Origin of the sequence: Sphingopyxis sp. (genome assembly GCF_035944815.1) — a bacterium.
Classification (GTDB): domain Bacteria; phylum Pseudomonadota; class Alphaproteobacteria; order Sphingomonadales; family Sphingomonadaceae; genus Sphingopyxis.
The window spans coordinates 284,323-341,589 of the sequence record NZ_DASZAU010000009.1 but is presented as its reverse complement, the minus strand read 5'-3'; the positions used below and the strand labels follow the sequence as shown (position 1 = coordinate 341,589).

Genomic DNA, 57,267 nt, shown 5'->3' with positions numbered 1-57,267 from the left:
TCACCAGATTGAGCCCCGCGCTCGCGAACATCAGCGCCGCCCAGATCATGCCGAAACGGTCCATCACGTCGCCGACCAGCGCCATCTGCTCGGGCGGGATATAGCGGTTGAGCCAACCCTGGCGGAGCATCACCGTCCCGACGATCAGATAGACCACCGTCGGCTTCGCCATCACGAAGCGCGGGTCGCCGGTGAGCAGGGTTGCGGCGGCGGTGAACAGCACCGACGCAAGGCTGATCCATTGCAGCGCCGCGACCCGGTGCCCGCGCGCCAGTTCATAACCGACGACGCCCAGCGCCACGACCGTACCCGCGATCGTCGCGGGGAATATCCCCGCACCGGCGACAAGCAGGACCGCAAAAACGAGCACGCCGAGCGAATCGAACAGCATCGGTCCGAGAGCGTAGAGCAAGGTTTTCATCTGCCTGTCCTTCCGACTCAATGTTATCGACGTAAACATTGATCCCAGGAAGCCGCGGGGTCAAGGACAAATTGACGATGTTAACATTGGATGCGGTGAAGTGCGGTTACGCCGCGATCAGCTGCGCAGGCGAACCTTCGCCGTCACCGACAGCCCCGGCCGGAGTTCGGCGAGCGCCAGCTGCCCCGGATCGAGCCTTATGCGCACCCCGACGCGCTGGACGATCTTGGTGAAATTGCCCGATCCCGGCTCGAAGGGCAGCAGCGTGAACTCGCTGCCCGACCCCGGCGCGAGGCTTTCGACCGTACCGTGCAGCGTCTCGCCCAGCGCGTCGACATAGACGTCGGCCTTCTGCCCGGGGCGCATCGCGCGCGTCTGCGTTTCCTTGAAATTGGCGACGACATAGATCGACTTCACCGGCACGACCGACAGCAGCCGCGAGCCCGGCTGGACATAGTCGCCGACCTGGATACGGCGGTTGCCGACGACGCCGTCGATCGGCGCGACGACCAGCGTATGCCCGCGATCGAGCTTCGCGAGCGCCAGCGCGGCGCGTGCCTTCGCCGCCTCGGCCTCGGCCGCCTTGACCTGCGCCGACAGGATCGGACCTTTCGCCTGCGTCACTGCCGCCGCCTCGAAGCTCGCGCCAAGGTCGGCGCGCGAGCGCTGCGCCGCCGACGCCGCGCCGACCGCGGTCGCCGACACCTGTTCGGCATCGCGCTTCGTCACAAACCCGTCGACGAGCAGCGCATTGTAGCGCCGCCGATCCTCGCTCGCGCGCGCATATTCGGCGTCGGCGGCGGCGATCTGCGTCCGCACCGACCGGATCTGCGCCGCTGCAAGCTGCTGCTCGGCACCCAGCGAGGCGAGCGTCGCGCGCGCGGTCGCGACCTTCGCATCGGCGTCGGCGACCGCAGCTTCGGCCGCCATCAACCGCGAGTCATAATCGCGCACGTCGATGCGGACGAGCGGATCGCCGGTTCGCACCGCCTGATTGTCCTTTACCAGCACCGCGGTGACGAGCCCGCCGACACGCGGCGCGACCTCGCTCGCATCGGCCTGCAGATAGGCATTGTCGGTCGACTCGGCGCTGCGCGGCGACAGGATCCACCATGTCCCGACGGCGGCGACGACGAGCGCAACCAAGCCAATCTTCCATGCCTTTTTCGGCAGCGCGATCCGGCGCGTCCGAGCTTCTCCGGCCGGCGCTCCGGCCTCGATAGCAGCCTGTACGTTCACGGGTTGATCACCAGCAGCGTCGAGGTTGCGGTCGCAAGGACGCGCCCCGCCTCGTCGGTGATCTTCGCCTCGGTATAGGCGACGCGGCGGCCGATCGAGATCACCCGCCCTTCGGCGCGCACCTTGCCGGTCTTCTCGGTCATTGCCTTGAGGTACGAGGTCTTGAGTTCGAGCGTCGTCATCGACTGGCCATCCTCGAGCTTGGTGACGACCGCGATCCCGCAGGCGGAATCGAGCAGGGTCGCGGCATAACCGCCATGGACGGTCCCTTGCGGGTTATAATGTTCGGGCCCGGGCACGCCCTCGAACGCCGCCCAGCCGTCGCCGGCATCGACGAGCTGGAAGCCCAACGTATGCCCGATCGGCGGACGTCCGCCCGTGGCGATCAGCCCCTGCACGCGAGCGAGCGTCATTGCACGACCCCCAGTCCGTAACGCGCGACGATACTGGCGTGCGTGTCGGCGAGCAGCGCGTCGGACAGCGCCGGGTCGCCGACCGCGCGGGCGAGCGCGACACCGCCGACAAGCTGCGCGAGCAGCGCGTGCGATTCCGCCTCGGCATCGGCATAGCCAAGCGTCGCCAGCGGCGCCGCGAGGCGGGTCGCTATCCCTTCGACGCCTGTGCCGAAGCGATCGCGCGTTGCAGGCTGCGAGCGCGCGAAATCGCCCGAGAGCGTCGGCAGCGGGCAACCGCGATCGCGGCTGTCGCGGTGGGCGGGCGACAGATAGAAATCGACATAGGCACGCAGCACGGCGCGCGGATCGCCCTTTGCGTCGATCTTCTCGGTCCGCGCCCGCGCATCGGCGAACATCGTTCCGATCGCCTCCTTCACCAGCGCGTCCTTCGACGAAAAATGTGCATAGAAGCCGCCGTGCGTCAGTCCCGCACGCGCCATGATGCCCGCGACGGCGACATTGTCGGGGCCTTTCGCGCGAATCTCCTTCGCGGCCTCCTTCAGCACCCGCGCGCGGGTTTCTGCCTTGTGCTCGGTTGAATAGCGCACTTGCGTCTCCTTTTATATGACGCATATAATATAAAGTCGACAGGACACAAGACCCATGGCCTCCATCCCGCTTTCCCCCGCAGCAGCAGACCCGCCGTTCAACCCGGCGGCGATGCCCGACGCGCGCAAATATCTGATCTTTGCGGTCATGGCCTTTGGCCAGTTCATGGCGCTGATCGACATCCAGATCGTCGCGGCGTCGCTCAACGAGGTGCAGGCGGGACTGAGCGCCGGCCCCGACGAAATCAGCTGGGTGCAGACCGCCTATCTGATGGCCGAGCTGGTGATGATCCCCTTCTCCGCCTTCCTCGCGCAGGCGCTCTCGACGCGCTGGCTGTTCGCGGCGTCGGCGGGTCTCTTCACGATCGCGAGCGTGCTGTGCGGCCTTGCGTGGAGCATCGAATCGATGATCCTGTTCCGCGCGGTGCAGGGCTTCGTCGGCGGCGCGATGATCCCGACGGTGTTCGCCACCGGCTATATGCTGTTCGAAGGCAAGCAGCGCGCGATGATCCCTGCGATCCTCGGCATGGTGTCCGTGCTCGCGCCGACGCTCGGCCCGACGGTCGGCGGCTGGATCACCGACGCGATGGGCTGGCGCTGGGTCTTTTTCATCAACGTCCTGCCCGGCGCGATGGTGACGCTCGCGATCCTCGCGCTTGTCCGCATCGACAAGCCGAACCTGCCGATGCTGCGCCAGATCGACTGGGTGCATCTCGCCTCGATGGCGGTGTTCCTCGCGGGGCTGGAGTTCGTGCTCGAGGAAGGCCCGAAGCACGACTGGTTCAACGAGCCCGAAATCGCGATCGGCGCGTGGGTGTCGTTCGTCGCTTTCGGGCTCTTCCTCGAACGCTCCTTCCGCTCGGACGGGCCGATCGTGAAGCTCACCCCGTTCCGCAAGCCGACCTTCGTCTTCGCCTGCGTGTTCAACGTCGTGATCGGCTTCGGTCTCTACGCCAGCACCTATCTCGTCCCGATCTTCCTCGGTCGCGTGCAGGGTTACAATGCCGCCGAAATCGGCACGACGGTTTTCGTCTCCGGCCTCGCGCAGCTGATGGGCGTGCCGATCGCCGCGGCGCTGTCGCAGAAGGTCGACCAGCGCATCGTCATCACCTTTGGCCTGACCCTGTTCGCAATCGGCCTCTGGATGTTCAGCTTCATGACCCCCGAATGGGGCTTCGCCGCGCTCTTCTGGCCGCAGGTCGTGCGCAGCTTCGCGATCATGCTCTGCATCGTACCCTCGGTCGGGCTCGCGCTCGGCAATTTCGAAGGGCCCGAACTGCGCTACGCCTCCGGGCTGTTCAACCTGATGCGCAACCTCGGCGGTGCGATCGGCATCGCGCTGGTCAACACCTGGCTCGGCGACAATCTGCGCATCCATATGCTGCGCTTGTCCGAAGCCTTGGGCCGCTCGGCCGACGCCGCGAACGAGGCAGCAGCGGGGCTGGCGCAGCATATCGGCCGCTATGTCTCGGATCCTGCGCTTGCACAGCAAATGGCGGAGGGAACGCTCGGCCGAATCGTCTGGCGCGAGGCGCTGACGCTCGCCTTCGACGACGTCTTCCGCCTGATGGCGTATCTGTTCCTCGCCGCGCTGGTGATGGTGCCCTTCTGCAAGCCACCGCCGATCGGCGGCCCCGCGCCCAAGGATGCGCATTAGCCGAAAAAATCGGGAAGTTCATCGAAAACAATTGGTTGCAGACCCGCATCTGCGCTGCAACGCCGCGCATCGAACACCGGGCCTCGGGACCAGCCCAAAGCCAGACAGAGGATATCATGCGAGTAGAAGGCAATTATGCGGAAGATGGTTATGCGACGATCAGGGGCCTGATCCCTCCAGAAGTAGCGGCAAATCTCTTCAAGCAATTGCAGATGGACCTGCAGGGTGCGGGAAAATCCTTCGACACCTTTGCCAAGTCGCACCCGCTGTCGAAGCAGCGCACGGTCGATATCTCGGGCCATTTCTACCGCCCGCTGACCACTTTCCTCTGGGGCCTTACCCCGATCGTCAGCAAACTGACCGGGGCCGACCTGCTGCCAAGCTACGACTATTTCCGTATCTATCAAAAGGACGATATCTGCCGCGTCCATTCGGACCGTCCGTCGTGCGAACACAGCGTCTCGCTCACGCTGGCTTATAGTGACGATCGGCCCTGGCCGCTCGAAGTCGGCTCGGTTCGCGTCGACGGCGAGGGCCCGTGCTTAGATGATTTCGGCGACGAACCTTTCACCGCGGTGGCGATGCAGCCCGGCGACGCCGTGCTGTACCGCGGCATCGACCTGCGTCATGGGCGGACGATGCCAAACCCCAACCGATGGTCGGCGCACCTCTTCCTGTTCTGGGTCGAGCGCGACGGCGATTTCGCCCAGCATGCCTTCGACGAACAGCGCCTGAAATCGGAGCTGCAGCGGGTCGGCAATATGCAACCCCGGGCGGATCTGGTTACGGCCGGGACCTGAACGAAGTCCGGTAACAGCCGTTTGTGTAGATTAAAAAGAGCTGCTCACGCATTCCGCGCCATCAGCCCGCCATCGACCGGGATCACAGCGCCGGTGATATAGCTCGCCGCGGGTAGCACGAGGCTGAGCGTCACATGCGCGACCTCTTCGGGTTCGCCATAGCGGCGGAGCGCGGTGCGGCGTTTGGCGAAGACGGCTTTGTCCTCTTCGAGCACCTTGTCGGTCATGCCGGTGCGGATCGGGCCGGGACAGATGCAGTTGACCGTGATGCCATCGCGGCCGAGATCGACCGCGAGGCCGCGGGTCAGGCCGGTGACGCCGGTTTTGGCAGCGACGTAAGGGGTGTCGCCGGGGGTCGCGCCGAGGCCTTCGGTCGAGGCGATGTTGACGATGCGCGCGGCGTCGCTTTGGCGCAGATACGGCAGCGCGGCGCGGACCATGCGCTGGTGCGCGGTCAGCATCACCGCGAGCGCGCGGTGCCAGATCGCCTCATATTCATCCCCGGCGTCGAGCGGGGCGAAGCTTGAGACCCCGGCGTTGTTGATGAGGATGTCGATGCTGCCGAAATGCGCCGCGATGGCGGCAACGGTCGCCTTGATCGCCTCACCGTCGGCGACGTCGAGCGCGAAGGCTTTGGCATCGGGACCGGCCTCGGCGGCAACGGCCTCGCAGGCGGCGAGGTCGAGATCGGTGACCGCGACCTTCGCGCCTTCGCTCGCGAGCAGCAGCGCGGTCGCGCGGCCCATGCCGCTCGCCGCGCCGGTGACGATCGCGACGCGGCCAGCGATCGAGCGCGACAGCGCGATCACCGGAACGGCGGCTCGTTGAACGCGCGCAATTTGCGGCTGTGGAGCTTGGCGCCCTCGTCGCGCATCGTCTCGCACGCGCGGATGCCGATCTGGAGGTGCGCGGCGATCGCTTCCTCGTAGAAGCGGTTCGCCTGTCCGGGCAGCTTGAGTTCGCCGTGGAGCGGCTTGTCGCTGACGCAGAGCAACGTGCCGTAGGGAACGCGGAAGCGGTAGCCCTGCGCGGCGATCGTCGCGCTCTCCATGTCGATGCCGATCGCGCGCGATTGGGAGAAGCGGAGCGCGCTGTCGGTGTAGCGCAGTTCCCAATTGCGGTCGTCGGTGGTGACGACGGTGCCAGTGCGCATGCGCTTCTTGAGGTCGGCGCCGGTGGCGCCCGACACCGCTTCGGCGGCACTCGCCAGCGCCACCTGCACCTCGGCGATCGGTGGAATCGGGATTTCGACCGGCAGCACCGCGTCGAGAATGTGATCGTCGCGCAGGTACGCGTGGGCGAGAACATAATCGCCGATGCGCTGGCTGGGGCGGAGGCCGCCGCAGTGGCCGATCATCAGCCAGGCCTCGGGCCGCAGCACCGCGAGATGGTCGCAGATCGTCTTGGCGTTCGACGGACCGACACCGATGTTGACGAGGGTGATGCCGCCGCCGTCGGGGGCGATGAGGTGATAGGCGGGCATCTGGTGCCGCCGCCAGGCGCTGTCGGCGACGAGCGCGCTCGCATTGACGCCGGGCTGGTCGACATAGAGGCCCGCGGCGCCCGCGAGCGCGGTGTAGCGACCCTGCCCGACCTGCGCGCCCGCCCAGGCGACGAATTCGTCGACGTAGCGATGATAGTTGGTGAAGAGGATATAGCGCTGGAAATGCTCGGGCGCGGTGCCGGTATAGTGGCGAAGGCGTGCGAGGCTGAAGTCGGTGCGGAGCGCATCGAACAGCGCGAGCGGCTGTGCCTCTGCGGGGTCCTGTCCGAACAGGCCGTCGGCAAGTTCGTCGCCGATGTCGGCCAATTCCGTAGTCGGGAAGTGGCGCGCGAGTTCGAGCGGGGTGACGCCGCCCATGTCCGACCCGTCGCTGGCGTCGAGCACATAGGGAAAGGGGATCTGCTGGCCGGTGCGTGTGACTTCGAGACCGATGTCATAGTGGCGCGCGAGCAGCGTGAGCTGGTCGCGCAGATAGTCGGCGAACAGGTCCGGGCGCGTCACCGTCGTTTCGAACACGCCCGCGCGTTCGAAACGGCCGAAGGCGAGGTTGTGGCCCTTTTGTCCTTCGCGCTGTTCGCCCGTCGTGGTGAGGCGGATCGCCGGATAGTCGAACAATCCGGTCGCGGCGGCATCCGTCGGCGGCAGCGTGCGGTCGCGGACATAGTCGGCGATGGCGGATTTGAGGTTGGAGACCGACGTGCGGAAGCGCGTTTGAAGTTCGGCGATGATGTCGTCGACGAGCGCGGTGGGGTCTGTGGTTTCTTGCGATGCGTTGGATGTCATCGCGTCGCTGTTGCACGAAATTGTGACAAAAGAAAAGGGCGACCGGAAATGATGGCGGCGCGGCCTTTCGGGCCGCGCCGCCGCCCCCTTTGTTACATCTTGAAGCTGGCGCGGACGTAATAATAGCGTCCGGGCAGGTCGTAAGCGGTCGGATCGAAATTGTTGAGGTCGCAGCTGATGCACCCCGGCGCCTTGACGTCGAACAGGTTGTTGACGCCGAGCGCGAAGCCGAAGGCGTCGGGATCGTCGGCCGGGAACCAGCGCAACTGGAAGTCGGTGTAGAAGCGCGCCTTCATCCGGTTGTCGTTGGCGAGCGGCTCGCGGATCGCCGAGACATAGCGGCCGGTCAGCGTCGCGCCGATCGATTTGCCGTCCCAGTCGAGGATGCCGACCGACTTCCATTTGGGGAAGGTCTGGCTGGGGCTGCCCTGTTCGGTCCCCTCGCGGCTGACGACGAGCTGGCCGTCGGCGGTCGGCACGAGCACGTCATATTGGGTGAGGAAACTGTTGTTCCAGGTGAAGGCGAAGCGTCCGGCCGCGGTTTCCTGCGTCCGATAGCTGAGGTTGACGTCGACGCCCTTGGTACGGATGCCGGCGATATTCTGGAGCAGTCCCTCGACGAACGTGAGCTGGCCGCCCGGCGCGCGGGTGACGAGGCCGCAGGCGGCGGGGTCATTCTGTCCGACGCATTGCGCCAGCGTGATCTCGGCATTCACCGCCTGGATCGCGCCCTTGACCTTGATGTCGTAATAATTGGCCTCGAGCGACAGGCCGGGGACGAACGAGGGGCTGTAGACGCCGCCGAAGATCCAGCTGCGCGAGCTTTCGGGAGCGAGGTCCTGGTTGCCGCCGACGAGCACCGAGATTTGCGGGTTGGCCTGCGCATAGCCCGCCGTGGGGACGCCCTGCGCGATGCAATTGTTGCGGACGGTCGTATTGTTCGTCCAATTCTGTCCCGTCGTCGTCGAGGTCGAGCAGGGGTCGTTGATCGACTGGTCGAAGCGCGACTGGGTGCCGAACAGCTCGCCGATCGAGGGGGCACGGAAGCCCTCGGCATAGGAAGCGCGGAGGCGCAGGTCCTCCACCGGTTTCCAGTTGACCCCGCCCTTCAGCGTCGTCGTCGAGCCCGAGGTCGAATAATCCGACCAGCGCACCGCACCGGTCAGTTCGAGCAGGTCGAAAAAGGCGGTGTCGGACAGGATCGGCGCGCTGAGTTCGGCATAGGCTTCCTTGACATTGTAACTGCCGCGCGTCGGCAGCGCCGGGATGTCCGAACTGAAGCCCGCGGCGACGATCGGATCGGGATCGAAGCTTCCTTTCAGTTTGCGATATTCGACCCCGACCGCGACGCCGAGCGGGCCGCCGGGCAGGTCGAACAGGCTGCCGGTCAGGTTCGCCGAGGCGCTGAAGGTCGACTGGCGGCTGCGGTCGCGCTGGGTGAACATGACATAGTCGAGCATCGGCTGGGTGATCGAGCCGACCCCGCCGAAGATGTTGAACGGCACGCAGTCGCCGGTGCAGTCGGCGACCGGCCCGAGCGCGCGGCGCAGGCGGTCGGAATTGATGTTGCCGTACATCGTCTGCCGCGCCTTGTTGCGACCATAGGCGGCGTTGATGTCCCAATACCATTTGCGCCCGCCGCCGACGTCGAAGCTGCCGTCGAGCGTCGCGACACCATAGATCGTCGTGACCGTCTGGTTGAAGCGGCGCGGGCCGCCCTCGACGAAACGGCGGTAGACAAAATCGGTGTTGGTCGAATCGAGCGTCACCCCGAACGGGTTGAACGGATTGCTGGCATCGACCGTGATCGCGTCGAGCACCGGGGTCAGCCCCGCCGCGACACCGAAGCCGAAGGGCAGCGGCGCGGCCTGGTTTTTCGACTTGCGGCGGTTCCAGATGCCGCGCAGCGAGAAGTTGATGCTGTCGCTGATTTCCTGCCGCGCGTTGACGAAGGCGCCATAGCGTTCGACCGGAATCTGGAGATAGTTGAACGGGCCGAAGTTGAAGCGGTCGGCGTCGCCAAAGGCTTTGAAGTCGCTAGCCGGATCGGTCGGGTTGCCGGCGTTGTAAACGGGGGTGCGGCCGATGACCGGGCCGCGCAAGGTCAGGTCGTTGCCGAACACCGCGAAGCGCCCGAGCGGCACGAAGCCCGAGCAGCCGCCGTCGAGGCAGGTGCTGGAGTAAGGTGCGGGGAAACGCGAGATGTCGCGGCTGCCCGCAAAGACGCCGCCCTGATCGACATAATTGGCGCCGACGACGATCTGCGTCGGGCCGCGACCGTTGCCCCAGCTGAGCCGCGCGCTTTTGGTAAAGCCGTCGCCCTGGCCGAAGCCGCCGACCTGCGCGCTGGCGCGGAGACCCTCCTGGCTGCGCTTGGTGATGATGTTGACGACCCCGGCGATCGCGTCCGATCCATAGATCGCCGACGCGCCGTCCTGCAGCACCTCGACGCGTTCGATCGCGCTTTCGGGGATCGAGTTGAGGTCGGTCGAGCCGGGGACGCCGCTGGCCGAGGCGCCGTTCACGTAGCGGATGCCGTCGACGAGCACAAGGACGCGGCGCGATCCGAGGTAGCGCAGGTCGATTTCGGCCGCGCCGGCGCCGACTCCGCCGCCGTCGGGCGGATTGCCGAGATTGCCGCTGTTGTTGAACTTGCTGTTGAGGCCGCCGCCCGAACTCGGCAGGCGCTGGAGCACGTCATTGACCGAATTGAGGCCGGTCTTCGCGATATCTTCCTGTCCGATGAAGGCGATCGGCGCGTCCTGGTCGAGCGGGTCGCGGCGGATGCGCGAACCGGTGACGACGATGGTATCGCCGGGCGCCGCGGCGGTCTCGTCCTGCGGACTGGGGGGTGTTTGCTGGGCGTATCCGGGGGCGGCGCAAGCGAGCGCCGCCGCGATGGCGATCCCGGCCGTTCCGGATCGTGCAAAATGCTGGAACTGGGTCATAATCCTCTCCTCCTGCTGTTTTTTAGGGCATGGTTGAGCGGCCGCCCGATCAGGGTGGCCGCGTCAGCAACGCACTGAAAAACAATTCGGATGAGAGGAGCGCGCCTGCCGGGTACGAATCACCGGCGACTGTGGCCTTCGGGCCACAGCGCGCCGGCCGGCGGGCGCAGAAAAGGGCTTAGAGCTGTTCGAGCATATGGTCGGCGCTCGACACCTTGAATTCGCCGGGGGCTTCGACGTTGAGCTGCTCGACGACGCCGTCGTTGACGATCATCGAGAAACGCTGGCCGCGCTTGCCCATGCCGAAAGCGGTGCCGTCCATGGTAAGGCCGACCGCTTCGGCGAAGGCGCCATTGCCGTCGGCGAGCATCGTGACGCTGTCGCCGGCGCTCGCGCTCTTGCCCCATGCGCCCATGACGAAGGCGTCGTTGACCGCGGTGCACACGATTTCGTCGACGCCCTTGGCCTTGAGCTCGTCAGCCTTGTCGACGAAGCCCGGCAGGTGCTTGGCCGAGCAGGTCGGGGTGAAGGCGCCGGGAACCGAGAAGAGCGCGACCTTGCGGCCCTTGAAATAATCAGCGGTATTGACCTGTTCGGGTCCGTTTTCGGTGACCTTCACGAAGGTCGCGTCAGGCAGCTTGTCTCCGGTCTGGATCGTCATGGTCGGCATCCTTTGCTTGAGGGGATTTTCGTCGCGCCGACATCGGGTGGGGCGACGCGGGAGTCAAGCAGCCGAAAGCTCTTGCAGTGGTTTTCGAGCGACGCCGGGACCCTGCGCGGAGCTTTCTTGGCCTTGAGCCCGAAGGAAAGACCCGCCCCCGGGCCCATGTCCCCGGGGGCGGGTCGCGACCCGTCGTCCTTTGGCCGCCCCGGCCCCGCGGCATGATGCGGGGCCCGGGCGCCGGATCAGGCGAGGTCGAAACGGTCGGCGTTCATCACCTTGGTCCACGCCTTGACGAAGTCCTTCACGAACTTCTCCTCATGGCCGCTCTCGGCATAGACTTCGGCGACGGCGCGGAGTTCGGCGTTCGATCCAAAGATCAGATCGGCGCGCGTCGCGCGCCAGGTCTCACCGCCGCTGGTGCGGTCGGTCGCGACATATTCCTGATCGTCCGATCCCTCCACCGACTTCCACACATTGGTCATGTCGAGCAGGTTGACGAAATAGTCGTTCGTCAGCTGCCCCGACCGCTTGGTGAAATGCCCGTGGCCGCGCTCGCCATGATTGGCGCCGAGGACACGCAGGCCGCCGACCAGCACGGTCATTTCGGGCACCGACAGGCCGAGCAGCGAGGCGCGGTCGAGCATCATTTCCTCGACCTTCACGGCCAGCTTCTTGCTTCCAACATAGTTGCGGAAGGCGTCGGCCTCGGGCTCCATCACCGCGAAGCTGTCGGCGTCGGTCTGTTCGGCCGTCGCATCGCCGCGGCCGCCGGTGAAGGGCACGTTGGTGGCGCCCGCCTTTTCCAGCCCGACCACGCCGCCGAGGACGATGACATCGGCCAGCGACATCGAGCCGCGCAGCCCGTTCAGCGTATCGATCACCTTGGCGAGGGCGGCCGGCTCGTTGACCTCCCAATCCTTCTGCGGCGCGAGTGCAACGCGCGCGCCATTGGCGCCGCCGCGATAGTCCGACTTGCGATAGGTGCTCGCCGACGCCCAAGCCGTCTTGACCAGCTGGCTCACCGTCAGGCCGCTGCCCGCGATCGCCGCCTTCACCGCGGCGACATCGGCGTCCGAGGGCTTCGAGCCGGCGGGGATCGGATCCTGCCAGATCAGGTCTTCGGCGGGGACTTCGGGGCCAAGGTAGCGAACCTTCGGACCCATGTCGCGGTGGGTCAGCTTGAACCAGGCGCGGGCGAAGGCATCCTTGAACGCTTCATGATCGTCGCGGAACTTCTCGCTGATCGCGCGGAATTCGGGATCGCGCTTCAGCGCCATGTCGGCGGTGGTCATCATCGTCGGCACCTTCTTGCCGGGGACATGCGCGTCGGGCGCCATATCCTCCTCCTTCTGACCGATCGGCTGCCACTGGTTGGCGCCCGCGGGCGACTGCACCAGCTCGTAATCATAGTCGAACAGCAGGCGGAAATAATTCTCCGTCCACTCGCGCGGCGTGTTGGTCCACGCGCCCTCGATGCCGCTGGTCACCGTATGCTCGCCGATGCCGCCGCTTTCATGGCTGCTGACCCAGCCAAAGCCCTGCGCGGCAAGATCGCCGCCCGACGGCGCATTGCCGAGCAGCGACGCATCGCCATTGCCATGCGCCTTACCGAAAGTGTGGCCGCCGGCGGTCAGCGCGACGGTTTCTTCCGAATTCATCGCCATGCGATCAAAGGTTTCCTTCATGTCGCGAGCCATGCCCTCGTCATTGTGCGGATTGCCCTGCGGCCCTTCGGGATTGACGTAGATCAGCCCCATCTGGATCGCGGCGAGCGGCCCTTCAATGACCATATTCTTGTCGGGGTCGATGCGCGTCTGGACGCCCTGGTTGACCCATTTGTCTTCGCTGCCCCAATAAATATCGCGCTCGGGTTCGAACACGTCGGCGCGGCCGCCGCCGAAGCCGAACACCGGCCCGCCCATGCTTTCGATCGCGACATTGCCGGTCAGGATGAACAGGTCGGCCCAGCTGATCTTGTTGCCATATTTCTGCTTGATCGGCCACAGCAGGCGGCGTGCCTTGTCGAGGTTGCCGTTGTCGGGCCAGCTGTCGAGCGGCGCAAAACGCTGTTGCCCGCTGTTGGCGCCGCCGCGGCCGTCGGCGGTGCGATAGGTGCCCGCGGCGTGCCACGCCATGCGGATGAAGAAGGGACCATAATGACCATAGTCGGCCGGCCACCAGGGCTGGCTGTCGGTCATCAGCGCGGTCAGATCGTCCTTCAGCGCCTGATAGTCGAGCGACTTGAACGCCGCGGCATAATCGAAATCGACGCCGAGCGGGTTCGACGAGCCATTCGGATTGAGGATCTCGGTCGCCAGCATGTCGGGCCACCAATCCTTGTTGGTCTGGCCGAGCAGGGCGCGGACGCCGCCGGGTTGATGGACCGGGCAACCGCTGCCGATGGGGGTCTGGTCGTTCATGCAGTCTCTCCTCTGTGTGATTATTGGCAAAACATGATGCGATACGGTGACGCGCGCATGACGCGCAGCCGGCGAGTTCTTCATCGGGACGTTCGGCGCAAACCGCGTCGAGTCGGGTGCATCTCCTTTCGTTCTGTTGAGTGAAGGATATGCGCCCCCGCCCCATCGACCTAAACGAATAAGATGAATTCAGTCATCGAATGAACCGATCAAGCGCGCACCGGTTGCCTGTATGCGGCGTGGCCCGTCCCGCATCGGCCACGCCCCGACGATGGCCACGCAACATCGGTCGCAGCAGCGGGTTGGTCGGATGCCGCGCCGCAATTCATGCGCGGCAAAAGGAGATGGAAAGTGGCTAACAACCCCAACCAGCAGAATGAAAAACGACCGCAGTCGGACCGCGATCGCCAGCAGCAACAGCAGGGCGGCCAACAGCGCCAGCCCGGCAGCGACCAGCGCCCCGATCAGGGCCGGCAGAGCCCGCAGCAGCGCTGACACCGTCAGCCTGCATGAGAAAGGGCCGCCCCCCATATCCTTTGGGCGGGCGGCCCTTTTCTTTTGTCGACGGCGCGAAAGTTCAGAAGCTGAACTTGACGGTCCCGCCCCAGGTGCGTTCGTCACCGGGGGTGCCGGCGATCAGGCCGACATTTCCGGGCGCGACCTGAAGCAATTCGATATATTTCACGTCGAAAGCGTTGCGCACCCATCCGAAGACGTCAAGGCCATCGCTTCGAAAGCCCAAGCGGAAGTTCGTCAAGGCATAGCCCTTGACGTCGGTGTAGATCGACGGCGACGCGTTCGAATTCCAGTGCGAGCGATAATTGCCGTCGACGCCGAAATAGAGCTGACCATCTTTCGCCAGCAGCGACACCGGGGCATTGGCTTCCGCACCATAGGAAAAGGCCCATTTCGACACGCCCGGCAGGCGCTGGCCCGAGATGTCACAATTGGGAATCGAACCGCCGGCCAATTCGGGCGGGCACGGTGCATCGACGAATTTCTTGTATTTCGCGTCGGTATAAGCGCCGTTGGCGTAAGCGGTGAACCGGTCGCTCGCCACAATCTTGAAATCGGCCTCGATACCCTGCGAACGGACCTTTCCGGCATTGGCCAAATAGCCGCGCAGGACGCCGAACTGCCCGTTCGTCACCGTCACCTGGAAATTTTTGATATCGGTACGGAATGCGGTCAGGTTGAAGGTGGCGCGCCGATCCCAGAACTGGGTCTTCAGGCCGATTTCATAATGATTGACCGATTCCGGCTTCACCGTGCCGGCGGCCGCGATCGGGATGCCGGCGGCATCGGTCGGGAGGCCGTTCTGGTTGATGCCCACCGTCTTGAAACTCTTGGCGTAGGTCGCGTAGGCGAGCACGTCGGACGCGAGCTTGTAATTGACGTTGAGGTCATAGCTGAAATTCCAATCGCTGGCGGACGGCGCGCTGAGCTGCGGCGTGTAGACGCCGCATTGTGCCGCGGTGACGGCGTCGGTCGACGGACAGCTGATCTCGACGCCCGCGCCGGTGAAGACGCGGCGCTGGTAATAGCCCGATTTCTTGTCGTAATTGATGCGAGCGCCCGGCTGGATGGTCAGCGCGTCGGTGACCTTCCAGCTGACTTGCCCGAACAAAGCAGCGCTCGTCGATTTCAGATACTGGATGTTGCGCGCCGTCAGGCCGTTGAGGATATTGGCGTTTATCTGCGCCGCGTTGGTCAGACTCCAACGGCTGGCGTCGGGACCCTGCTGTTCGGTGCCCTGCGTATCGATCCGCTGCTTGAAGCCGAACAGGCCGACGACGAAGTCGACGCTATCGCCTTCGTAATTATAGCGGAACTCCTGGCTATATTGATCCTGTTGCGATGGATTTTGCGATTTGGAGACGATCGACAGCCCGGTAAAATCGCGATCATTCTCGGGCTTCCAGTCCCAGAACCGCCAGGCGGTGATCGAGGTGAAGGTGCCGGGGCCGACGTCCCACTTCACGCGCGCCGAAACGCCGCCGATCTTGTTACCCGCGTTGAGGCTGGCATCGATGTCGGTCAGTCGATCATAGACGTTGCGGCTGGGGACCGCATAAGGCTGGGTCGGATTGGCGGCGTTATAGGCCGCAACGAGCGCGTCATACTGGCGCGTAATCGCGCGCTGCGTCCGACCGACGCGAACGAAGGCGGTGCCGCAGCATTCGGGATCCTGCCGGCTGTAATCGCCGGCCAGCGTGATGCTGAGATCGTCGTTCGGTTTGAACAACAATTGGCCGCGAAGGCCCAAATTGTCCTGTTCGTTGATCCAGCGATCACTGACGACATTGTAGAGCGTACCGCGCCGGCTCGTCGCCGCGATCGCGATACGCGCCGCAATCGTTTCCGACAGCGGGCCCGAAATCGCAGCCTTGGCCTGCCGGTAGTTGAGGTTGCCGACGCTGACCTCGGCGCGGCCTTCGAAGTCGAAGGTCGGCTGGTTCGTCGTGATGTTGATCGCCCCGGCGGTCGTGTTCTTGCCGTACAGCGAACCCTGCGGCCCGCGCAGGACTTCGACCTGGTCGACGTCGAGGAAGTCGAACGTCGCAGCGGCGACGCGCGAATTATAGACGTCGTCGACATAGATGCCGACACCTTGTTCGAATCCGTCGCTGGTCAGGCCGAAGGGCACGCCGAGACCGCGGATGTTGACCGAGGTGTTGCGCGGGTTCGACGTGTAGACCTGCAATGTCGGCGCGAGCTGCTGCAGCTTCACGACGTTGAAATTGCCCGTCGCTTCGATCGAATCGCCGCGGATCACCGAAATGGCCACGGGCACTTCCTGCGCGGTTTCCTGACGACGCCGGGCGGTGACGATGATGATATCGCCGCGGCTGACATCATCGGCCTGATCGGCCGCATCGACCGTTCCGGCAGCTGCGGTGGCGATAGCGCTGCCTTCCGCATTCTCTGCGGCGGTTTCTGCGGCGAGCGCCGGCGTCGCGCCGAGCGCGAGGAGAAGCGACAATGTCAGTGACGAAGCCTGCACGCGGCGGCGGATCGACGGATATTTTGCGGTCATGGCGATTTTTCCCTGCTTTTTTAATGCTGCACGAAAATCGCCCCATCCGGTGGTCCGGTCTGCGGCGTGAAAGATGAGAATTGGCCCCGTTCGGGACTGCCGAAATCAGTTGGGGTAACGATGCCGTTCGGTCACATCGACCTGCACCAGCCGGCCTTCGTGGACGGTCAGCTGGATCGCGCCGAAACGCAGTTTCGCCAGCGCGTCGAGTACCGTCTGCACGGCGCGCGACGCCGTTTCGGGCTCGCTTTTCGCCGGCTCTTTCGGTTGGTTCATCATTTTTCCCTTCCCTTCTGGAGTCGTGTCGCAACCTATATCAAGTTTTTTAGTAGACAATGATTGTTTTGCTTTCTGCGCTCAAAGGTTCGGTTGCTGCGCCGGATGGATCGCGCCGAAGGATTCGTCGACTGACCGAACCATCGACAAGAAGGACGCTAGGGATTGCGCCCGAGTCCCAGTGCTGGCAAAGGCGCTTTCAATGAGCAAAATTGACGATCTGATGGCCCGCGGCACCGAACTTCTCGGTAGCGACTATGCCATCCTGTGTGGCGCCATGAGCTGGGTTTCCGAGCGCCATCTGGTGAGCGCGATCAGCAATGCCGGAGGGTTTGGCGTCATTGCGTGCGGCGCGATGACGCCCGAACTGCTCGATGCCGAAATCGCCGCGACGAAAGCGTTGGCAACCCGCAATTTCGGCGTCAACCTGATCACGATGCACCCGCAGCTGTTCGACTTGATCGATGTATGCGCCAAGCATGGCGTCGGTCACGTCGTCCTCGCCGGGGGGCTGCCGCCCAAAGGCAGCCTTGAAGCGATCAAGGCATCGGGGGCGAAGGTTATCTGCTTCGCGCCGACCCTCGCGCTTGCGAAGAAGCTCGTCCGTTCGGGCGTCGATGCGCTGGTCATCGAGGGCATGGAGGCCGGCGGTCATATCGGCCCCGTGTCGACCAGCGTGCTGGCGCAGGAAATCCTGCCGTCGCTCGCGACCGAAGTCCCGATCTTCGTTGCCGGGGGTATCGGGCGCGGCGAGGCGATCGCGGCCTATTTGGAAATGGGCGCGTCGGGCGTCCAGCTCGGCACACGCTTCGTCTGCGCGACCGAAAGCATCGCCCATCCCAATTTCAAAAAGGCCTTTATCCGCGCGTCGGCGCGCGAGGCGGTCGCGAGCGTTCAGATCGATCCACGCCTGCCCGTCATCCCCGTGCGTGCGCTCAAAAATGCCGGGACCGAAGCCTTTACGGCAAAACAGCGCGAGGTCGCCAACAAGCTCGACGCCGGCGAAGTCGACATGATGGCGGCGCAGCTCGAAATCGAACATTATTGGGCCGGCGCGCTGCGCCGCGCGGTGATCGACGGCGACGTCGAGAATGGGTCGTTAATGGCAGGGCAATCTGTCGGTATGGTATCCGGGGAAGAGGGCGTTGCCGATATCATCGCAACTTTGGTGCAACAGGCCGAAAGCGCGTTGCACGCACGGGATTGACGCCGCATATTTGCGGTTGGGGAGTGGATCATGAATTTGTCGCGCAAGATTATCGTCGCCGGGCTGCTCGCGAGCGTTGCCGCTTGCACCAAGGCGCCCCCGCCGCCTCCCCCGCCGCCGCCGCCGCCGCCGCCGGTCGTGGTGATCCCGCCGCGGCCGATGCCGCCGGGCAATGCGTCGTTGACGCAGATCCTGCCCGGACGCGGGATCGATGGCCGCTTCGTCACCGCAAACAGCGGCGTGACCGGCGACAAGGCTTTCTGGCAGCTCAAGATCGGGCTCAATGTCGCGGCGATCGGTTGCCGCGGCCTTGAGGAAACCTCGCTCGTTTCGGCCTATAACAATATCATCAAAACCCATGGCAAGGTCATCAAATCGACCGAGAAAAGCGTGATCACCCAGCTCGGCAAGGAGAACAAGAACAACGGCATCGCCCCACGCGATCGCCTGTCGACGCAATTGTTCAACTATTTCGCGCAGCCGCCGGCGCAGCGCGACTTCTGCATCCGCGCGAACGAAATTGCGCAGCTGGTTTCCTCGACGCCGACCGCCCAGCTTGTCGAACAGGCCCCCGCACATCTCGCGCGGCTCGACCAGCCGTTTCATGATTTCTATGAAGCCTATGCCAAATATCAGACCGATGTCGTCGCATGGGACGCAAAATATGCGCCCCCACCGCCGATCATGAGCGCCCCTGCTCCCGTCGCCCCGACGGTCACGAACGTGAGCACGCCGGGGCCGGTCGCGATCGGCCCGACGGCACCGACGGGAAACCACTGAAGCCGGAACGCGTCGACGCACCGGTGAAATGAACAATCGTGCGCGGGGTATTGGCGCCAGTCGCATCCTTCTGTTAGCAGGGTTGCAATGACCAACGCCCCGCCACCGCCCTCTTCGGCCGCCCAGTCGGCGCGCACCATCCTGACCCGGCTCCATGAAGTCATGGCCTCGCGCGCAAACGCACAGGGCAAGCTGAACCAGGTGGTTGGCATCATCGGCGAATGCCTCGATAGCGAGGTCTGTTCGATCTACCTGCTGCGCGAGGGCGCGCTCGAACTTTATGCGACGCGCGGGCTGAAGCAGGAAGCCGTGCACGTCACGCGTCTCGGCCTCGGTGAAGGGCTGGTGGGAACGATCGCCGACCAGATCGAAACGCTGAACCTCGACGAAGCCGCGGCACATCCCGACTTTTCCTATCGACCCGAAACGGGCGAAGAATTGTTCCACAGCTTTGCCGGCGTCCCGATCATCCGCCGCGAACGCGCTGTGGGGGTACTCTGCGTCCAGCACGCCGATCCGCGCCGCTATGACGACATCGAGATCGAGACGTTGCAGACCGTCGCGATGGTGCTGTCCGAATTGATCGCCAACGCCGATCTTGTCGACACCGCCGCGCGCACCGACGCCGCGGCGACCGACCAGTCGGCCCAGCGGCTGAACGGACAGAAGCTGGTCGACGGCATGGGCGCCGGGGTGGCGGTTTTCCACCAACCGCGCATCACGATCGAACACACTGTTGCGGACGACACCGAAGCCGAACGCCACCGCGTCTATGCCGCGTTTGACAAGATGCGCGAACAGATCGACCGCATGGCAAGCCAGGCCGATTTCGGGGTCGGCGGCGAGCATGAAGAGGTCATCGAGACTTACAAGATGTTCGCCTATGACGAAGGGTGGTCGCGGCGGATCAACGAAGCGATCGACAGCGGCCTCACCGCCGAAGCGGCGATCGAGCGCGTCCAGCAGCGCACCCGGATGCGGATGCGCCAGATCGACGATCCGCTGCTCCGCGACCGGATGCACGACCTGGAGGATCTGTCGAACCGGTTGATCCGCATCGTGTCGGGACAGATGGGTACTGCGGCGCAAATGGGCCTCCGGCAGGACTCGATCTTGATCGCGCGCAACCTCGGCCCCGCCGAACTGCTCGAATATGATCGCCGCCGCCTGAAAGGCGTCGTGCTCGAGGAAGGGTCGCTCACGGCACATGTCATCATCGTCGCGCGTGCGATGGGGGTGCCAGTGCTCGGCCGCGTCAGCGATGTGCGCGCCTCGATCCGCGAGGGCGACCTGCTGCTGCTCGACGCGGCGGCAGGCCAGCTGCATGTCCGCCCGACGCAGGCGGTGCAGGACGCGTTCGACGCCAAGCTCGAAATTTCCCAGAAGCGCCGTGCCAATCTGGCTTCGCTGCGCGACCTGCCCGCCGTCACGAAAGACGGTATCCCGATCGAATTGATGATCAACGCGGGGCTGCGCGAAGATGTCGCCGCGCTCGACCTGACCGGCGCGCGCGGGATCGGATTGTTCCGTACCGAATTCCAGTTCCTCGTATCGGCGACGCTGCCGGCGCGCGACCGGCAGCAGCGTCTCTATCGCGACGTGCTCGACGCGGCGGGCGATCGTCCCGTCATCTTCCGCACCGTCGACATCGGCGGCGACAAGGCGCTGCCTTACATGAATGTCGGCGACAGCGCGCAGGAAGAAAATCCCGCCATGGGCTGGCGCGCGCTGCGCCTCGCGCTCGAACGCGAAGGGCTGCTCAAGGTTCAGGCGCGCGCGCTGATGGAAGCGGCCGCGGGCCGGACGCTCAACGTCATGTTCCCGATGGTCTCCGAACCATGGGAATATGAGGCGGCACGCCAGTTGTTCGTCGGCCAGCGCGCATGGCTGGCAAGCCACAACAAGAAGCTGCCGGTGGCAATTCGCTATGGCGCGATGCTCGAAGTGCCGGGGCTGGTCGAAACGCTCGACCTGATGCTGCCGCACCTCGACTTCCTGTCGATCGGCACGAACGACCTCACCCAGTTCCTGTTCGCCGCCGACCGTGCACACCCGCGGCTGGCCGAGCGCTACGACTGGTTGTCGCCGACCGTCATGCGTTATCTTGCGCGCGTGGTACGGACGGTATCGGGAAGCAAGGTCGCGCTCGGCGTGTGCGGTGAGATGGGCGGACGCCCGCTCGAAGCCATGGCACTGCTCGGGGTCGGGATCGAGCGGCTCTCGATCACCCCGGCGGGGGTCGGGCCGGTCAAGGCGATGATCCGGTCGCTCGATCTGGGCGCGTTGCGCGCCGACATGCCGGCGATCCTAGCCCAGCCGTCGTCGAACCCACGCGGCCAGTATCAGCAATGGGCGCAGAGCCATCAGGTCGATCTGGGCGATTGACGCGTCGGGTAATTGCTTCGCACGCAATGTTTATGATATGTTCTCATCACTGAGATGAGGAGATGATCATGACCGATTCGAGCCCGCGTGCCAGCGGCCAATGCCATTGCGGCGCAATCCGTTATTCGATGCCCACTGCGGTCGAGCATCACGCGCTGTGCCATTGCAGCGATTGCCGTCGCCATTCGGGCGCGCCGATGGTCGGCTGGGCCCTCGTCGGACAGGATGCGATCGACATCGACGGGACGGCAAAAGTCTATGCCTCGTCAGAACATGGCCGCCGCCATTTCTGCGGCGATTGCGGCACGGGACTCTTCTACACCAACGATGCCATTTTCCCCGGCCAGATCGATGTGCAGGTCGCGACGCTCGACGACCCCGACCTTATCCCGGCGCAGGCGCAGATCCAGACCGCGGAACGTATCGGCTGGATGGAGAAGCTCGATACGCTTCCGACGTTCGAACGCTATCCGCCCTTCGAATGATCAGCCGCGGTCGTCGGCAGCGATAATCGCCTTGACGAGCGCTGCAATGTCGAGGCGGTTCTTGTCGTCGTCATAGCCCTGACGGACGATCACCAGCCGTCGCGACGGAACGATGACAAGATATTGGCCGCGATTGCCGAAGGCGCCAAAGGCGTCGGCAGGAATCCCGTCCGACTTGTTAAAGAGCCAGAAGCCCGCGCCATAGCCGAACGGACCGTCGGGCTGCGGACCGCTGGGCGTCGTGACGAAGCTGCGCCAGTCCTTCGGCAGCAGGCGCTCGCCATTCCATTCGCCGTCGCGTTGATAGAGCAACCCGAGCCGGGCGAGATCGCGCGCCGTCGTCCACACCTGGCTGGACAGGATATAATCTCCGTCCTTGTCATGTTCGGCAAAGGTGCGCGTCATGCCGATACGGTCGAAGAAGGCGGCGGGGTCGGGTGCTTCCCCGGCCTTGGCCTGTGCGGCCTTGAGCGACAGGATGGCGAGCATCGTGTCGTTGTTGGCATAGCGATAGCGCGTGTTCGGCACGTTCAGCAGCGGCCACTGGGTCGTCCACTGGCGCACTGACGCGCCGCCCATATAGATGGCGTCAGTACGATTACCTGCAGTGTCGCTCGTCAGCCCGCTCGCCATACGCATCAACTGTTCGGTCGTGATCGCGACGCGTGGATCGCCGGGCGTCTGCCACTCCGCAATCATCGCGGCTTTGGTCACATCGATCTGGCGCTTGAACGCAGCATGGCCGATCAGCGTCGCGGCCATCGACTTCGCAACCGAGAAGGTCCGCTGCGCGGTATGCGGGCCGTGCCCCGGCTGGTACCATTCTGCAACGATCCGCCCGTCCTTGACGATCAGCAGCGAACTGGTGCGACCGCCAAAGCTCTCGCGATCCATCGAAACTTCGGTAAAGGGCGACAGGCCGGCAGGCATACCCACGCGAATATAGCGATCGCCGAGCGGCCAGTTTTGGTGGTCAAGGTTGGGGCGCGGGGCCGGAACCGTCCGGCTCGGCGGACCCGCCTGCGCACCGATCGGCAAGGTAATACAACCTTCGCGAGCATTCCATTCAGCGATCCGCGGCGGCCGATCGTCGCGATAACGGACACTTACGCGTTTCGCCTTGTCATCGACCTCGGCCTTCAACGCGCGAACGTCAGGCTCAATTTCGGAATAGATGCCGGTCAGTTCGTCACGCTCGATATCGGCGAGCGTCTTGCCGCTGCCGTTCCACAGCGACGAACAGGTGAAGGCAGCGCGATATCCCGCCGCCCACGCGCGATGGATTTCGGCATTCGTGTCTGCCGCCTGTACGGGCAACGTAGCCGTCGCCAGCAAAGCGCCCAAGCCCAACCGAAACATCATGTCAGGGCCGCTCGCCAAAAGCCTGATGCTGCGCCTTTTTCGCGCGATCCCACCAAGCGCGGCGGATGACGTTGCCGACGCGTTCGGGATCATCCGAACCGAAACGGACGAGCAGCGCATGCCAGCCTTCATAATGCGCGGTTTGCCAAAAGGTGTCGGGATCGGTTTCAAGCAGGATCTCCTTTTCGTCGGGCTTGCACATCACCGCAAAACTCCCAGGCTCGCGGCCCGGCGACGCCAACGCCTTGCCGTTGAGCTTGGGACAGGGGGTGCCATAAAAGGGCAGCATTTCGACGTCGGGTAACGCGCAGGCAAAGGCGATCACGTCGTCCCAGCTGTCGAAGCGCGGCGTCATGTTCCGCGCCGCACCCGGCGTTGTTCGTCCCACCAGGCGATGCGTTCGGCGATCCGTTTTTCAAAGCCGCGATCGGTCGGCCTGTAATAGACTTGCGCGCCCATGCCGTCGGGCCAGTAATCGGCGCCCGAAAACCCCTCGGGCGCGTCATGGTCATATTCATAGCCCGCGCCATAGCCGATATCCTTCATCAGCTTCGTCGGCGCATTGAGGATATTGGCGGGCGGTGCGAGCGAGCCGGTATCGCGCGCCGAAGCAAAGGCCTCTTTCTGCGCGGCGTAGGCGGCGTTCGATTTGGGCGCCGTCGCCAGATAGAGACAGGCCTGCACGATCGCGAGTTCGCCTTCGGGCGAACCGAGGAATTGATAGGCATCCTTGGCTGCCAGACATTGCACGAGAGCTTGCGGGTCGGCGAGACCGACATCCTCGCTCGCGAAGCGTACGAGCCGGCGCAGCACATAGAGCGGTTCTTCGCCCGCCACGAGCATTCGCGCCATATAATAGAGCGCGGCCTGCGAATCGGACCCGCGCAGCGCCTTGTGCAGCGCGGAAATGAGGTTGTAGTGTCCGTCGCGGTCCTTGTCGTACACGGGCATGCGCCGGTGGAGAAACTGTGCCAGTTCGGCGGGATCGAGCGGCGTGTCGATGGCCGCGGCGAACAGGGTTTCAATCTGGTTGAGCAGGAATCGTCCATCGCCATCGGCGCTCGCGATCAAGGCCGCTTTCGCATCGTCCGTTACCGGCAGGCCGCGTCCCATGTCAGCCTGGGCGCGTGCCACCAACGTCGCAAGCGGCTCTTCGCCGAGCCGGTTGAGCACGAGCACCTGCGCGCGCGACAGCAGCGCCGCGTTGAGCGCGAAGCTGGGATTTTCGGTGGTCGCGCCGACCAGCACCACCGTACCGCGTTCGACATAGGGCAGGAAGCCGTCCTGCTGCGCCCGATTGAAACGATGGATTTCGTCGACGAAGAGCAAGGTGCGCTTGCCGGCCGCAGCCATTTTCTCGGCATCCGCAAAGGCCTGTCGCAGGTCAGCGACGCCCGAAAACACAGCCGATAACGGCGCGAAGCGTAGCCCTACCGCCTCGGCGAGCAGGCGCGCGATCGTGGTTTTCCCCGTCCCCGGCGGACCCCAAAGGATGATCGACGACAATTGCCCGGCAGCGACCATGCGGCCGATCGCGCCCTCGGGGCCCGTCAAATGCTCCTGCCCGACGACATCGGCGAGGACATGCGGACGAAGACGCTCAGCGAGCGGGACCGGCCCCGAAACGGCGGCGCCCTGCGTCCGGGGCGCGTCTTCGCCGAACAAGTCCCCGGCCATCGAGATCACCCCCGATGCCGCTGTTTCTGGCGGATCAGGCGGATATAGGTGTCGGCGACCGTCCGGTTGATCGCGTCCCATTGATAGGCGCCGCTTTCGAGCACGGCCGCAGCACCATGTTCGGCGCGAAGCGCGATGTCGCGGCAATAGCGCTGGAGATGGTCGGCAAAACCGGTGATCGATCCGGGCGAGACCAGATAGCCCGTCTGGCCGTGCTTGACGATGCTCGCGCTACCCGTCGCGCGCGCGGCAACGACAGGCAGACCGCACGCCATTGCCTCGAGCGTCACATTGCCGAAGGTCTCGGTCACCGAGGGATTGAAGAAGATGTCGCACGACGCCAGCGCGCGGGCTAGGTCGGCGCCGCCCTGAAATCCGACGAATTTCGCATCCGGTAGTCGCGATTCGAACCATTCGCCCGCAGGTCCCTCGCCGATCACGACGACCTTGTGCGCCACACCGCGCCGCTGGAGCACGTCAATCGCGTCGGCAAAGACGTCGAGCCCCTTTTCCATCACCAGCCGGCCAAGGAAAGCGATCGCGGGAACGTCGTCCTCTATGCCGAGTTCGCGCCGCCACGCCATATCGCGGCGCCCCGGATTGAATATCCCCTGTTCGACGCCGCGGGTCCAGATGCCGATGTCATAGTTCATCCGCTGGTCACGCAGCACCTGCGCAAAGCTTTCGGACGGCGCGATCAGCGCGTCGCACTTGCGGTAAAGCTTGCGAAGCCAGGCGACGACGACGGGTTCGAGGAACGACAGATTATAGTAGCGGAAATAGGTCTCGAAACGCGTGTGCACCGAACAGGCAACCGGAAGCCGCCGCCGCCGCGCCCATGCCGCCGCCTGCCGCGATACGCGGTCGGGGCTCGAGATATGGACGATGTTCGGCGCGAAACGGGTGATATCCTCGCGAACCCGCGAAGAGAAGGAAACGGGGATGCGATATTCGCTGCGCCCCGGAATCGCCACCGACGGCACGCTGACGAGATCGCCGGTCGGCTCGAAATCGGGGTTCGCGACCGTGGGCGAGTAGACACGCACCTGGGCACCGTGCGCCAGCAGATAGCCGACGAGGCGATTGAGCGCCTTGTTCGCACCATCGGTGGTCATGTTGTAATTGCCGCTGAAAAGGGCGATGCGAAGGTCGGAAACTTCCATCCGGCCTCGCCTAATCCTTTAACCCCGCAAAGGCAATTATATCAGAACTCGTCGCTGCGCTCCGACGGTGCTTCGAGGTCGATCACGACCGGCGGATGCAGGCGAAGGCGGTGGACGCGGCGCTCGTCGGCCTCGGTCACCTCGATGCGCCAGCCGCTCGGGTGGACGAGGATTTCGCCGACCTCGGGCACATGGCCTGCCAGAACCGCGGCGAGGCCACCGAGCGTGTCGACATCTTCGTCGACCTCGGCGAGCTGCGGGTCGATCGCTTCGCCGACATCGTCGAGTTCGGCGCGCGCATCGGCATCCCAGCAGCCGTCCGCGGCAGCCACGAACAGCGCCGTCGGCTCGTCGTCATGCTCATCCTCGATCTCGCCGACGATTTCCTCGACCAGATCCTCGATCGTGAGCAGGCCTTCGGTGCCCGAATATTCGTCGATGACGATGGCAAGATGCGTGCGCTTCGCGCGCATCTCGGCGAGCAGGTCGAGCACGCCCATCGACTGCGGGACATAGAGCGGCTGGCGAATGAGGTCGAGCAGCGGCGGAGGCGCACGCCCCTCGGCCAGCACCGCGAACACGTCCTTGACGTGGATCATGCCGACGACTTCGTCGAGATTGTCGCGATAGACCGGCAAGCGGCTGTGTCCGGCCTCGGCGAACAAGGCGACGACCTCGGTAAAGCTCGCGCTTTCGGGGATGGCGATGATGTCGGCACGCGGCACCGCGACGTCGTCGACCGTCTGTTCGCCGAAGTGGAGCAGATTGCGCAGCATCTTGCGCTCTATCTGCGACAGGTCGCCGACGATGTTGCTGCCGCGACGGTCGTCGCCCTCTTCCTCCGCCTCGTCGATGACCTCTTCGATCTGTTCGCGCAGCGACGGTTCCTTGTCGCCCCCGAACAACAGGTTTTTCAGCCCGGACAAGAGTCCGGGTCTACTACTGTCCTCTTCCGATCGGCTCGAAGATCCCTGGTCGTCGGGCATAGATATGGCTTTTCCCTGTTAATCCTGATCCGCATATGGATTGGCGATGCCCAGCGATGCAAGCGCTTTCACTTCGAGCGCCTCCATCGCGGCGGCCGAAGCATCGTCCATATGATCGTATCCAACGAGATGCAGCGTGCCATGGACGATCAAGTGCGTCGCATGATCCGCCAGCGAAACCCCCTTCTCGTCGGCCTCGCGCGCGCAGGTTTCGCGCGCGAGCACGATGTCGCCGAGCAGGATCTCCCCATCGTCGCTGTTCGACAGGCCTTCGAGCAGGTCGGGCTGGACCTGCGGAAAGGACAGCACGTTGGTCGGCTTGTCCTTGCCGCGGAAATCGCGGTTAAGATTGTGCACCTCGTCGTCGTCGGTCAGGCGGATGGCAATCTCGACCAGCGGCGCCGCGTCGGCGAGGCTCGCGAAGGGCGTCAATGCCAGCGCCGCCGCCGCCGCTTCGCCGGCGCGCGCTTCCCAGTCGAGCGCATCGGGCCAGGGCTGGGCCTCATGGGTTTCGACGCTCAGCATGGAAAATGACGCCGGAGAAAAACGGCAGAAAACTGCGCAACTATACTCGCAAATCGCATATATGTGGCCGTAGCGGTCCTCAACTGGATGGTGCGGCGACGCTATCGCGGCGCGGCATTGTAGGACAGCGAAAAGTTGGGATCAGCCCCGGCGCCTATAATCGGTCCATGCGAAGCCAGCGCGCGTCGCCGAGCCATGCCTTCGCCAAGGCCCGGTCCGCGGCCGCGGCTTCGAGCTTGTTCCCCTGCGCCGCCTCGCTGCGCTTGAGCCCATAGAGCGCCCAGCCATTATTGGGTGCCTGCGCCAACGCGCCGCGGAACGCCTCGCTGGCCTCGCCATAGCGCTTCATCTGGAACAGCGCGGCGCCGAGCGACTGCTTGACCGGATAATACCAATAGGTCGGCTCCTGATAGGGAAGCCGGCCTTCCGTCTCGACCGCCTGTTGGTAGAAGGCGACGGCGTCGCGATAACGGCCCCGCGCGAAGGCGAAGCGGCCGCGCGCGACCTGTTCGGCTAGCGTCACGAGATCGGCCGCCGGCACCCCCTGATCGATCATCGCCTTCATCGCGTCGGAGCCGCGGATCTTTTCCATCGCAGCCAGCTCGCGATCGAAGCCCGTCCGGTTGCGCTGCTGCGCATAGGCGATGGCGCGCGCATAATGGCGCATCGCGGTCGGATAGGCGAGCCGTGCGTCGGGCGCGGGCATCGCGAGGATCGCCTTCGGCGCGGCGAACTGGGCCATCGCCAGATAGGGCGCCGCATCGATCGCCTGGATCCACGCGATCCGTTCCGACGTGGCCGGATCGAGCACGGTGCGCAGCCGCTGCGCTTCGCGCACGGCGGTCGGCATGTCGCCCGCCATCTGCGCCGAGGTCACGATGAAATGGATATTGTGCGGATAATAGCCGTAGCGCACCAAGCCATTGTCGCCGGCATCGCGGATGAACGCCTCGTCGGCGCGCGCCGCGGCGACGTTGACGCGGATGGAATCGGCGTGGCGTCCGCGCAGCTGGTAGATGTGACCCGGCATATGGACGAGATGCGCGGCACTGGGCGCCCGTGGATTGCCGAGCCGGTCGGCTGCCGCCTCCGCGCGCTGCGGATCGACCGATTCCATCAGGTGGATATAGAGATGATTGGCCTGCACATGGTCGGGATTGCGGCGCAGCACCGTCTCGACGAGCCGCACCGCCTCGCCGCTGCGGCCCACCGATGTGCGCTTGTCGGTTTCCCAATAATTCCACGGGCTGGTGTCCATCGCCGCCTCCGCAGCGAGCACCGCGACATCGTCGTCGCCCGGAAACCGGCGCGCGACATCGAGCATCGCATCGGCATAGGCCGCGTCGAGCGCCGCACGGTCGGCAGCCGGGTCGCGCGAATAGCGGCGCGCGACGGCTTCGATCAGCGCGCGTTCCAGCGGGGTCGCGCCGGCACGCAGCGCCACCGCGCGGTCCATCGCATCGAGCGCCGCGCCATGATCGCGGTCGTCCATCGGCGCGTTGATATTCGGCCCAAGCGCGACCGCTTCACCCCACCAGCACATCGCGCAGCCGGGGTCGCGGCGCTGTGCCTCGCGGAACGAGCGCACCGCCCCCGCATGGTTGAAACCATAGGTGAGCAGCAAGCCCTGGCTGAAAAACTGCCGCGCCTGCGCGTCGCGCGTCGAAACGGGGAATCGCGATGTCGTGAGGTCGGCAAAGAGCGGTATCGTCCGGCCCTCGCTGGCCGGCGCAGCATAGGCGGTCGCGACAAGCAGATTTTGCACGAGACCGGAGCCCGCACGCTGCGCCCCGCAAGAGAAGGCCGCGAGCCGGCTGGGATCGAGCGCATCGAGCGCCGCGATCGAAAAACCGGATGGCTGGGCAAGACTCGAAAGCGAAAATCCGGCGGCGACGATCGCCGCGACTTTGAACGGTCGGCGCATCAATATTCCCCTCTTCCCCGAAGGCGAACCATCAACAGCTGCGCCAGCCTATCATGAAAGGAAAAGGTCAAAAACCGGCAATGCGGCCCCCTATTCCGAACAAGGCCGAACAAGACGCAAAAAATCCTGCCGACGCATGGACTTGGCCCCGCCCATATTCTTCAAATCGATGCTCGCTCTATTTGGGCGTCGGCGCGCATTGGCTTTGATCGCCGGCCCTGCACGCGGCGGCGGCAGCTTCCCATTTGGCCCTTGCTTCCCGTGCCTTACGCTCATTTTCGGCGATCAGGGCATCGCGGTCGGCCAATGCCTTGCGATAGGCGGCCTCCTTTGCCGCCTGTTCGTCGGCGATTCGTTTTTTCTGCGCCTCATATTCGGCGATTTCGCGCTTTGCGGTCGCCGCCTGCTGCGCGTTGAGCGAACTCGTCGCCGCCTGCTCCTCGGCCGATGGCGCCGTCGGCACTGCGGCGGCCGCCTCGGGCTTCGCGGGCGCCGCTTTCGCCGCGCCGTCGCGGGTGTAGAACAGGCTCGATCCGCTTTCGGTCATGCGTTTTTTCACCGGGTCGATGGTAAGCGTGCAGGCGCGTTCGCGGCGGACGATATTGCCGCTGGCCGTGCGGTCATAGGTCGCGCAGGTCGCCTTGAGCTTGCAGCTACGGTCGCCGCCCTCGCGATAGATGCCGGTGAATTTGGTCTGCCCCTTGGGCCACCAGCCCTCGGGATGGTTGAACAGCAGCGCGTTGCCGCCGGGCCCATTTTTGAAGACATGGACCCCGACGATCGGGACGTTCGCGCCGTCGCTGCGCCGCCAGTCGCCCTCGACATCCTCGCGGCTGCACACCGTCTCGGCCGCCATCGGCGTCGTGCGCGTCCAGACGCGATCGGAAACGAACATCTGCGACCCGCCCTCGACCTTCAGCGTGTTGTTCGCGGGATCGATGACCAGCTTGCACGCGTTGGCCGACGACAGGTTCGACCCGCATTGCGCGTCGAAGGTGCAGCTGTCCTTGACCTGCCGGATCCGCGAGGCGACGACCGTGCCGTCGCCATAGGGCGCCGAGGCGAAGCCGCGCGTCGACCCGACGGGCGCGCTGGCGCCGCGTTCGGTGGCAAAGACGATCTGCACCTGCGGCTTTTGCCCGCCCTCACCCTTGCGCTGCCACGCGCCGAGATAGGCGTCGGATTTGCAGTGTGAGGTATTTTCTTTCGGAGCAGCACCAAGTTTGGCGATCGTCATCCGTCCATCGCTGCTTGTGCCTCCGTTCCGGCCTGGCTTGCACACATGCCGCTGAAACGAAGTGATATCGAAGCCATTTTTTCGCGCCAGCGCGCGCAAAAGCGCGTGACCTTCGCCGCAGTCACGCCCCTTATTCAGCGAAAAAACATAATTCACGTCGACGGGCTGCGATGAAACTCCATCGGGTGTGTCAAAATATACATAGTAGAGTTCAGAAGATGGTTCGAAGCCCAATATATGGCGATTCATCGGGACCGACTCCCCGTTTACCATTTTGTTGACACGGGACTGGCTGATTTTCACGTTGGACAGCGTATCGAGATCGACATCTCCGCCCGTATCGCCCTGCGCCAGCACCGCCGCCGCCGCCCCGGCCAGCCCCAATGCAAGCAATACCCGTCCGATCATCGCCGTCCCCCCAGAGCAGCCCGTTTCGCGCATGACCTTAATACCCCGCAGGGATCGCGCAACATACAAACCGGGATGCCGATTTTTCATGCAAGGCAATTCGGGAATTCTGACGCCTGACGTCAGTGCATATGCTTAAGCTTGTCGGGGTTTCGCATCACATAGATGCCGGTGACCTTGCCGTCCTCGATCTCGAGCGCGGTCGTCTGGAACTCGCCGTCGGCCTCGCGCGTGACGAAGCCCGGCAGGCCGTTGATCATGCCCGTGTGAACGAGCGTCGAGCCATATTTGCCGAACAGCACCGCCAGGCTGCGATGCAGTTTCAGCACGATGTCATGGCCAAGAACCGGCCCCATCGCGGCGGGCCGTTTGCCGCCACCGTCCGCCCACATGCCGACATCGGCGGCGAGCAATGCGCCGAGCGCGCCCATGTCGCCGCTGCGCGATGCCGCAAAAAAGGCGTTGGCGATTTCGAGGCCCTTTTCCTTTTCGAGCTTGTAGCGCGGACGCGCCTCGCGGACGTGGGCGCGCGCGCGCGCGGCGAGCTGGCGCGTCGCGGCGGGATCGCGGTCGATCGTCTTTGCGACCTCGTCGAACCCGACCCCGAAGACGTCGTGGAGCAGGAACGCGGCGCGTTCCAGCGGGGAGAGCCGTTCGAGCGCGAGCATCAGCGGCAGCGTGACATCATCCTCTTCTTCCTCCTCCTCGACAAGCGGGTCGGGAAGCCAGGGGCCGACATAGGTCTCGCGCTGCGCGCGCGCCGATTTGAGCTGATCGAGGCAGAGCCGCGTGACGGTGCGGCGGAGGAAGGCCGCGGGCTCGCGCACCGCGCCGCGGTCGGTGCCGAGCCAGCGGATGAAGGCATCCTGCACCACATCCTCGGCATCGGCGACCGAACCGAGCATGCGGTAAGCGACACGGGTGAGCAGCGGGCGCAGCGGGTCGAAACTGACCGCCGCGTCCGTTGCATCGAGGCCGCCGCGGATGCCTTCGGGCGTCATCAGGCGGCCTTGACCACCGCGCCGTTTTCGTACCAGAGGTCGAAGCCGACCGCGATACGGTTCCAGCCATTGATGACATTGATCATCACCGTCAGGTTCACCTGTTCCTCCGGAGTGAAATGCGCCTCGAGCGCGTCCTTCGCCGCCTTTTGTGTGTGCCCTTCGGACAGCTTGGTCAAGGCGTCGGTCCAGGCGAGCGCGGCGCGTTCGCGGGGCGTATAGACCGGGGCTTCGTGCCAGGCCGCGAGAAGGTAGATGCGCTGCTCGGTCTCGCCCTTCGCGCGCGCTTCGATCGTGTGCATGTTGATGCAGTTGGCGCAGCCGTTGAGGATCGACGAGCGGATCTTCACCAACTCGATCAGGCTCGCCTCAAGGCTGTTCTGCGCAGCGATCGAGACCGCCATCCACTGCTTCATCAGCGTCGGTGCGGCGGCATAGGGGTCGGTAACCTTGGTCATATCGTATCTCCTTAAAGGGGTTGTACCGACATGACGAAACAGGGGTCGCCAATGTGACATGCGGCATGAATTTTTCTTCTTTCGCCGATCCTTTTTCGAGCGAAGTTGCAGCAAAGCCATGGAAACGCACCGTTTCACATAATGCGCTTTCGCGCGCCTTGCCATTGCACTAGCTTCGCCGTCACCGTCCAACATGAGGGGATCGACCATGAAGTTTCTCGATGGATTCAGCGGGCAAGCCTATGCGCTGCTGCGCATCGTCGCAGGTGTCCTGTTTCTCGCGCATGGCGTGCAGAAATTCCTGGGCTTTCCCGTCGCCTTCCCCATGCCGCTCAATCCGATGCTGCAGGGCGCGGGCATCATCGAGCTGGTTGCGGGCGGCCTGATCGTCATCGGCCTCTTCACCCGCCCTGCCGCCTTCATCGCCAGCGGCATGTCGGCGGTCGGCTATTGGACCGCGCACGCGCCCAAAGGGCTTTACCCGATCGTCAACGGCGGCGAGACGATCATCCTCTATTGCTTCATCTTCCTGTTCATCGCGACGCGCGGCGCGGGAATCTGGAGCGTCGAGGGCGCCCGGAAATAGCGCCGTTCCGCATCGCCCGGCAGCTAACGGGTAGCGGCTAACTCGCGGCGATGGCCGAATGCGCCATCGTGCGGTTCCGCCCGCCCTGCTTCGCTTCGTAAAGCGCCGCGTCGGCAGCGGCGATCAGCGCCGCCACGTCGCGATCCCCGACCTGATCGATGTGGCCGACGCCGATGCTGACCGTGACATGGCCGGCGGGCGCGGGCGACCGCAGGTCGAGCCGCTCGACCGCCGCGCGCATCGTTTCGGCGATTGTCACCGCCTGCGCCGGCGTTACGCCCGGCAGGATCGCGGCAAACTCCTCGCCGCCATAGCGCGCGACGAGCTCTGAGGGGCGCTTGGCACACGCCGCGAGCGCCTGCGCGACGTCGTGCAGTTTGCGGTCGCCGGCGGGATGGCCGAAGCTGTCGTTGAGCAGCTTGAAATGGTCGATGTCGATCATCAACAGCGCCAGCCCCTCGCCCGTCCGGTGCGCGCGGCTCCATTCGCGGCGCAGGCTGGCATCGAACTCGCGCCGGTTCGCAAGTCCCGTGAGCGCGTCGACCAGCGTCAGCCGCTCGAGCCGTTCGTGCGCGTTCAGGCTGCGCATCTGGACAAAGGTGGCGCGAAAGCCATAGCCGAGGATCGCCGCCGCGCAGCCCGCGATCGCATGGAGCGGATGCGAACGCACGAGCAGCGCCGATACGATCAGGAGCATGGTGGGCAATATCAGCGCCCCGCCCACGCGCACCGCGCGTTCGAAGACGAAGGACGCCCGCGGAAAATTCTCCGCTCGTCCGGGTTCACCGAGCGCCAGCCCCACGAGCACGAGGAACGGCAGCCCGATCACCATGTCGGGCCAATGGCCATAATAGACGTCCGAATGCAGATGGTTGATGAAGGCCGCCGTCGCCAGATAGAGGATCGAATAGACCGAGAGACACCCGAAAAAACGGTGCTGCGCCCGGTCGCGGCTGACATGGAAACGGATCAGCGCAAACAGCATGATGAACAGATTCTCGATGTCGAACATCAGGCGCAGGCGGACGAGATTTTCGGGGTTCACCTCCGCCGCCGCCGCAAAGGCTGCGGTGTAGCGAAAGAAGAGATAGCCGAGCCCGCACGCCAGCAGGGCATCGATCAGCCGCATCAGCCAATGTTCCTGTTCGGGAGCCGCAAGCACGAGGATGATCGGGACGCCGTAAAGGATGAACAGCAACATGCTGAGCGTGCCGACTCCCGACCAGCTGTCGAGGACAAGCCCGCTGTAGAGATTGCCCGCCATTCCCGCTGCCCACAGCAGCAGTGCGAACGAAAGTGCGGCCCATCCTCGCGCGTAGCCCGAACGCCGCGCGCGATAGAGGCAGGCGGCCCCTGCCGTCAGCGGCGCCAAGGTGAGGAAGATCAGCGAAACCAGCCAGGCGTGCGCGCCACTGACGACCAGAAGCGCGCCATGTCCGGCAACGAACAGCAACGGCAAAAGCGCGAACTCGAGCCTTGCCGCCGCCGTCCGCCAGCTTGCGCTGATGACGCTATCCTCCTGGCTTTGAAGGGACATGCTGTATCCGATACACTATCGACGCGGAGTTTTGCACGGACCGGTTATCAAATCATGTCTTTGCCGCGCCCACCGGCTAAGCCGGCCGAACACGACGATGGTTGCGATTTAATCGCATACGATATATATAGGAGGTGACATCCTGTGGAGACGATCATGCCCCCTTCCGCTGCGGCGTCCGGCAAATCCCGGCCGCTTTCGAACTTTCTGTGCTTTGCCGTCTATTCGGCCAATCTGGCGTTCGGGCGCGCCTATAAGCCGATCCTCGACGAACTGGGCCTGACCTATACGCAATATATCGCGATGGTCGCACTCGCCGAGCAAGACGAACAGACGGTCGGCGAACTCGGCGAGCGGCTGTTCCTCGAATCGAACACGCTGACGCCGATCCTCAAAAAGCTGGAATCGCTCGGCTATGTCACGCGCCGCCGCGATCCGTCGGACGAACGGGTGGTGCGGGTCAGCCTGCTTCCTGCCGGGCAGGCCCTGCTCGACAAGGACCCGGGCGCGATCCTGTTCGAAGCGACGGGGCTCGGCGACGATTTCCTCCCGATGCAGCAGACGATCGCCGAACTGCGCGACAATCTGCTCCGCCACAGCCGCGGCAAGAGCTGATCGCCGGTACAAAAGCGGGGCGGCCCTCGCGGACCGCCCCAGTTTCGGGCTTCACATGGTGAAGGTCGTCAGAGCTTGCGCGTGTTCGTCTCGATCAGCCTTTTCGCTTCGTCGATCGCCTTCGCAGTGGTCAGCTTCTTTTCCTGAACCTCGTCGGCCATTTCGAGCAGGCGTCCGCTGATGACGGTGCCGGTGTCGGCCCGCTCGTCGATCGCGATGCCGCCCTTGGCCGAAGCGACGCGGTCCCATTCGGCGCGCACCGCCGCCCAATAATCCTTGGTCGCGGCCCAATAGTCGTCGGCCGCCTTCACATCATATTGGTCGTATTTGATATAGGTGTTGAGGACATATTCCTGGACGATCGGAACGAGCTTGCCGTCCTTGATCCCCATCTTGGTATTGTCCTGCCAGTGGACCCAGCCATCGGGCGAGGGCTGGTGGCGGTTGATCGAGAGATAGCGGTCGTAAACCGGATTGCGAACCGCATCGCGGCGCGCGAGCGGGCGCCAGGTCCAGCTCGAACGCCAGCGACGGATGCCGCCCTGCGTTTCGAACTGGCCCCAGCCGGCGTAGCGCGGACTATCGTCGACCTGATAGACGGTCTGCGACCAGCGGCCGGTACGCATCTTTTCGGGCACATCTTCCCACGACCAGGTGTTGCGGTCCGAATAGGCGAGGATTTTGGCGGGTTCATATTCCCAATCCTGCCGCCAATGCTTGATAATCATGCTCTTGTCGTCGTCGCCGGTGATGACGAGCATGTGCTGGAGCACGATCTTGCGGCCGGTGTCCTCGATCACGCGCACGACCTCGTTGCCGCCCGACCGTTTGGGTTCGAGCACCTCATAATTCGGGTCCCAGCGCGTCGATTCCTGCATGTTGAAGCTAACGCGGTAATTGCCCGCCATCGCGAGAATGTCGGCGCGGTCCTGTTCGAAATTGGCGGCGGCGGCTTCGGCGGCGATCGGCGGATGAGCCGAAGCGGCGACCGGCAGTGCGGCGGTCAGCAGCAGCAAGCCGGCGGCGATCTTGCGATAGGTCTTCATCGGTGCAGTCCTTCTGTCTTATTTAGAAGCGGAAGCTCAGCGACACGCTCGCGTTGCGGCCGGGCTGGGTATAGGCGTCGGCGATCACCGCAATCGGCAGGCTGCGTCCGCCGACGAGCACGGTGTTGGCAAGGCCGCGCGTATCGCTCCACCAAGCGTATTTCTTGTCGAGGATGTTGAAGACGCCGCCGCGCAGCGTCAGCCCCTCGGTCAGGCGGACGTAAGCGGTCGCGTCGAGGATCGTGAAACCGTCGGGGCGGTAACCGCCGTTGGTGCGCGACGCTTCCTTGCGCGCGCTGTGCGTCATGATGAGCTGGCCGCCGAAACGCCCCTGCGGCTGGCGATAGCCGATGCCGGCGACGAGCTTGAGCGGATCGATCGATTCGAGCGGCGAGCGCGCGCCGTCGGGATCGATGATGTCGCCCTTCGCATAGGATAGGGCGAGCGTCGTATACAGGCCGGACGACGCTCGCCCCTCGAACCGCGCCTCGGCCCCTTTGACCCGGACGCGATCGAGATTCACGAATTGGAAGATGGCAGGATCGTTCGGCAGAAAGCTGCCGTCGACCTGCTCCTGACTGATGAAATCCTTGTAGCGCGCCGAAAAGCCCGTGACGTCGAGGCTGATCGTGTCGCTCGAAAAGCGGATGCCGCCCTCGATGCTTTCGCTGCGTTCGGGGCCGAGCTCGGGGTTGGGGATCGAGGTGTAGCCCGACGCGAGGTTCGAGAAGAACTGGTTCACCTGCCCCGGCTCGGGCGCCTTGAAGCCCGTCGCATAGTTGGCGAACAGGCGGAACTCGTCGGTGATTTTCCACACCGCGCCGAACTTTGGCGACAGGCGCGAGCCGTCCTGCTTCGCCCCGGCAAAGCTCGGAAGCAGCGGATCGTTGTCGGGCGACAGGTCGAACCAGTCGAAGCGCAGCGCCGGATAGAGGATCAGGCGGCCGTCGGCGATGCTGATCTCGTCGCCGACGAACAGGCCGGCGCGGGTGAAGTCGGTGGTCGGGAAAGCGCGCGTCGGATAGACCTCGCCGAACGGCGGCACGGTCCCGTCGCGCAGGCCGCGCTGTCGCGTCTGGCTGATGTCGCCGCCGAAAACGAGGCGGTGCTTGATCGCCCCCGTCGCAAAGTCGGCGCGCGCATCGGCGGCAGCACCGATCACGCGGTTTTCGAAGGTGTTGAGGCGCGACCGGTCGGCCGCCGGCGTGCGGTCTTCCTCGGTATATTGATTATCCTCGCCGTCCTGCCAGTATAGCGCGACGCGCGCGAAATCGATCGCCCCCTCGCCTTCCCAGCTCCAGTCGAGCGAGACGCGCTTGCGTGTTCCGCTGTCCCACGCTTCGAGCCGGTCGACGCTGGCGGTGACGACGTTCAGCGCGCTTCGCGTCGCGGTCACGCCCGTGAGGCCGTTGGTGTAGAGATCGGTGTCGAGATATTCGCCGGTCAGGCGGAACTTGTGGCCGTTGGCAGGATCGTAGACGATCCGCGCGAGCGCGGCGTTCGAATGGCCATCCTGCGGGTTGGGCAAGGTGCGCAGCGGGCCGGTGTTCGCATCCTTGCCCGAGGTGCCCGCGACGCCATCGAAATAGATGCCGCCGGCGACATCGCCCTTGTTGTCGAGTTCCTTGTGATCGCGGCGCGTATAGGCGGCCATGATCGACCAGTCGCCGCTGCGCCCCGCGAGGATCGCGGTTTCGCTGAACTCTTCGTCGGCGCTGCTGTACGCCGCGCGGAGGAGTCCGCCGACATTCTTGCCGGGTTCGAGAAAATCGACCGGGTCGGACGTGATGAAGCTGACCGCACCCGCAAGGCCATCGCTGCCATAGAGCGCCGACGACGGACCGCGCAGGATTTCGACCGACTTGACGAGGCCAAGGTCGACATAGTCGCCACGCCCCGCCGCCTGCGCGCCGAAGGTGAAGCCGTCGGGAACGCGCACGCCGTCGACCTGCACCAGCACGCGGTTTCCGCCGATGCCGCGAATGTTGAAACTGTCGTTGCCCGCGCGGCCCGTGGTGCCAAGCGCGGCGCCGAAGCGCGCGGGTTGGCGCTGGACGCTGACGCCGGGTTCGAAACGGATGAGATCGCGGATGTCGGTGACGAGTTCGTCGGCGATCTGCTCGTCGCTCTTCACGGTGATGGTAACCGGGATATCTTCGGCCTTCGCCGCGGTGCGCGTTGCGGTGACGACGATGCGGTCCTTCAGCGACACCCAATATTCGCCGTCATTGTCCTGGGCAAAGGCCGGCGTCGCGGCGGCGGCGAGCGCGAGGCCCAGCGCGCTTCCTGCGGCAAGGCGGGTGACGGACGAGACACGCGAACTGATCAATTTTCTTCCCCTATTTGATTGCGACTGACTCGCAATAGCGCCGCCCTAGGCGCGCAGGCGGAAGGGGTCAAGCATTATGCTATTGAGAATCGTTTGCGTAATTGCGGGGAGAGCATCAGCCATCGCGACGGCCGCGAATTAACCAAAGTTCAAGCCAAAGGCGCGATAAGACGGTTTTGACCAACCGATCGTGAGCCCGCCATGCTGTTTCCGCACGATATCCAGTCCGCGCTGCTGTTCGATGCGCCTGTCCATCATCTCGAAGCCGTGATGCGCAGCTTCGTCCAGATCGAGACCGCGCGCACCGGCGTCGGCTATAATCTGGTCGAAGCGAAGCCCGGCGTCTTCTATCGCCTGTTCGGCGGCGGCGAATTGATGGTCACGCTCGAATATATCGCGGCGCCGGCCAAAGCCGACGTGTTCAAGCCGGCGATGAGTTCGGCGATCACGCGCATCTATTGCCCCGAGATGGGCGAGCGGCTGATGCGGCACAAATCGCATATCCTGATCGGTGTGTCGGAAGGTACGATCCCGTCGACGCCCGACATCGACCGGATGCTGGCGCAGATCGGTTATCAGAAACCCGGCGCGACGCTGCCGCAGTTCATCCGCCGGCTCGAAGCCTGTGCGTTGCTGTCGCGCCTCGCGATGGATGCGGTTCCGGCGAGCGTCGTCCACTGGACGCAGAGCGACCAGTTGATCCCCGGAGAGATGTTCGACGCGCTGGCCGCGGGCAGCACACCCGGGCCGCTCTATGTCCATCCGTATCTTTATGGCGGCGGGGAAGGACCGAACGGCAAGGCACTGGCGGGCATTCGCACCTTCGGCGCCAGCCATTTTATCGACCGCGAAATCCGCATCGAACCGAGTGAGCTGCCGTGGGCGGCGAATTTCGAGACGATCCTTGCCTTCCTGCGCGTCGCAACGACGTCGAACGGCTATATCATCCCCGACAACGACACCTTCGGCCCCGAAGATCACAGCCTGTCGTACCGCGTTCGCCACATTCCCGCGAGCGACGACGATGCAGCGCTTTACGAGCTCGAACCCCTGCTCCACCGCGAATATGGTTTTCAGGCCGAAAGCTATGTCCCGCGCGAGCGCGTGTTCGACGACCGCTCCCCGCCCGCCGACCTGATGCCCGTCGCCACCAGCGAACGCGAAGAGCTGATCGACGAATGGGAAGCGAAGCGCGCGATGGCCGAAGGCATCGGCGGCCGGTTCGAGGTGCGCGCGCGAAACCCGCAGCCGGGCGCAACGCCTCCCGCGCAGCCGACCGGTTTTGGCGTGCGCCGGATGTTCGGCCGCAAGGCCGGCTGACGCGCGGCTTAGCTGCCCGGCCCCTCATAGGCCTCGACGATCCGCCCGACGATCGGGTGACGCACGACGTCGGCGCTGGTGAAGCGGCTGACGTTGATCCCTTCGAGCCCCTCGAGCCGCGCGACCGCGTCGGCGAGCCCCGACGTCGCGGGGACCGGCAAGTCGACCTGTTTGGGGTCGCCGCAGATCACCATCCGGCTGTTCATGCCGAAGCGCGTCAGGAACATCTTCATCTGCGGGATCGTGGTATTCTGCGCCTCGTCGAGGATGATGAAGGCGTCGGCGAGCGTGCGACCGCGCATGAAGGCGAGCGGCGCAATCTCGATCTCGCCGCTCGCGATGCGGCGCTCGACCTGTTCGGCCGGCAGGCAGTCGTGGAGCGCGTCGTAGAGCGGGCGGAGATAGGGATCGACCTTTTCCTTCATGTCGCCGGGGAGGAAGCCGAGCTTTTCCCCTGCTTCGACCGCAGGGCGCGAGAGGATGAGGCGCTGGACGCTTCCGGTGATGAGCTGCGCCACGGCCTGCGCGACCGCGAGATAGGTCTTGCCGGTGCCCGCCGGGCCGAGCGCGAAAATCACGTCGTCGCGGGCGAGCGCCTGCATATAGGGGACCTGCGACGGCGCGCGCGGAACGATCGTCTTCTTGCGCGTGCGGATCATGATCGGCGGCGCGGCATCGGTGTCGTGACGGATGATGCCGGCAAGCGTCGGCTGCGCCGACATGGCGATCACCCCGTCGACGAGGCCGGCATCGACCTCCTGCCCCTGTTCGATGCGATTATAGAGTTCGGTGAGCACGTCGCGGGCGCGCGCCGCGGCTTCGGCCTCGCCCTCGATCTGCACGCGGTTGCCCCGCGCCGAAATATAGACGCCGAGCCGGTTTTCGATCGCGACGAGGTTGCGGTCGAACTCGCCGAAGAGAATGCCCAAAAGCTGCGTTCGCTCGAATTCCGCGGTCAGTCGGACGCGGTCGCCGGGTTCGGCGGGGGTGGAGGCGGTCAGCGGGCGTTTGGACATATAAGCAAGGCTCCTTCGATCGACGACACAACTGTACTCCCGCCTTGACGGGAGTCCATGACTTGCAGGCTGCGAATGCGACGGAAGGAGGCGGAGTGTGTCTTCGGGGAGACAGCTTCCGCGAGGTGCACTAGGCGACCTCTTCCGTCAAAGCTTCGGCGCCGACGCTGTTCGCGCCGGCCGAGGTGATGCGCACATCGATCATATCGCCGATCCTGAGCCCCGGCGCGATGACATGCACCGACTGGAGCCACGGCGACTTGCCGATCAACTGGCCTTCCAGCTTGCCCTTGCGTTCGAGAAGCAGGCGTGTCGTGCGACCGACGGTCGCTTCGTTGAACGCCTGCTGCTGTTCATTGAGGAGCGCCTGCAGCCGCTGGAGCCGGTCGTTCATTTCGGCTTCGGAAATCTGGCCATCCATCGTCGCGGCGGGGGTGCCGGGGCGACGCGAATATTTGAAGCTGTACGCCATCGCATAGTTGGTGGCGCGGACGATATCGAGCGTCGCGAGGAAATCCTCCTCGCTCTCGCCCGGGAAGCCAACGATGAAGTCGCCCGAGATCGCGATGTCGGGACGCACGGCGCGAACGCGCTCGATGACCTTCAGATAGCTTTCGACCGAATGGCTGCGGTTCATCGCCGCGAGGATGCGGTCGCTGCCCGCCTGTACCGGCAGGTGGAGGAAGGGCATCAGCTTGTCGACTTCGCCATGCGCAGCGATCAGCCCGTCGGTCATGTCGTTGGGGTGGCTGGTCGTGTAGCGGATGCGTTCGAGCCCGTCCTCGCGCGCGAGTTCGCGGATCAGGCCATCGAGGCCGATCGCGCGGCCCCTGTCATCCTCACCGTCCCACGCGTTGACGTTCTGTCCGAGCAAGGTGATTTCGCGCACCCCGCCCACCACCAATGCGCGCGCCTCGGCGATCAGGTCGGCGAACGGCCGGCTGATCTCGGCACCGCGCGTGTAAGGCACGACGCAATAGGTGCAGAATTTGTCGCAGCCTTCCTGCACGGTCAGGAAGGCGGTCGGGCGCTGGCCGCCGGCGCGTTTCGGCAATGCGCCGAACTTGCTTTCGAGCGGCATGTCGAGGTCGACCGCCTTCTCACCCTTTGCGGCGCGCGCGATGAGGTCGGGCAGGCGGTGATAGGCCTGCGGGCCGACGACGACGTTGACGCTGGGCGCGCGGCGCGCGATTTCGGCGCCCTCCGCCTGCGCGACGCAGCCGGCCACGGCGATCGTCGGCGTGCTGCCGTCGGCGCGCTTCAGCCGGCCGATGTCCGAATAGACCTTCTCGGCCGCCTTTTCGCGGATGTGACAGGTGTTGAGCACGACGAGATCGGCGTCGGCGCCGTCGGCCGCCGCGACATAACCCTCGGCGCCGAGCATCTCGGCCATGCGTTCGCCGTCATAGACGTTCATCTGGCAGCCGAAGGATTTGACGTGGAATGTTTTAGGAGAGTCGGATTTCATCGGCGCCCTATAGGCGATGCGGCGCGCCGGCGGAAGAGCGGGCGATTTCCGCCGCGATCGTCGCGCGCGCCGCTTCCGCAAGCAACTTGCGGTCGCCTTCGACGATGTCGGGAAGCGGATCGAGATAGTGGATCGTCAGGTGGATGGCGCGCTTGCGCGCGAGCAGCCGCTTGAAATTGCCGAGCCCCGATTCGGGGTCGAGCCAGGCGATATCGTTCGCCTCGGGGCCATAGTCGAGAAAGACCGGCTGGACGCGCAGCTTCGGCGGCGTCGGGATCACCGCCTGGAACAGCGAGGCGCGGAAGGGCAGCAGGCCGTCGCCCGGGCCCGTCGTGCCTTCGGGAAACAAGGTCACCGGGCGCCCGCGCGCGAGCGCATTGCGCAAGTCGTTCGCCTGATTGTGGATTTCGCGCCGCGCCTCGCGCTGGACATAGACGGTGTGGTTCTGGTCGGCGAGCCAGCCGACGAGCGGGGCGGAGCCGATCTCGGCCTTCGACACGAACGCCGAGCGCGCGGCGCCGCCGAGCGCGAGAATGTCGAGCCAGCTGACATGGTTCGAGACGAAAAGCACATCGCGCCGGAGCCGCGTCCCCGTGGTGCGGATGCGCAGGCCCGCAATCCAGCCAACGGCGTTGAGGAACGCCATGACCATCGGAGAGGGCCGGCCGACGGCGCGATAGAAAAGATGCGGGACGATCAGGAAAAGAAGCGTCAGCACCATCAGGGCGAGACGGGCGACCGTCCGCCAGGTAATCGATGCGCGATCAGTCGCGCTTGCGATCGAGGGCGACACCGTAAAGCTCCATGCGATGGTCGACGAGGCGGAAACCCAGCCGTTCGGCGATCACCTTCTGCAACGCTTCGAGTTCGGGATCGACGAATTCGATGACCTTGCCGGTCTCGACGTCGATCAGATGGTCGTGATGCGCCTCGGGCGCCGCTTCGTAGCGCGAGCGGCCGTCGCCGAAATCGTGACGGTCGAGGATTCCCGCTTCTTCGAACAGGCGGACAGTGCGGTAAACAGTGGCGATAGAGATGCCGCTGTCGACCTTGGACGCGCGCTCATACAGCGTCTCGACGTCGGGATGGTCTTCCGAATCCGAGATGACGCGCGCGATGATGCGGCGCTGCTCGGTAATGCGCAGCCCCTTTTCGTGGCACAATGCTTCGAGATCGATGGTACCGGACATGCTCGCCTTTCCTGCAAAATGCAGCCGCGTCTTTGTTATGACAAGAGTATAGGGTCACGCCGCCGATAGGACAAGGGCGGCACCCGCCGGCACCGCCCCCAAGTTCCCTACCAAGGCGCATCGGCGCGCGGGTCAGGCCTTCTTGCGCTTGCGCCCGCCGCCGCGGCCCTTGGTGCCGAGGCCGATTTCCTTCGCCAGCGCGCGGCGCTTTTCGGCATAATTGGGCGCGACCATCGGATAGTCGGCGGGCAGGCCCCACTTCGCGCGATAGTCGTCGGGGGTCATGCCATAATGCGTCATCAGGTGGCGGCGCAGCATCTTCAGCTTCTTGCCGTCCTCGAGACAGACGATGAAGTCGGGCTTGACCGAGGTGCGGATCGACACCGCCGGCACCAGCTTTTCTTCGACCACCGGTTCGCCGCCCAGGCCCGACAGCGCGGCATGGACATTGTTGATCAGAATGGAGAGATCCGAAATGGCGACACTGTTGTTGCTGACGTGCGCCGCGACAATGTCGGCGGTCAGTGTAACAAGCATCTCATTGGTATCGGCTTGATCGGACATGAGACTATTCCTTGTTTTTATTACCCAGAAGAGTGAACAGCGAATATTGGATTTTTTCTTCCGCCGCGCGGATTACTGCCACTTTGGATGCAAATCCGCAATGACCGATCCGCCGGTTTTTCAGCTATGACGGAGCCGGCGCATCGTAACCGCATCGCGAACGACGCCATCATTGCCACGATAATAGGCCGGCCGCCGACCGCATTCCGAAAAACCCGACCGGCGATACAGATAGACCGCATCATTATCTGCCCGCATTTCCAGAAAATATTCTTCAGCTCCCTGATCGGTAGCCCATGCCTGCCAATCGCTCATCAATAACGCACCAATACCGCAGCCGCGATAATCGGGGTCGACTGCCAGCAACAATAATTCGCTTTCGGGGCCAGCAATACGCGCCGCCGAAAAGCCGCAGGGGCGCTCACCGTCCCATGCAACGCAGACGCGCGCCGACGGCAGCGCGAACAGGGTCAGCAGCTGCGCGCCGCTCCACGCTTCGCCATACGCGGGATCGAAGGCGGCATCCATCACGCGCATGACCGCCGCAAGGTCGGCGACGCGCGCGGTGGCAAGACGAACATCCTCCGTCATGCCGGCGTCATCGGCTTGGCGTCGGGCGCGCGTCCATAGATCGGGCTCGGCTGAACGATCAGCGCCGAGGAAGGAAGGCGGAGGAAGGCCCGCGCGTCGGGCAGCAGCGGAAGCGCACGCCCCGAGCCGCGGCGCGCCACAAAAGCATCGGCGCGATTGCCGACGACCAGTTCGTCGCCGAGCAGGACGGCATCGTCAGGCAAGAGCGAACGCACCTCGCCGCGCGGCGACAGGTCGGCGGCAAAGGGCTGGACGAACCATTGGCCATGGCCACCCTCCATCACGACAAGCGCGCCGCCCGCAGCCGCGATGTCGTCGGCGGCGCTCGCCGCGACGAGAGCGAGCGTCGAAAAGCCCTGCACCGGCACCTGCCAGCCGAGCGCGAGCGCGCGCGCCGCCGCGACGCCGATCCGCACGCCGGCAAAGCTCCCCGGTCCGCACCCTGCGATGACGACATCCGCGCGGCCGCCATCCGCCAGTTCGGCAATCAGCGGAACGAGCCGTTCGGCATGGCCGCGGCCGATGACTTCATGACGATGATCGACGACCGCTCCATCCTCCAGCAACGCCACCGAGCAGGCTTCACTCGCCGAATCGATGACCAGATACCGCATGGAGGAATAAGGGCCGTCAGGCGATACGGTTGAAGCGGGCGAAGTCCGGGCGCGGGCTGCGCTCGAAAATCGTCGCGGGGTCGCCATAGCCGAGCGTCAAGATGAAATTGCTCTTCACATGCGGCTGGTCGGCGAAAAAGGCCTCGTCGACCGCGGCATTGTTGAAGCCCGACATCGGCCCGGTATCGAGCCCGAGCGCACGCGCGGCGAGGATGAAATAGGCGCCCTGCAGGCTCGAATTGCGAAATGCCGTCGTCGCCGCCAACGCATCGTTGCCGACGAACCAGCTGCGGGCATCGGTATGCGGGAACAGTTCGGGCAGATGTTCGTAAAATTCATTGTCGGCGGCGATGATCGCAGTGACCGGCGCCGCAAGGATCTTTTCGGCGTTCGCGGGCAGCGCCAGCGCCGCAAGCTTCGCCTTCGCCTCGGCGGTAACGCACCAGACGATCCGCGCCGGCAGGCTGTTCGCGCTGGTCGGACCGAATTTCACCAGATCCCAGATCGCGTGAAGCTGCGTTTCCGAGACGGGCTGGTCGAGATAGCCGTTATAGGTGCGCGCGGTACGAAACAGCTGGTCGAGAGCGCTGTCGGAAAGCGGCTCGCTCATGGGGCATCTCCTGAATTGGATTGGTCAGACGGCGTGAACTGCCGTTACCTCGGGAACATAATGTTTCAAGAGGGACTCGATGCCATTTTTCAAAGTTGCGGTCGACGACGGGCATCCGGCGCAGGCGCCCTGCATCTTGAGATAGACATTGCCCTTGTCGAAACCGCGATAGACGATGTCGCCGCCATCGTTCGCGACCGCGGGGCGGACACGCGTTTCGATGAGTTCCTTGATCTGCTCGATGATATCGGCATCGGCGGGGTCGTCGGCGAAGCCCGCATCCTCCGCCGGAACCGAAAAACCCGCGCTCGCGGCGTTGAACAATGGCACGTCCGCAAGGAAATGGTCCATCACGATGCCCAGCACATCGGGCTTCACATCGGCCCATTCGGCGCCGGGCGCGATCGTGACCGACACAAATTCGCGGCCGAAAAACACGCCCGTCACATCGCCGAGCGAAAAGAGCGCACTCGCAAGCGGCGACGCCTCGGCCTCTTCGGGGCTCGCAAAGTCTCGCGTGCCGGTCTCCATCACCGCCCGGCCGGGCAGGAATTTGAGCGTCGCGGGATTGGGCGTCGATTCGGTTTCGATCAGCATGCGCCGCATGTGGGGCGGAGCAAGGCTTTGTGCAAGATGACATGCATGCGCTACAGTGGGCCGATGCGCCGCTTTACCCATTTCGCCGCCCTCGACTGGTCGGGCGCCCGCGGCGAACGACAGCGCGGGATCGCGCTGGCGGTCGCGAGCGGCAGAGCCGCCCCGGCATTGGTCCGGCCGGGACATATCTGGTCGCGCGCCGACATCCTAGGCTGGCTTGAAGATGTTGCAGCCGCCGGCGACGATATGCTGATCGGTTTCGACTTTTCGGCCGCCTTCGCTTTCGTCGACCGGGGCTCCTATTTCCCCGAATGGACCGAAAGCCCGGAAGATATGCCGCGTCTGTGGGCGCTGGTCGAACGGCTGGCGTCCACGGATCCCCATTATGAAGCGCGAAGCTTCCTTGCCCATGGCGAAGCGCGGCGGCATTTTCGTCATGGCCGCGGCGACGTCGGCGACCTGTTTCAACCCGGCGGCGGGCGGCTGCGCATCGTCGAGCAATATCAACGCGAAACGCGGCAGGCGGCGAGCGTCAGCAATTTCAACCTCGTCGGCGCGGCACAAGTCGGCAAGGCCAGCCTGTCGGGGATGCGCCTGCTCCATCGACTGCGCGGGCGGATACCGCTCTGGCCGCTCGATCCGGTGCCCCGAACCGGACCGCTGCTGGTCGAAATCTATACCAGCCTCGCCGCGCGGGCTGCCGGCCTGCCGCCGGGACGGAGCAAGATTCGCGACGGCGAAGCGCTCGACGCGGCACTGGTCAAGCTGGACTCGCCGCCCGTGCGTGCTCGCGGCCCGGTCAGCGACCACGCCGCCGACGCGCTGCTCACCACCGCATGGCTGCGCTCGATCGCGGCGGATGCGGCGCCCTGGTGCCCCGCCCCGCTGACCGATCGTCTTGCCCAGACCGAGGGCTGGACCTTTGGCATCGTCTGACGGCCGGCTGAAATTTCGGTCGTCGGATATTTCCATTACGCCAAAAAATGCTTAGGGGGCCGACAGGCGCCGGCTTAGCTCAGTTGGTAGAGCAACCGCCTTGTAAGCGGTAGGTCGTCAGTTCGAGTCTGACAGCCGGCACCATCATCAGCGGAGCAATCCGGTCCCCTTGCGACGGGGGCGAGCGGCGTGACGACGCCCCGACGGGTTTTCGAATATCGCTGCTCCTCCGGCCCGCGGATTTTCCCTATCGCCCAAGACTATCTTGGGAATTTATTTATCCCTTTCAGCTAATTCGCCTTCCGGGAAATCGACAGCGGGGTAGGGCCGGAAGCACATGTTGCGAAAATTATTTGGCCGGATGGCCGGGGACAGCATGTCATCGGGCTTGTCGCAATCGTCGTCGCCATTGCACGGCGCGATAGCCGCGGAACTGCAGCGCCTCCATCTCCTGCAACCCGGCCTCGACCGCGAGGCCAGCCGATTCGTCGCGAGCGGCGAACGCGCCGATATCGTCGGCAAGATCGAAGCGCATTGCAAAGCGATCAATCGCTATTCGTCGCCCTATTTCAGCGACAACATCGCCTTCAACGCGGTGGAGGGCGCAACCGATGTCGCGCTGGTGACCGGCGAAATCGAACCGGGTCCTGAAATTCCGCGATTGATGCAGATCCGCATCGCCACCGGCCGGGTGAGCCGTCCGCATGGTCCGCCGATGAGCGTCGAGGACATGATACTCCCCGCCTTCGCGCAAATGGTCCTTGGCGGGGTCAATCGCACCCAGATCGATTACAAGGTGCAGTGGGCTTCGATCATGGCGACCGAAACCCTGCTGGCGCATATCAAGGCGGCCGGCGGCAAGATCACCGACTTCTTCGCGCTGGTCCTGCGCCGCGACGAAGTTCGGTGGATGACCGAAGGAAGCTGGCCTGCGAGCGCCAAATTCGCCGAATATGTGCGGACCTATCCGGCGGCGCTGGCTGAGGCGATCCGCCGCAACAGCCCCAATTTCCGCGCCAACGCGCTCAAGCTGGCCGAGCAAACCGACGCAACCGCAGCGCCCGAGATCGAGGCGCTGCTGGTCGCGATGCTGGCCAAGCCCTTCGACAAGAATGACCGCGAGATCGCAACCTCCGCGCTGGCCCGGCTCGAACCCGCGCAATTGCTTGCTCTCCTCGGACGCGAATTGCCTGTCGCGGATATCGACACGCGCCTTGGCCTCGTACAGGCGGCGGGTCGCAGCGGCAGCGGCGAAATTTTCGCCCTGCTTGCCGAGCGCGGCAAGGTGGAAAAGGCCGCGAAGGTCAAAGCAGCCATCGAGGCGATTCTCGAAACCGATGCCGTCGAAGACGTGCCGGCGGACGGCGCCGATGGCCTGTCGGCCTATGCCGCGATCGACGGCAGCACCGTCACCCTGCCCGCCCGAAAGGATCTCGGCGACGATACGCCGATCCCGCCGACCGACGCGGCGTGCGTCGCCTTCGTCGACCTGATCGAATTGATCGAGCAGCGCAGGATCGATGCCCATGCGGCCTATCTGGAGAAAAACCGTTCGTCGCAGCCGAGCGCCGCGCCACCCACGCGCTATCCCCCGGAGATCGTGGAGGCGGCGTTCGCCGGTCTGACCGAAGGGCGGAAGCGCCCCGAAAGCATGTTGGCGCATCAGGCGCAGCAGCTGTTCCAGTTGATGCATTCGGTCCGCTTTCACCCCGAGGGGCAGGCATGGCTGCGCGATGTGCTCGACCGCCTGCCGGTCGCCGCGGCGCTCCACGCGCTCAAGGCCAGCGGTTTCGACGATATCGGCGGGTTGATCGGGTCCGGCTATGTCTATCGGGAGGACCAACGCTTCGGTCCCGACATTTTGCAGCATTGGCTCGCGGAAGGCCGGCTCGACCTTCGCGATCTGGCGTCGGCCGACCATCTGCGCGCTCTTCTTGGTCGTCAGATCTATGGTTACCACGAACGGGGGGCGCTGGCGCCCCTGCAGGGCCTCGACGCCGAAGCCGTGTGGCCATGGATCGCATCGAATATCGACGTATTCGACGAAATCTTCGGTTTGAAGCCGACCGACAAGCCGCTGCCGCTCGACCGTGGGATGGAGGCGCTGGAGCTGTTGCCGCAAGCGCCGCAGCGTTACTTCGCGAAGCTGCTCGACATAGCGGTATCGGAAAAGCGCCCGCTGCGCCGCCGCGCAATGGCGCTTTTGCGCGACGCGCGCGACCTCGCCGTCCGCCTCGAAGCGCTGCTCGACGACAAGCGCCAGCCGGTGCGGAGCAACGCCGCGACCTGGCTGGCCGACATCCGCTCGACCGCGAGCGAGGGCGCGTTGCGCAAACGGCTCAAAAAGGAAAAATCCGACCCGGTTCGCGCCGCGCTGATCGAAAGCCTCCAGCGTCTCGGCGCCGACCTGTCCGACATCATCGGCCCCGCGGTCCTGATCGCCGAAGCCGAGGCGGCGGCTGCCAAGGCACCGCCCGCCCTTCCCGAATGGATTGCGGCGAACGGCCTTCCCGTGCCGCATTTCGGCGACGGTTCGACCGTGCCGGCGACGGTCGTCCAGCATTGGCTGGCGCTGGCGATCCGCCTGAAGGACCCCGGCGCGAGCGGCCAGTTCGGAATCTACCTCGACCAGCTGCTCGAAAGCGACGCGCGCGCCTTTTCGAACTGGGTCCTCGATGCATGGATCACTTATGACACGCACGCTTTTTCGCTCGAAGAAGCGACCGCCTATGCCATCGCGAATTATCAGCAGCATTTTTCGTGGATGTACCGTTCGACCAAGCCCCCCGGACTGCGCGAGGAAATCATCGCGCACATCGTCAAGGAAAAGACGGGCGAGCCGCTCAATTCGGGTTCGGACACCAAGGGCATGCTCGCGCTCGCCTGCCGCGCCGATCCGGTGTTCGCGGCGAACCGCGTGCGCTGGTTCATGAAGAAGCACGGGCGCCGATCGAACCAGGCGATGGCGCTTCTCGAAGCGCTGGCGGGGACGGCGCAGCCCGCCGCGTTGCAGGTCGTCATCGCGGCCTCGGCCCGCCTGAAGCAGAAGAGCACGCAGGCGCGCGCCACCGAAATCGCGCAGCGCTATGCCGAAGACCGTGGCTGGAGCTTCGACGAGCTGGCCGATCGCACGGTGCCGAGCGCCGGTTTCGACGACGACGGCGTGCTCGAACTGCCGTGCGGCGACGATGCAAAACCCTATAGCGCGCGGCTCGACGCGCAGCTCGCGATCCACCTGTTCAATCCCGAAGGCAAGCCGCTCAAAAGCCTTCCGGCCGGCGACGACGACAATACGAAGGAATCGAAAAAGGCCTTTTCCACCGCCAAGAAGGAACTGGCGCAGGTCGTCGAGCTGCAAGGGACGCGCCTGTTCGAGGCGATGTGTGTCGAACGCGACTGGCCGGTCGCCGACTGGCGGCTCGCCTTTCACGAGCATCCGGTCATGCGCCGCCTGATCGAGCGCCTTGTCTGGCAGGGGCTCGACGCGGAGGGCGCGCCGCTCGGGCTGTTCCGCCCGACGCAGGAAGGCGATTTCAGCGATGCTGCGGACGCGGCGGTCGATATCGACCGGTTCGCCCGCCTCCGCCTCGCGCACGGCGCGCTCGTCGATGACGAGACGTGCCGCGCGTGGACGGCCCACCTCAAGGACTATGAGGTTTCGCCCTTCCTTGCCCAGTTCGATACGCTCCGCGCCCCGCTCTCGGCCGAGCAGGGCGAGGCCGAGTTCCTCGTCGATCGTCAGGGATGGAAGTCCGACAGCCTGACCTTCCGCGGCGTCGCCGAAAAGCGCGGTTATGAGCGGGTGATGCGCGATGGCGGCGGATGCCATGAATATGAGAAGAAATTCCCGAGCCACGGCATCACCGCGACGATCTTTCACACCGGGTCCCACGCCGTCGACGAAAACAACCCGGTCGCGCTGAAGGAGCTGCGCTTCGGCAAGCTCGGCCAGCGCGGCGTCTTTCGCCTGAAGGACGTGCCGCCGGTAATGCTCGCCGAATGCTGGGCCGATTATCACGCCGTCGCCGCCAAGGGCGCATTCGACCCCGAATGGGAGAAGATCTGCCCCTGGTAAGCCTATTGCAGCAGCGGCACCGCGCAGCGCTGCTGCCGCGCGAGCAGGAGCGCATAGGCCGCGGCGAGCAGCTCCTCGCCGGCACCGCCCTGATCGAGCCGCGCGGCGAGTTGCGGCAGGCCATAGGCTTCGAGGCGCTGGACAAGGGCCGCACGATCGCCGTCGAGCGAGCCCGCGAGCGAAGGCCCGACCTCGGCGCGATCGAGCAAATGCCGCCAGGCCTGCGCCAGCGCCGCTGCCGTCCCGCTCCGCGGCACCGCGACGAAGCGGCGCCCTGCCGCCGGACGCAGGCGCGCGAGCCAATCGCGAACCGCGGATCGTTCGCCCCCCGCTCGCCAGGGCCGCGACCATAAGGACAGGTCGACCGGGTCGCCATCGCCGAACAGGGTGACGGGGCGCAGCGCGAGCCGATCGCCCTCGCGTTCCATCCGTACCAGGATCATGCCCTGCCAACCGCTCCGCACCGTTGCTTCGAGCGCTTCGATCGCCGTCGAGACGGGCTCCTCATGGTCGATCGTCAGGGCAAGCCACTGGCCCCGGCTGTCCTGAACCGGCCACACGAGCTGCTGAGCGAGATCGTCGAAATAGGGCGGCGCGATGCGCGTCGGGGCGATCAGGCAGGCGGTCGGCGTCTCGCTTCCGTCGAGCCCCGATCCCACCTGATCGATCCAGTTCCGGGCGAGCCCGTCCCAGTCGTTGAGCACGCCGGGCCAGTGGGGATCGGCACGCACGTCGCGCGCGACGATCGTCGCGCGCGCACTCGCGGGCGCCGATAACCGGTTGTCGGCCGACCGGCGCGATCCTTCGAGCGCGATCCGCGCGTGCGCGAGCACCGCGAGCGGCTCGGATTGCCATAGCGGCTGATTGCGCCATGCCTCGGTCGGCGCAAAGGTCGGGTCCTGCCCCGCGCCGCGCGCGAGGCTGGTCGAAAGCCAGCGCCCCGTCGTCAGTTCGATGAACCAGGCGGTCACGCCGCGTGCGCCCGACGCCGTTGTCCACCGCTCGCCACCGCAACCGACCAGTTGCAGCGGTTCCGACGGAGCGAAGTCGCGCCGCACCTTGCCCGCCAGCGCGATCCGCCGTTCGGGGTCCGATCCAGCGAGCGCCCGGACCAGTGCAAAGGCGGTCGCCGCCAGTTCGAGCATGCGGTCGGGGTCGAAATCGAGCGCGCGGGCGCGGCGGAGACGCATTTGGGCGGCGACGGCGCGGAGCAATGCGGCGAGCCGCGGCAGGCTGTCGGCGCGCGACGACACCGATAGTTCGAACAACGCCTCCTCCAGCGGCAAAGGCGCGAGGTTCATGCCGAGCGCAGCCACTTCGCCAAGGCTGGTCGCGATGCGGGCGAGGAAGGCTGGATCGATTTCGACGACCGCGGCAGCCTGTTCGACCTCCTCGCCAGCGTCGGGTACGGACTGGCCGAAATGGCGAAGCACCGCGAGCACCGCGGCGGCATGATAGGCCTTGAGACGCGACTTCGACGCTTTGGAAACGATGCCGTCGAATCCCTGCCCGCGCAGGATCCGGACCGGCCCGTCGATGTCCGGGAAGCCGACAGCGATGCCGCCCGGCGACGGTTCGACCGCCGTCGCGGTTCCGGCCACCTCGACAGCGGCGCGCCAGCCCGCCTTGCCGGCCCATTTTTCCAGCCGGGCGATATCGATCGAGGCGACGAAGTCCGCACCGTCCACGGGTTGCGCGTCTTCGGCGGCGGCTTCTGTGCTGCCTTCGGTTTCGGCACCTTCATGCGACAGGAGGAAGATCGTCGCCGCGATGCGATGCCGGCAGATTGCCACCGAACGGCAGGCGCAATCCGCCGCGCCCGGCCCGCGCGTATCGATTTCGACGCGCTGCCCGTCGGCCTCGATCACTGCCTTTCCCGCCGAAGCCGACAGCAGGCGAAGCTTGCCCTCCTCGACGTCGCGATGCGCCCGGCGCACGAGGCCGGGATTGGCGAGTGTCGCCAGCGCCGCATCGTCGAAGCCGACGAGCGCCTCGCGGAGCGCGGGATCGATCATGCGATCACGCTGCCGATCCACTCGGCGAAACGGTCGGGCGTCAGCGCCGCGATCTTCATCCCGTTACCCGACAGGCGCTCGGCCATCCGGCGGTCATAGACCGGCGCGGCATCGTCGCTGAGTGCGCCGAGTCCCAAAAGGGTGACGCGCGCCGACGCCATGCGCCGCGTCGCGGCAAGCATCCGGGCAACCGAACCGCCCTCCTCGAAATCGCTGATCAGGACGAAGATGGTCCGTGTCGGCTGGGTCACCAGCCCTTCGCAATATTCCATCGCCGATGCGATGTCGGTGCCGCCACCCAGCTGGACCGACATCAACACTTCAACGGCGTCATGCGCCTCGCTCGACAGGTCGACGATCGATGTGTCGAACACCACCAGCCGCACCGCGACCGACGGCAAGGCGGTCAGGATCGATGCCATGACGGCGGCATAGATGGTCGATGACAGCATCGAACCCGACTGGTCGACGCACAGGATGATCGTCCATGGCAGGCGCCGCCGGCTGCGACCGTGGAAGCGCAGGCGATCGGCGACGATCCGATTCCGCTCGCCATCCCAATTTTTCAGATTGTCGCGGATCGTCGCGCGCCAGTCGAAATTCTGCATCGACTTGAGCTGGCTGCGGCGAAAGCGGTTGGGCCGTCCCGCCAGCGCCGCTTCGACCTGCGGGCGCAGTTTGCGAACGATATCCTCGACCACCTTGCGCGTGACTTCGCGAATCTTGTCGCGCACCGCCGGATCGGCGCTTCCCTTGAAAGCGATCAGCGATTTCAGCAGGTCCTTGTTCGGCTCCAGCGCATCGAGCACCTTGGGGTCGGACAGCAATTCGCTCATCCCCAGATTGTCGATGGCATGCGCCTGCACGGCCTCGTACACCGACCGGGGAAAAAGTTCGCGCAGCTCGCCGAGCCAGCCGAGCGCGGTCAGCTGGCTGGGATCGAGCGACCCGCCGCGGCCGCGCTTGTCGCGGCGGAGGCCGCGCCGCTCCATCTCGCGCGCATAGAGATAGTCGAGCGCGCGATCGGTGCGCTGTTCGGCCCGCGACAGGTCGGCGCCGGGCAGCGAACGTTCGGCATAGCGACCGAGGACGAGGCGCCAGCGGCGGGTCGACATCTTCTCGCTCATGCCACGCAATCCCGCGCGAGCAGGTCGGCCAGATCGCGATCGAGCCGAAGATTTTCGGTCATCTCGCTTTCCGAAATCGCCACCGTGACCGACAGCGCGCTCGCCCCGATGCCGTGCCGGGCCGCCACCTCCTCGGCAAGGCGATCGACCTCGCGCGGATCGAGCGGCATCAGCGCCAGCCGGAGATAAGGCAACAGCGCAATGAACTCATCTTCGTCGACGCCCCCGACGATCGCATCGATCGCATCGACGATCGCGGGAATGGCCCAGATCAGCTCGCGCGCGATCGCGATCACCCCGCCGAGGAAAGCGAGCCGCTCCGCCGGATCGACATAAGCGCTGGCGAGTTCGCCCTTCAGACGCGCCTCGAGATCGGTCGCGGCGATACGCCCGTCGAGCAGCGAGAAAGCCATGACCGCGCCGGCGAGCATCGGCGGCAGCGCGAGGGCGGACAGCCGGCCCAGCGCCTCGTCGAACAGCGCGAGGTCGATCGGCGCCTCGATGGAGCGCGCCAGTTCGATCGCGCCGCGCAAGCTGGACAGCGTGCGAACCGCGACGTCGGTCTGGTCGGCGCCCGCATCGGCCAGCTCGGGAAGCAGGACCAGCAGCCGCCGCCATGTCGCGCCAAGCAGGTGATCGAGCGGCCCGGTTTCCTCGATTCCCAGCGTCGCGCGTCCACGGCGAAGCAGCAGCAGGTCGGTCAGCGCCGCGACGACCGATCCCGCCTCGGGGTCCTCGATCACCTGCTCCTCGACCAGCGCAAGGATCGCCGCCGCCTCGCGACCCAGACCCGCGCGGCACGCGGCGGCGAACAGGTCGATCGCGGCGAGCGCGCTGCGCCCCTTCCCCTGTTCGGCAAGTTCGGCAATCCGGTGCGCGAGGACAAAAGCCATGGCCTCACCCAACGTGTCCGCCGCTTCGGACAATTCGATCAGGCGCGATTCAACGAGTGGAGACCAGCACACAGCCCATATTTCGTGCAGCCGGTCGAGCGACACATCGTTGCGGAAATCGGGTCCCCCCGTGCGCTGTCCGAACGATGTGCCGATCAGCGTCATCGCGTGGCAGAAACGGCTGGCGGCGCGATGGCGCGGCTTGCGATAAATATCGAGTTCGCGGCTGCGCCGCTCCCCGTCGGCGATCGAAAAGCCAAGCGCTTTCGCCTGACCCCGAACGGCCTCGACCAGCGGCGGCGAGCCCGCCGACGGCGGCACTTCGCCGATTGTGGTTCCGGTAAGCCAGGCGTGGAGTTCGACCAGCAGCGGCGTCTGGCCGACGGGAATTTCCTCCTTGATGAAGCTCGACCGGATCGCATCGATCACATCGTCGCGCATCGGAAAGGGACGCCCGCGCAGCGCCGCCAGCCGCTCGGCCTGTTCGATCGCATTGGCGATGACCGGAAAGGACGGCGCTTCACCCCGACCACCGCGCAGATGGTCGGCGAAGCCGGTTATCAGCGCCATGCCGAGCCCCGCAGCGCCCGACGAACGCATCTGCCACAGCCGGTCGTAAAAGCCGGGCAGCGGCAGTCCCGCGCCATAACCGCGCAGGGCGTCGAGCTGGCGCATGCCGTAACGGATCAGATAGGATCGCCCGGCGCCGGCCTTTGCCGCGACCGGCTTTTTTGCGCCCTTTTCCAGTAGCGCCTCGGCGTGGAACCCGCCGACCACCGCGACGACCGGACCCTCGGTCGCACCGCGCACCTCGTCGACGATCGCGCGCATCTGTGCCTCGCGGACGAGCGTTCCGTCGCCCGCCATTTCCTCGTCGCTCGTCGCCGCGCGGATGCACGCGCAATAGCGCGCGACATCGGCGAAATATCGATGCCAATCCTCGTCGGCGAGGCGCGTTTCGAACAGCTGGTCCCACACCTCGTTGCCATCGCGGCACCCCAGCTCGCGCGCCAGCGCGGTGACATAGTCGCCGACGCCGAACAGCCGTTCGCTGCCGAGCAGCGACCGCCCTTCGCGCGGCGTCGCCTCATCGAGGTCCATTTCACGCGCGGTGGACGGCAGGTCGATGAAGCGCGCCGGGATGCCGCGAGCCCGTGCCGCCTGCAGCGCGATCAGCTCGGGGCTGTGCGCACAAAAGGGGAAATAGCTCGCGACCCGCCTCGTCGCCTGCCCCTCGTGAGCGTCGCGGAGCGACACGATCGCGACGGGCGCACGCGTCCGCGGGTCGCAAACAAGGTCGATCAGCGGGTCGAAATCGCAGGGTCCTTCGATCAGGATCGCAGCAGGCTCGACCGCTGCAATCAGCCGCTCCAGATGCGCGGCGCACGCCGGGCTATGATGCCGGATCGGCACCACCCACAGCTGCCGTTCGGAATCGAAGACGACCGGGTCCTTCACCGGATCAGCCGAGCTTCAGCGCCCGCGCCGCCTGGTAGAAATCCTTCCAGGCCCCCGAACGGCCGGCGCGTTCCTTGACGATATGGTCGACATAGGCGCGCAGCCGCTTGCCGTCGTCGGGCGAATCCTTGAGCACGACGCCCTGCAGCTGCCGCGCGACATGCGCCGCCGATAGCTTGCCATTATCGAGATAGACGGCCTCCAGCGCAGCCGCGTGGAGGACGTTCACCGCTTCGGCGGTCGACATGACGGCGTCGGGCCGGTTGAGGCTGACGCCTTCCGCGGTTCGCCCGGTGCGGAGGTCCTGAAAGGCGCGGACGAGGACGTCGG

Annotated in this window: 49 protein-coding genes and 1 tRNA gene (2 of these 50 cut by a window edge); 13 read left to right on the top strand and 37 right to left on the bottom strand. The window is 65.1% G+C overall.

The annotated features are described in order from the left end of the window. The 4 genes from VGU00_RS12440 to VGU00_RS12425 all read right to left on the bottom strand — a co-directional run. On the bottom strand, positions 1 to 421 hold the 5' portion of the coding sequence (locus VGU00_RS12440; RefSeq protein ID WP_327468929.1) for an inner membrane-spanning protein YciB. Its footprint begins 158 nt before the window's first position; only the first 421 of its 579 coding nucleotides appear in the window; the start codon lies at positions 419 to 421; its stop codon lies off the left edge, out of view. A gap of 117 nt (positions 422 to 538) precedes the next feature. Then, complete coding sequence (locus VGU00_RS12435) at positions 539 to 1,660, bottom strand: HlyD family secretion protein (RefSeq protein ID WP_327468927.1); 1,122 nt, start codon at positions 1,658 to 1,660, stop codon at positions 539 to 541. Beyond that, entirely contained in the window at positions 1,657 to 2,073 is a 417-nt protein-coding gene (locus VGU00_RS12430) for a PaaI family thioesterase (RefSeq protein WP_327468925.1), read from the bottom strand. The genes VGU00_RS12435 and VGU00_RS12430 overlap by 4 nt, the downstream gene beginning before the upstream one ends. Next, positions 2,070 to 2,663, bottom strand: coding sequence for a TetR/AcrR family transcriptional regulator (locus VGU00_RS12425; protein ID WP_327468923.1), 594 nt, complete (start codon positions 2,661 to 2,663; stop codon positions 2,070 to 2,072). The genes VGU00_RS12430 and VGU00_RS12425 overlap by 4 nt, the downstream gene beginning before the upstream one ends. Before the next feature lie 55 nt (positions 2,664 to 2,718). Here VGU00_RS12425 and VGU00_RS12420 point away from each other — a divergent pair, with 55 nt between their 5' ends. Both VGU00_RS12420 and VGU00_RS12415 read left to right on the top strand, forming a co-directional pair. Further along, positions 2,719 to 4,320: a DHA2 family efflux MFS transporter permease subunit gene (locus VGU00_RS12420; protein ID WP_327468921.1), complete on the top strand. Its 1,602-nt coding sequence runs from the start codon at positions 2,719 to 2,721 to the stop codon at positions 4,318 to 4,320. Positions 4,321 to 4,355: 35 nt separating this feature from the next. Then, positions 4,356 to 5,120 carry a hypothetical protein gene (locus tag VGU00_RS12415; RefSeq protein WP_327468919.1) on the top strand — a complete coding sequence of 255 codons (765 nt, stop codon included), beginning with the start codon at positions 4,356 to 4,358 and terminating at the stop codon, positions 5,118 to 5,120. 44 nt (positions 5,121 to 5,164) lie between these two features. Here VGU00_RS12415 and VGU00_RS12410 read toward each other — a convergent pair whose 3' ends face one another. From VGU00_RS12410 to katG, 5 genes are all read right to left on the bottom strand, one after another. Further along, positions 5,165 to 5,929 carry an SDR family NAD(P)-dependent oxidoreductase gene (locus tag VGU00_RS12410; RefSeq protein WP_327468917.1) on the bottom strand — a complete coding sequence of 255 codons (765 nt, stop codon included), beginning with the start codon at positions 5,927 to 5,929 and terminating at the stop codon, positions 5,165 to 5,167. Further along, positions 5,926 to 7,407: an AMP nucleosidase gene (locus VGU00_RS12405; protein WP_327468915.1), complete on the bottom strand. Its 1,482-nt coding sequence runs from the start codon at positions 7,405 to 7,407 to the stop codon at positions 5,926 to 5,928. Before VGU00_RS12405 ends, VGU00_RS12410 begins: the two co-directional genes overlap by 4 nt. A gap of 92 nt (positions 7,408 to 7,499) precedes the next feature. Continuing rightward, positions 7,500 to 10,355, bottom strand: coding sequence for a TonB-dependent receptor (locus VGU00_RS12400; protein WP_327468913.1), 2,856 nt, complete (start codon positions 10,353 to 10,355; stop codon positions 7,500 to 7,502). Between the two features lie 178 nt (positions 10,356 to 10,533). Next, the gene (locus tag VGU00_RS12395) at positions 10,534 to 11,016 is read right to left on the bottom strand and encodes a peroxiredoxin (RefSeq protein WP_327468911.1); all 483 of its coding nucleotides are present in this window, start codon (positions 11,014 to 11,016) and stop codon (positions 10,534 to 10,536) included. A 245-nt stretch (positions 11,017 to 11,261) separates the two neighbouring features. Then, a complete protein-coding gene (gene katG / locus VGU00_RS12390; RefSeq protein ID WP_327468909.1) occupies positions 11,262 to 13,439 on the bottom strand; it encodes a catalase/peroxidase HPI in 2,178 nt (725 codons plus the stop codon). 351 nt (positions 13,440 to 13,790) lie between these two features. Between katG and VGU00_RS12385 the strand changes: the two genes are divergently transcribed. Next, on the top strand, positions 13,791 to 13,934 hold the full coding sequence (locus VGU00_RS12385; RefSeq protein ID WP_327468908.1) for a hypothetical protein: 144 nt from the start codon (positions 13,791 to 13,793) through the stop codon (positions 13,932 to 13,934). 82 nt (positions 13,935 to 14,016) lie between these two features. On the opposite strand, the gene VGU00_RS12380 is transcribed toward VGU00_RS12385, so the two are convergent. Beyond that, positions 14,017 to 16,476 (bottom strand): TonB-dependent receptor, encoded by a 2,460-nt coding sequence (locus tag VGU00_RS12380; RefSeq protein ID WP_327468906.1) that lies wholly within the window; start codon positions 16,474 to 16,476, stop codon positions 14,017 to 14,019. Positions 16,477 to 16,581: 105 nt separating this feature from the next. Next, positions 16,582 to 16,755, bottom strand: coding sequence for a YezD family protein (locus VGU00_RS12375; RefSeq protein WP_327468904.1), 174 nt, complete (start codon positions 16,753 to 16,755; stop codon positions 16,582 to 16,584). Positions 16,756 to 16,954: 199 nt separating this feature from the next. Here VGU00_RS12375 and VGU00_RS12370 point away from each other — a divergent pair, with 199 nt between their 5' ends. From VGU00_RS12370 to VGU00_RS12355, 4 genes are all read left to right on the top strand, one after another. Next, on the top strand, positions 16,955 to 17,959 hold the full coding sequence (locus tag VGU00_RS12370) for an NAD(P)H-dependent flavin oxidoreductase (protein WP_327468902.1): 1,005 nt from the start codon (positions 16,955 to 16,957) through the stop codon (positions 17,957 to 17,959). 30 nt (positions 17,960 to 17,989) lie between these two features. After that, the gene (locus VGU00_RS12365; RefSeq protein WP_327468900.1) at positions 17,990 to 18,739 is read left to right on the top strand and encodes a hypothetical protein; all 750 of its coding nucleotides are present in this window, start codon (positions 17,990 to 17,992) and stop codon (positions 18,737 to 18,739) included. A gap of 87 nt (positions 18,740 to 18,826) precedes the next feature. Next, positions 18,827 to 21,124: a phosphoenolpyruvate--protein phosphotransferase gene (ptsP, locus tag VGU00_RS12360; protein ID WP_327468898.1), complete on the top strand. Its 2,298-nt coding sequence runs from the start codon at positions 18,827 to 18,829 to the stop codon at positions 21,122 to 21,124. Between the two features lie 68 nt (positions 21,125 to 21,192). Next, the gene (locus VGU00_RS12355) at positions 21,193 to 21,609 is read left to right on the top strand and encodes a GFA family protein (RefSeq protein WP_327468896.1); all 417 of its coding nucleotides are present in this window, start codon (positions 21,193 to 21,195) and stop codon (positions 21,607 to 21,609) included. Here the strand turns inward: VGU00_RS12355 and VGU00_RS12350 are convergent, their stop codons facing one another. The 10 genes from VGU00_RS12350 to VGU00_RS12305 form a co-directional block, all read right to left on the bottom strand. Continuing rightward, entirely contained in the window at positions 21,610 to 22,953 is a 1,344-nt protein-coding gene (locus tag VGU00_RS12350; protein ID WP_327468895.1) for a serine hydrolase, read from the bottom strand. Positions 22,954 to 22,972: 19 nt separating this feature from the next. Next, complete coding sequence (locus VGU00_RS12345; protein ID WP_327468893.1) at positions 22,973 to 23,326, bottom strand: hypothetical protein; 354 nt, start codon at positions 23,324 to 23,326, stop codon at positions 22,973 to 22,975. Further along, positions 23,323 to 24,648, bottom strand: coding sequence for a replication-associated recombination protein A (locus tag VGU00_RS12340; protein ID WP_327468891.1), 1,326 nt, complete (start codon positions 24,646 to 24,648; stop codon positions 23,323 to 23,325). Before VGU00_RS12340 ends, VGU00_RS12345 begins: the two co-directional genes overlap by 4 nt. A 5-nt stretch (positions 24,649 to 24,653) precedes the next feature. Further along, positions 24,654 to 25,811 (bottom strand): glycosyltransferase family 1 protein, encoded by a 1,158-nt coding sequence (locus VGU00_RS12335; protein WP_327468889.1) that lies wholly within the window; start codon positions 25,809 to 25,811, stop codon positions 24,654 to 24,656. Positions 25,812 to 25,852: 41 nt separating this feature from the next. Next, the gene (locus VGU00_RS12330) at positions 25,853 to 26,797 is read right to left on the bottom strand and encodes a hemolysin family protein (RefSeq protein ID WP_327468887.1); all 945 of its coding nucleotides are present in this window, start codon (positions 26,795 to 26,797) and stop codon (positions 25,853 to 25,855) included. An 18-nt stretch (positions 26,798 to 26,815) separates the two neighbouring features. Continuing rightward, positions 26,816 to 27,322 carry an rRNA maturation RNase YbeY gene (ybeY, locus tag VGU00_RS12325; protein WP_327468885.1) on the bottom strand — a complete coding sequence of 169 codons (507 nt, stop codon included), beginning with the start codon at positions 27,320 to 27,322 and terminating at the stop codon, positions 26,816 to 26,818. Positions 27,323 to 27,476: 154 nt separating this feature from the next. After that, the gene (locus tag VGU00_RS12320; RefSeq protein WP_327468883.1) at positions 27,477 to 29,246 is read right to left on the bottom strand and encodes a hypothetical protein; all 1,770 of its coding nucleotides are present in this window, start codon (positions 29,244 to 29,246) and stop codon (positions 27,477 to 27,479) included. Between the two features lie 178 nt (positions 29,247 to 29,424). Then, the gene (locus VGU00_RS12315) at positions 29,425 to 30,483 is read right to left on the bottom strand and encodes a cell envelope integrity protein TolA (protein ID WP_327468881.1); all 1,059 of its coding nucleotides are present in this window, start codon (positions 30,481 to 30,483) and stop codon (positions 29,425 to 29,427) included. 530 nt (positions 30,484 to 31,013) lie between these two features. Continuing rightward, entirely contained in the window at positions 31,014 to 31,892 is an 879-nt protein-coding gene (locus VGU00_RS12310) for a sigma-70 family RNA polymerase sigma factor (protein ID WP_327468879.1), read from the bottom strand. Further along, entirely contained in the window at positions 31,892 to 32,350 is a 459-nt protein-coding gene (locus VGU00_RS12305) for a carboxymuconolactone decarboxylase family protein (protein WP_327468877.1), read from the bottom strand. The genes VGU00_RS12310 and VGU00_RS12305 overlap by 1 nt, the downstream gene beginning before the upstream one ends. 208 nt (positions 32,351 to 32,558) lie before the next feature. Here VGU00_RS12305 and VGU00_RS12300 point away from each other — a divergent pair, with 208 nt between their 5' ends. Beyond that, positions 32,559 to 32,936: a DoxX family protein gene (locus VGU00_RS12300; RefSeq protein WP_327468875.1), complete on the top strand. Its 378-nt coding sequence runs from the start codon at positions 32,559 to 32,561 to the stop codon at positions 32,934 to 32,936. Between the two features lie 37 nt (positions 32,937 to 32,973). On the opposite strand, the gene VGU00_RS12295 is transcribed toward VGU00_RS12300, so the two are convergent. Further along, positions 32,974 to 34,473 (bottom strand): GGDEF domain-containing protein, encoded by a 1,500-nt coding sequence (locus VGU00_RS12295; RefSeq protein WP_327468873.1) that lies wholly within the window; start codon positions 34,471 to 34,473, stop codon positions 32,974 to 32,976. Positions 34,474 to 34,629: 156 nt separating this feature from the next. On the opposite strand from VGU00_RS12295, the gene VGU00_RS12290 reads away from it, so the two are divergent. Then, entirely contained in the window at positions 34,630 to 35,088 is a 459-nt protein-coding gene (locus tag VGU00_RS12290; RefSeq protein WP_327468871.1) for a MarR family transcriptional regulator, read from the top strand. Positions 35,089 to 35,156: 68 nt separating this feature from the next. Here the strand turns inward: VGU00_RS12290 and VGU00_RS12285 are convergent, their stop codons facing one another. Further along, complete coding sequence (locus VGU00_RS12285) at positions 35,157 to 36,134, bottom strand: DUF6607 family protein (protein WP_327468869.1); 978 nt, start codon at positions 36,132 to 36,134, stop codon at positions 35,157 to 35,159. 22 nt (positions 36,135 to 36,156) lie between these two features. Next, positions 36,157 to 38,463 (bottom strand): TonB-dependent hemoglobin/transferrin/lactoferrin family receptor, encoded by a 2,307-nt coding sequence (locus tag VGU00_RS12280; RefSeq protein WP_327468867.1) that lies wholly within the window; start codon positions 38,461 to 38,463, stop codon positions 36,157 to 36,159. 201 nt (positions 38,464 to 38,664) lie between these two features. On the opposite strand from VGU00_RS12280, the gene VGU00_RS12275 reads away from it, so the two are divergent. Continuing rightward, the gene (locus VGU00_RS12275; protein WP_327468865.1) at positions 38,665 to 39,783 is read left to right on the top strand and encodes a hypothetical protein; all 1,119 of its coding nucleotides are present in this window, start codon (positions 38,665 to 38,667) and stop codon (positions 39,781 to 39,783) included. Positions 39,784 to 39,791: 8 nt separating this feature from the next. Here the strand turns inward: VGU00_RS12275 and VGU00_RS12270 are convergent, their stop codons facing one another. From VGU00_RS12270 to VGU00_RS12230, 9 genes are all read right to left on the bottom strand, one after another. Then, positions 39,792 to 40,799: a PhoH family protein gene (locus tag VGU00_RS12270; RefSeq protein ID WP_327468863.1), complete on the bottom strand. Its 1,008-nt coding sequence runs from the start codon at positions 40,797 to 40,799 to the stop codon at positions 39,792 to 39,794. A 130-nt stretch (positions 40,800 to 40,929) separates the two neighbouring features. Further along, on the bottom strand, positions 40,930 to 42,267 hold the full coding sequence (gene miaB, locus VGU00_RS12265; protein ID WP_327468861.1) for a tRNA (N6-isopentenyl adenosine(37)-C2)-methylthiotransferase MiaB: 1,338 nt from the start codon (positions 42,265 to 42,267) through the stop codon (positions 40,930 to 40,932). Positions 42,268 to 42,274: 7 nt separating this feature from the next. Beyond that, entirely contained in the window at positions 42,275 to 43,060 is a 786-nt protein-coding gene (locus tag VGU00_RS12260) for a lysophospholipid acyltransferase family protein (protein WP_327468859.1), read from the bottom strand. Further along, on the bottom strand, positions 43,032 to 43,457 hold the full coding sequence (locus tag VGU00_RS12255; RefSeq protein ID WP_077147848.1) for a Fur family transcriptional regulator: 426 nt from the start codon (positions 43,455 to 43,457) through the stop codon (positions 43,032 to 43,034). Before VGU00_RS12255 ends, VGU00_RS12260 begins: the two co-directional genes overlap by 29 nt. A 132-nt stretch (positions 43,458 to 43,589) precedes the next feature. Further along, positions 43,590 to 44,021, bottom strand: a complete 432-nt coding sequence (locus VGU00_RS12250) for a MucR family transcriptional regulator (protein WP_327468855.1) — start codon at positions 44,019 to 44,021, stop codon at positions 43,590 to 43,592. A 120-nt stretch (positions 44,022 to 44,141) separates the two neighbouring features. Beyond that, the gene (locus VGU00_RS12245; RefSeq protein ID WP_327468853.1) at positions 44,142 to 44,612 is read right to left on the bottom strand and encodes a GNAT family N-acetyltransferase; all 471 of its coding nucleotides are present in this window, start codon (positions 44,610 to 44,612) and stop codon (positions 44,142 to 44,144) included. Next, positions 44,609 to 45,226, bottom strand: a complete 618-nt coding sequence (tsaB, locus tag VGU00_RS12240) for a tRNA (adenosine(37)-N6)-threonylcarbamoyltransferase complex dimerization subunit type 1 TsaB (protein ID WP_327468851.1) — start codon at positions 45,224 to 45,226, stop codon at positions 44,609 to 44,611. The genes VGU00_RS12245 and tsaB overlap by 4 nt, the downstream gene beginning before the upstream one ends. Before the next feature lie 16 nt (positions 45,227 to 45,242). Continuing rightward, positions 45,243 to 45,836 carry a malonic semialdehyde reductase gene (locus tag VGU00_RS12235; protein WP_327468849.1) on the bottom strand — a complete coding sequence of 198 codons (594 nt, stop codon included), beginning with the start codon at positions 45,834 to 45,836 and terminating at the stop codon, positions 45,243 to 45,245. A gap of 24 nt (positions 45,837 to 45,860) precedes the next feature. After that, a complete protein-coding gene (locus VGU00_RS12230) occupies positions 45,861 to 46,433 on the bottom strand; it encodes a NifU family protein (protein WP_327468847.1) in 573 nt (190 codons plus the stop codon). A 45-nt stretch (positions 46,434 to 46,478) separates the two neighbouring features. Between VGU00_RS12230 and VGU00_RS12225 the strand changes: the two genes are divergently transcribed. From VGU00_RS12225 to VGU00_RS12215, 3 genes are all read left to right on the top strand, one after another. After that, the gene (locus VGU00_RS12225) at positions 46,479 to 47,369 is read left to right on the top strand and encodes a hypothetical protein (RefSeq protein ID WP_327468845.1); all 891 of its coding nucleotides are present in this window, start codon (positions 46,479 to 46,481) and stop codon (positions 47,367 to 47,369) included. Between the two features lie 68 nt (positions 47,370 to 47,437). After that, positions 47,438 to 47,513, top strand: a tRNA-Thr gene (locus VGU00_RS12220). 232 nt (positions 47,514 to 47,745) lie between these two features. After that, positions 47,746 to 51,444 carry a DUF4132 domain-containing protein gene (locus VGU00_RS12215; RefSeq protein WP_327468843.1) on the top strand — a complete coding sequence of 1,233 codons (3,699 nt, stop codon included), beginning with the start codon at positions 47,746 to 47,748 and terminating at the stop codon, positions 51,442 to 51,444. A 2-nt stretch (positions 51,445 to 51,446) separates the two neighbouring features. Here the strand turns inward: VGU00_RS12215 and VGU00_RS12210 are convergent, their stop codons facing one another. The 4 genes in view from VGU00_RS12210 to VGU00_RS12195 are tightly spaced (at most 4 nt apart) and all read right to left on the bottom strand, a layout consistent with a single transcriptional unit that may run on beyond the window. Continuing rightward, positions 51,447 to 53,459: a hypothetical protein gene (locus VGU00_RS12210; RefSeq protein ID WP_327468841.1), complete on the bottom strand. Its 2,013-nt coding sequence runs from the start codon at positions 53,457 to 53,459 to the stop codon at positions 51,447 to 51,449. Continuing rightward, on the bottom strand, positions 53,456 to 54,586 hold the full coding sequence (locus VGU00_RS12205) for a VWA domain-containing protein (protein WP_327468839.1): 1,131 nt from the start codon (positions 54,584 to 54,586) through the stop codon (positions 53,456 to 53,458). Before VGU00_RS12205 ends, VGU00_RS12210 begins: the two co-directional genes overlap by 4 nt. Further along, complete coding sequence (locus VGU00_RS12200; RefSeq protein WP_327468837.1) at positions 54,583 to 56,937, bottom strand: DUF5682 family protein; 2,355 nt, start codon at positions 56,935 to 56,937, stop codon at positions 54,583 to 54,585. The genes VGU00_RS12205 and VGU00_RS12200 overlap by 4 nt, the downstream gene beginning before the upstream one ends. Positions 56,938 to 56,941: 4 nt before the next feature. After that, positions 56,942 to 57,267, bottom strand: the 3' portion of a protein-coding gene (locus tag VGU00_RS12195) for an AAA family ATPase (protein WP_327468835.1). 772 nt of this gene lie beyond the right edge of the window; the window shows 326 of its 1,098 coding nt (coding positions 773-1,098); the start codon falls outside the window, past its right edge; its stop codon occupies positions 56,942 to 56,944.

What these genes read in the sequence shown, in the direction of transcription:
- VGU00_RS12320 (WP_327468883.1), bottom strand. Translation starts at nt 29,246, where the DNA reads ATGCGCCGACCGTTCAAAGTCGCGGCGATCGTCGCCGCCGGATTTTCG.
- VGU00_RS12215 (WP_327468843.1), top strand. Translation starts at nt 47,746, where the DNA reads ATGTCATCGGGCTTGTCGCAATCGTCGTCGCCATTGCACGGCGCGATA.
- VGU00_RS12255 (WP_077147848.1), bottom strand. Translation starts at nt 43,457, where the DNA reads ATGTCCGGTACCATCGATCTCGAAGCATTGTGCCACGAAAAGGGGCTG.
- VGU00_RS12375 (WP_327468904.1), bottom strand. Translation starts at nt 16,755, where the DNA reads ATGATGAACCAACCGAAAGAGCCGGCGAAAAGCGAGCCCGAAACGGCG.
- ybeY (WP_327468885.1), bottom strand. Translation starts at nt 27,322, where the DNA reads ATGCTGAGCGTCGAAACCCATGAGGCCCAGCCCTGGCCCGATGCGCTC.
- VGU00_RS12355 (WP_327468896.1), top strand. Translation starts at nt 21,193, where the DNA reads ATGACCGATTCGAGCCCGCGTGCCAGCGGCCAATGCCATTGCGGCGCA.
- VGU00_RS12380 (WP_327468906.1), bottom strand. Translation starts at nt 16,476, where the DNA reads ATGACCGCAAAATATCCGTCGATCCGCCGCCGCGTGCAGGCTTCGTCA.
- VGU00_RS12335 (WP_327468889.1), bottom strand. Translation starts at nt 25,811, where the DNA reads ATGGAAGTTTCCGACCTTCGCATCGCCCTTTTCAGCGGCAATTACAAC.
- VGU00_RS12205 (WP_327468839.1), bottom strand. Translation starts at nt 54,586, where the DNA reads ATGAGCGAGAAGATGTCGACCCGCCGCTGGCGCCTCGTCCTCGGTCGC.
- ptsP (WP_327468898.1), top strand. Translation starts at nt 18,827, where the DNA reads ATGACCAACGCCCCGCCACCGCCCTCTTCGGCCGCCCAGTCGGCGCGC.
- VGU00_RS12210 (WP_327468841.1), bottom strand. Translation starts at nt 53,459, where the DNA reads ATGATCGATCCCGCGCTCCGCGAGGCGCTCGTCGGCTTCGACGATGCG.
- VGU00_RS12345 (WP_327468893.1), bottom strand. Translation starts at nt 23,326, where the DNA reads ATGACGCCGCGCTTCGACAGCTGGGACGACGTGATCGCCTTTGCCTGC.
- tsaB (WP_327468851.1), bottom strand. Translation starts at nt 45,226, where the DNA reads ATGCGGTATCTGGTCATCGATTCGGCGAGTGAAGCCTGCTCGGTGGCG.
- VGU00_RS12430 (WP_327468925.1), bottom strand. Translation starts at nt 2,073, where the DNA reads ATGACGCTCGCTCGCGTGCAGGGGCTGATCGCCACGGGCGGACGTCCG.
- VGU00_RS12295 (WP_327468873.1), bottom strand. Translation starts at nt 34,473, where the DNA reads ATGTCCCTTCAAAGCCAGGAGGATAGCGTCATCAGCGCAAGCTGGCGG.
- VGU00_RS12225 (WP_327468845.1), top strand. Translation starts at nt 46,479, where the DNA reads ATGCGCTACAGTGGGCCGATGCGCCGCTTTACCCATTTCGCCGCCCTC.
- VGU00_RS12285 (WP_327468869.1), bottom strand. Translation starts at nt 36,134, where the DNA reads ATGAAGACCTATCGCAAGATCGCCGCCGGCTTGCTGCTGCTGACCGCC.
- VGU00_RS12340 (WP_327468891.1), bottom strand. Translation starts at nt 24,648, where the DNA reads ATGGCCGGGGACTTGTTCGGCGAAGACGCGCCCCGGACGCAGGGCGCC.
- VGU00_RS12330 (WP_327468887.1), bottom strand. Translation starts at nt 26,797, where the DNA reads ATGCCCGACGACCAGGGATCTTCGAGCCGATCGGAAGAGGACAGTAGT.
- miaB (WP_327468861.1), bottom strand. Translation starts at nt 42,267, where the DNA reads ATGAAATCCGACTCTCCTAAAACATTCCACGTCAAATCCTTCGGCTGC.
- VGU00_RS12305 (WP_327468877.1), bottom strand. Translation starts at nt 32,350, where the DNA reads ATGACCAAGGTTACCGACCCCTATGCCGCCGCACCGACGCTGATGAAG.
- VGU00_RS12365 (WP_327468900.1), top strand. Translation starts at nt 17,990, where the DNA reads ATGAATTTGTCGCGCAAGATTATCGTCGCCGGGCTGCTCGCGAGCGTT.
- VGU00_RS12420 (WP_327468921.1), top strand. Translation starts at nt 2,719, where the DNA reads ATGGCCTCCATCCCGCTTTCCCCCGCAGCAGCAGACCCGCCGTTCAAC.
- VGU00_RS12235 (WP_327468849.1), bottom strand. Translation starts at nt 45,836, where the DNA reads ATGAGCGAGCCGCTTTCCGACAGCGCTCTCGACCAGCTGTTTCGTACC.
- VGU00_RS12270 (WP_327468863.1), bottom strand. Translation starts at nt 40,799, where the DNA reads ATGTCCAAACGCCCGCTGACCGCCTCCACCCCCGCCGAACCCGGCGAC.
- VGU00_RS12395 (WP_327468911.1), bottom strand. Translation starts at nt 11,016, where the DNA reads ATGACGATCCAGACCGGAGACAAGCTGCCTGACGCGACCTTCGTGAAG.
- VGU00_RS12300 (WP_327468875.1), top strand. Translation starts at nt 32,559, where the DNA reads ATGAAGTTTCTCGATGGATTCAGCGGGCAAGCCTATGCGCTGCTGCGC.
- VGU00_RS12275 (WP_327468865.1), top strand. Translation starts at nt 38,665, where the DNA reads ATGCTGTTTCCGCACGATATCCAGTCCGCGCTGCTGTTCGATGCGCCT.
- VGU00_RS12310 (WP_327468879.1), bottom strand. Translation starts at nt 31,892, where the DNA reads ATGACGCCCGAAGGCATCCGCGGCGGCCTCGATGCAACGGACGCGGCG.
- VGU00_RS12315 (WP_327468881.1), bottom strand. Translation starts at nt 30,483, where the DNA reads ATGACGATCGCCAAACTTGGTGCTGCTCCGAAAGAAAATACCTCACAC.
- VGU00_RS12245 (WP_327468853.1), bottom strand. Translation starts at nt 44,612, where the DNA reads ATGACGGAGGATGTTCGTCTTGCCACCGCGCGCGTCGCCGACCTTGCG.
- VGU00_RS12230 (WP_327468847.1), bottom strand. Translation starts at nt 46,433, where the DNA reads ATGCTGATCGAAACCGAATCGACGCCCAATCCCGCGACGCTCAAATTC.
- VGU00_RS12290 (WP_327468871.1), top strand. Translation starts at nt 34,630, where the DNA reads ATGCCCCCTTCCGCTGCGGCGTCCGGCAAATCCCGGCCGCTTTCGAAC.
- VGU00_RS12405 (WP_327468915.1), bottom strand. Translation starts at nt 7,407, where the DNA reads ATGACATCCAACGCATCGCAAGAAACCACAGACCCCACCGCGCTCGTC.
- VGU00_RS12400 (WP_327468913.1), bottom strand. Translation starts at nt 10,355, where the DNA reads ATGACCCAGTTCCAGCATTTTGCACGATCCGGAACGGCCGGGATCGCC.
- katG (WP_327468909.1), bottom strand. Translation starts at nt 13,439, where the DNA reads ATGAACGACCAGACCCCCATCGGCAGCGGTTGCCCGGTCCATCAACCC.
- VGU00_RS12250 (WP_327468855.1), bottom strand. Translation starts at nt 44,021, where the DNA reads ATGTCCGATCAAGCCGATACCAATGAGATGCTTGTTACACTGACCGCC.
- VGU00_RS12370 (WP_327468902.1), top strand. Translation starts at nt 16,955, where the DNA reads ATGAGCAAAATTGACGATCTGATGGCCCGCGGCACCGAACTTCTCGGT.